44 protein-coding genes and 2 tRNA genes (1 of these 46 cut by a window edge) are annotated in these 57,671 nt (G+C 74.5%); 21 read left to right on the top strand and 25 right to left on the bottom strand.

Going from position 1 to position 57,671, the window contains the following annotated elements; genetic code table 11:
• Nucleotides 1-570, top strand: partial view of an MFS transporter gene (locus tag FB458_RS05710; protein WP_141847527.1) — the 3' end only. Its footprint begins 696 nt before the window's first position; only the last 570 of its 1,266 coding nucleotides appear in the window; the start codon falls outside the window, past its left edge; its stop codon occupies nt 568-570.
• 52 nt (nt 571-622) lie between these two features.
• Here FB458_RS05710 and FB458_RS05715 read toward each other — a convergent pair whose 3' ends face one another.
• On the bottom strand, nt 623-2,245 hold the full coding sequence (locus FB458_RS05715; RefSeq protein ID WP_141847529.1) for a fatty acyl-CoA synthetase: 1,623 nt from the start codon (nt 2,243-2,245) through the stop codon (nt 623-625).
• A gap of 177 nt (nt 2,246-2,422) precedes the next feature.
• On the opposite strand from FB458_RS05715, the gene FB458_RS05720 reads away from it, so the two are divergent.
• Nucleotides 2,423-4,600 carry an ArnT family glycosyltransferase gene (locus FB458_RS05720; RefSeq protein ID WP_141847531.1) on the top strand — a complete coding sequence of 726 codons (2,178 nt, stop codon included), beginning with the start codon at nt 2,423-2,425 and terminating at the stop codon, nt 4,598-4,600.
• Complete coding sequence (locus tag FB458_RS05725; protein WP_141847533.1) at nt 4,600-5,058, top strand: GtrA family protein; 459 nt, start codon at nt 4,600-4,602, stop codon at nt 5,056-5,058. The genes FB458_RS05720 and FB458_RS05725 overlap by 1 nt, the downstream gene beginning before the upstream one ends.
• Before the next feature lie 103 nt (nt 5,059-5,161).
• Here FB458_RS05725 and FB458_RS05730 read toward each other — a convergent pair.
• Nucleotides 5,162-5,249 (bottom strand) — tRNA-Ser (locus FB458_RS05730).
• A 273-nt stretch (nt 5,250-5,522) separates the two neighbouring features.
• On the opposite strand from FB458_RS05730, the gene FB458_RS05735 reads away from it, so the two are divergent.
• Nucleotides 5,523-7,067 (top strand): LCP family protein, encoded by a 1,545-nt coding sequence (locus FB458_RS05735; RefSeq protein ID WP_141847535.1) that lies wholly within the window; start codon nt 5,523-5,525, stop codon nt 7,065-7,067.
• A gap of 85 nt (nt 7,068-7,152) precedes the next feature.
• Here the strand turns inward: FB458_RS05735 and FB458_RS05740 are convergent, their stop codons facing one another.
• The 6 genes from FB458_RS05740 to FB458_RS05765 form a co-directional block, all read right to left on the bottom strand.
• Nucleotides 7,153-7,356 (bottom strand): cold-shock protein, encoded by a 204-nt coding sequence (locus tag FB458_RS05740; protein WP_141847538.1) that lies wholly within the window; start codon nt 7,354-7,356, stop codon nt 7,153-7,155.
• Between the two features lie 245 nt (nt 7,357-7,601).
• A complete protein-coding gene (gene folP, locus FB458_RS05745; protein WP_141847540.1) occupies nt 7,602-8,546 on the bottom strand; it encodes a dihydropteroate synthase in 945 nt (314 codons plus the stop codon).
• Between the two features lie 23 nt (nt 8,547-8,569).
• Complete coding sequence (locus FB458_RS05750; protein ID WP_246061084.1) at nt 8,570-10,513, bottom strand: ABC transporter ATP-binding protein; 1,944 nt, start codon at nt 10,511-10,513, stop codon at nt 8,570-8,572.
• Nucleotide 10,514: 1 nt separating this feature from the next.
• Nucleotides 10,515-11,438 (bottom strand): ABC transporter permease, encoded by a 924-nt coding sequence (locus tag FB458_RS05755; RefSeq protein WP_246061085.1) that lies wholly within the window; start codon nt 11,436-11,438, stop codon nt 10,515-10,517.
• Nucleotides 11,435-12,424 (bottom strand): ABC transporter permease, encoded by a 990-nt coding sequence (locus FB458_RS05760; protein WP_141847542.1) that lies wholly within the window; start codon nt 12,422-12,424, stop codon nt 11,435-11,437. Before FB458_RS05760 ends, FB458_RS05755 begins: the two co-directional genes overlap by 4 nt.
• 4 nt (nt 12,425-12,428) lie before the next feature.
• Nucleotides 12,429-14,138, bottom strand: a complete 1,710-nt coding sequence (locus FB458_RS05765; RefSeq protein WP_141847544.1) for an ABC transporter substrate-binding protein — start codon at nt 14,136-14,138, stop codon at nt 12,429-12,431.
• Nucleotides 14,139-14,405: 267 nt separating this feature from the next.
• On the opposite strand from FB458_RS05765, the gene FB458_RS05770 reads away from it, so the two are divergent.
• Genes FB458_RS05770 through FB458_RS05780 form a run of 3 tightly spaced genes read left to right on the top strand, consistent with a single transcriptional unit; the run spans nt 14,406 to nt 22,596 of the window.
• Nucleotides 14,406-17,906 carry a hypothetical protein gene (locus FB458_RS05770; RefSeq protein ID WP_141847545.1) on the top strand — a complete coding sequence of 1,167 codons (3,501 nt, stop codon included), beginning with the start codon at nt 14,406-14,408 and terminating at the stop codon, nt 17,904-17,906.
• Nucleotides 17,903-20,125, top strand: coding sequence for a glycoside hydrolase family 3 N-terminal domain-containing protein (locus tag FB458_RS05775; protein ID WP_141847547.1), 2,223 nt, complete (start codon nt 17,903-17,905; stop codon nt 20,123-20,125). The genes FB458_RS05770 and FB458_RS05775 overlap by 4 nt, the downstream gene beginning before the upstream one ends.
• Complete coding sequence (locus FB458_RS05780) at nt 20,122-22,596, top strand: beta-galactosidase (RefSeq protein ID WP_170185579.1); 2,475 nt, start codon at nt 20,122-20,124, stop codon at nt 22,594-22,596. The genes FB458_RS05775 and FB458_RS05780 overlap by 4 nt, the downstream gene beginning before the upstream one ends.
• Before the next feature lie 143 nt (nt 22,597-22,739).
• Here FB458_RS05780 and FB458_RS05785 read toward each other — a convergent pair.
• Nucleotides 22,740-22,827: transfer RNA gene (locus tag FB458_RS05785), tRNA-Ser, on the bottom strand.
• 347 nt (nt 22,828-23,174) lie between these two features.
• On the opposite strand from FB458_RS05785, the gene FB458_RS05790 reads away from it, so the two are divergent.
• From FB458_RS05790 to FB458_RS05805, 4 genes are all read left to right on the top strand, one after another.
• Entirely contained in the window at nt 23,175-24,806 is a 1,632-nt protein-coding gene (locus FB458_RS05790) for a S8 family peptidase (protein ID WP_141847551.1), read from the top strand.
• Nucleotides 24,803-25,429, top strand: a complete 627-nt coding sequence (locus FB458_RS05795; RefSeq protein ID WP_141847553.1) for an RNA polymerase sigma factor — start codon at nt 24,803-24,805, stop codon at nt 25,427-25,429. Before FB458_RS05790 ends, FB458_RS05795 begins: the two co-directional genes overlap by 4 nt.
• Nucleotides 25,426-25,995 carry a hypothetical protein gene (locus tag FB458_RS21235; RefSeq protein ID WP_170185580.1) on the top strand — a complete coding sequence of 190 codons (570 nt, stop codon included), beginning with the start codon at nt 25,426-25,428 and terminating at the stop codon, nt 25,993-25,995. Before FB458_RS05795 ends, FB458_RS21235 begins: the two co-directional genes overlap by 4 nt.
• A 77-nt stretch (nt 25,996-26,072) precedes the next feature.
• Nucleotides 26,073-28,670, top strand: a complete 2,598-nt coding sequence (locus FB458_RS05805) for a CHAT domain-containing protein (RefSeq protein WP_141847555.1) — start codon at nt 26,073-26,075, stop codon at nt 28,668-28,670.
• A gap of 20 nt (nt 28,671-28,690) precedes the next feature.
• On the opposite strand, the gene FB458_RS05810 is transcribed toward FB458_RS05805, so the two are convergent.
• The 5 genes from FB458_RS05810 to FB458_RS05830 form a co-directional block, all read right to left on the bottom strand.
• The gene (locus tag FB458_RS05810) at nt 28,691-30,712 is read right to left on the bottom strand and encodes an alpha/beta hydrolase (protein WP_141847557.1); all 2,022 of its coding nucleotides are present in this window, start codon (nt 30,710-30,712) and stop codon (nt 28,691-28,693) included.
• Nucleotides 30,712-31,026 (bottom strand): hypothetical protein, encoded by a 315-nt coding sequence (locus tag FB458_RS05815; RefSeq protein ID WP_170185581.1) that lies wholly within the window; start codon nt 31,024-31,026, stop codon nt 30,712-30,714. The genes FB458_RS05810 and FB458_RS05815 overlap by 1 nt, the downstream gene beginning before the upstream one ends.
• Nucleotides 31,027-31,175: 149 nt before the next feature.
• Complete coding sequence (gene epsC / locus FB458_RS05820) at nt 31,176-31,757, bottom strand: serine O-acetyltransferase EpsC (protein ID WP_246061492.1); 582 nt, start codon at nt 31,755-31,757, stop codon at nt 31,176-31,178.
• 100 nt (nt 31,758-31,857) lie between these two features.
• The gene (gene cysK, locus FB458_RS05825; protein WP_141847561.1) at nt 31,858-32,787 is read right to left on the bottom strand and encodes a cysteine synthase A; all 930 of its coding nucleotides are present in this window, start codon (nt 32,785-32,787) and stop codon (nt 31,858-31,860) included.
• Nucleotides 32,788-32,986: 199 nt separating this feature from the next.
• The gene (locus tag FB458_RS05830; protein WP_141847563.1) at nt 32,987-35,566 is read right to left on the bottom strand and encodes a WD40/YVTN/BNR-like repeat-containing protein; all 2,580 of its coding nucleotides are present in this window, start codon (nt 35,564-35,566) and stop codon (nt 32,987-32,989) included.
• A 241-nt stretch (nt 35,567-35,807) separates the two neighbouring features.
• Here FB458_RS05830 and FB458_RS05835 point away from each other — a divergent pair, with 241 nt between their 5' ends.
• Nucleotides 35,808-38,078, top strand: a complete 2,271-nt coding sequence (locus tag FB458_RS05835; RefSeq protein ID WP_141847565.1) for a (Fe-S)-binding protein — start codon at nt 35,808-35,810, stop codon at nt 38,076-38,078.
• Here FB458_RS05835 and FB458_RS05840 read toward each other — a convergent pair.
• Nucleotides 38,075-39,364: a glucoamylase family protein gene (locus tag FB458_RS05840; protein ID WP_211355944.1), complete on the bottom strand. Its 1,290-nt coding sequence runs from the start codon at nt 39,362-39,364 to the stop codon at nt 38,075-38,077. The genes FB458_RS05835 and FB458_RS05840 overlap by 4 nt on opposite strands.
• A 205-nt stretch (nt 39,365-39,569) precedes the next feature.
• On the opposite strand from FB458_RS05840, the gene FB458_RS05850 reads away from it, so the two are divergent.
• Nucleotides 39,570-40,820, top strand: coding sequence for a hypothetical protein (locus FB458_RS05850; RefSeq protein WP_170185582.1), 1,251 nt, complete (start codon nt 39,570-39,572; stop codon nt 40,818-40,820).
• Nucleotides 40,821-40,929: 109 nt separating this feature from the next.
• On the opposite strand, the gene FB458_RS05855 is transcribed toward FB458_RS05850, so the two are convergent.
• Complete coding sequence (locus FB458_RS05855; protein ID WP_141847573.1) at nt 40,930-41,898, bottom strand: helix-turn-helix transcriptional regulator; 969 nt, start codon at nt 41,896-41,898, stop codon at nt 40,930-40,932.
• Between the two features lie 154 nt (nt 41,899-42,052).
• On the opposite strand from FB458_RS05855, the gene FB458_RS05860 reads away from it, so the two are divergent.
• On the top strand, nt 42,053-45,334 hold the full coding sequence (locus FB458_RS05860) for a GH92 family glycosyl hydrolase (protein WP_211355945.1): 3,282 nt from the start codon (nt 42,053-42,055) through the stop codon (nt 45,332-45,334).
• A gap of 107 nt (nt 45,335-45,441) precedes the next feature.
• Here the strand turns inward: FB458_RS05860 and FB458_RS22240 are convergent, their stop codons facing one another.
• The 8 genes from FB458_RS22240 to FB458_RS05900 form a co-directional block, all read right to left on the bottom strand.
• Complete coding sequence (locus tag FB458_RS22240) at nt 45,442-45,828, bottom strand: SAV_915 family protein (protein WP_141847575.1); 387 nt, start codon at nt 45,826-45,828, stop codon at nt 45,442-45,444.
• A gap of 279 nt (nt 45,829-46,107) precedes the next feature.
• Entirely contained in the window at nt 46,108-46,578 is a 471-nt protein-coding gene (locus FB458_RS05870; protein WP_141847577.1) for a hypothetical protein, read from the bottom strand.
• Nucleotides 46,575-47,240: a hypothetical protein gene (locus FB458_RS05875; RefSeq protein WP_141847578.1), complete on the bottom strand. Its 666-nt coding sequence runs from the start codon at nt 47,238-47,240 to the stop codon at nt 46,575-46,577. Before FB458_RS05875 ends, FB458_RS05870 begins: the two co-directional genes overlap by 4 nt.
• Before the next feature lie 85 nt (nt 47,241-47,325).
• On the bottom strand, nt 47,326-48,258 hold the full coding sequence (locus FB458_RS05880) for an ABC transporter substrate-binding protein (protein WP_141847579.1): 933 nt from the start codon (nt 48,256-48,258) through the stop codon (nt 47,326-47,328).
• A 5-nt stretch (nt 48,259-48,263) separates the two neighbouring features.
• Nucleotides 48,264-49,082 (bottom strand): ABC transporter permease, encoded by an 819-nt coding sequence (locus tag FB458_RS05885; RefSeq protein ID WP_141847580.1) that lies wholly within the window; start codon nt 49,080-49,082, stop codon nt 48,264-48,266.
• Nucleotides 49,079-49,723: an ABC transporter permease gene (locus tag FB458_RS05890; RefSeq protein WP_141847581.1), complete on the bottom strand. Its 645-nt coding sequence runs from the start codon at nt 49,721-49,723 to the stop codon at nt 49,079-49,081. Before FB458_RS05890 ends, FB458_RS05885 begins: the two co-directional genes overlap by 4 nt.
• Nucleotides 49,720-50,850, bottom strand: a complete 1,131-nt coding sequence (locus FB458_RS05895) for an ABC transporter ATP-binding protein (RefSeq protein WP_141847583.1) — start codon at nt 50,848-50,850, stop codon at nt 49,720-49,722. Before FB458_RS05895 ends, FB458_RS05890 begins: the two co-directional genes overlap by 4 nt.
• 161 nt (nt 50,851-51,011) lie before the next feature.
• Nucleotides 51,012-51,752 (bottom strand): alpha/beta hydrolase, encoded by a 741-nt coding sequence (locus FB458_RS05900; RefSeq protein WP_170185583.1) that lies wholly within the window; start codon nt 51,750-51,752, stop codon nt 51,012-51,014.
• Between the two features lie 162 nt (nt 51,753-51,914).
• Between FB458_RS05900 and FB458_RS05905 the strand changes: the two genes are divergently transcribed.
• From FB458_RS05905 to FB458_RS05925, 5 genes are all read left to right on the top strand, one after another.
• Nucleotides 51,915-52,325, top strand: coding sequence for a hypothetical protein (locus tag FB458_RS05905; RefSeq protein ID WP_141847587.1), 411 nt, complete (start codon nt 51,915-51,917; stop codon nt 52,323-52,325).
• Between the two features lie 123 nt (nt 52,326-52,448).
• Nucleotides 52,449-53,096, top strand: a complete 648-nt coding sequence (locus tag FB458_RS05910) for a hypothetical protein (RefSeq protein WP_141847589.1) — start codon at nt 52,449-52,451, stop codon at nt 53,094-53,096.
• Nucleotides 53,093-54,547: a histidine kinase gene (locus FB458_RS05915; protein WP_141847591.1), complete on the top strand. Its 1,455-nt coding sequence runs from the start codon at nt 53,093-53,095 to the stop codon at nt 54,545-54,547. The genes FB458_RS05910 and FB458_RS05915 overlap by 4 nt, the downstream gene beginning before the upstream one ends.
• On the top strand, nt 54,544-55,170 hold the full coding sequence (locus FB458_RS05920; RefSeq protein WP_141847593.1) for a response regulator: 627 nt from the start codon (nt 54,544-54,546) through the stop codon (nt 55,168-55,170). Before FB458_RS05915 ends, FB458_RS05920 begins: the two co-directional genes overlap by 4 nt.
• A 93-nt stretch (nt 55,171-55,263) precedes the next feature.
• Nucleotides 55,264-55,983 carry an SDR family NAD(P)-dependent oxidoreductase gene (locus FB458_RS05925; RefSeq protein WP_141847595.1) on the top strand — a complete coding sequence of 240 codons (720 nt, stop codon included), beginning with the start codon at nt 55,264-55,266 and terminating at the stop codon, nt 55,981-55,983.
• A 52-nt stretch (nt 55,984-56,035) separates the two neighbouring features.
• Here FB458_RS05925 and dcd read toward each other — a convergent pair whose 3' ends face one another.
• Nucleotides 56,036-56,611 carry a dCTP deaminase gene (gene dcd / locus FB458_RS05930; RefSeq protein ID WP_141847597.1) on the bottom strand — a complete coding sequence of 192 codons (576 nt, stop codon included), beginning with the start codon at nt 56,609-56,611 and terminating at the stop codon, nt 56,036-56,038.
• 88 nt (nt 56,612-56,699) lie between these two features.
• Here dcd and FB458_RS21240 point away from each other — a divergent pair, with 88 nt between their 5' ends.
• Nucleotides 56,700-56,870, top strand: a complete 171-nt coding sequence (locus FB458_RS21240; protein WP_170185584.1) for a hypothetical protein — start codon at nt 56,700-56,702, stop codon at nt 56,868-56,870.
• Nucleotides 56,871-56,885: 15 nt separating this feature from the next.
• Entirely contained in the window at nt 56,886-57,671 is a 786-nt protein-coding gene (locus FB458_RS05935) for a hypothetical protein (protein ID WP_141847599.1), read from the top strand.

A 57,671-nucleotide genomic window follows, 5' to 3' on the forward strand; every position in this document is an offset into this window, starting at 1 on the left:
CCATCGCCGACGTCGCCGTGGCGCGACCGACGGCTGCTCGTGCTGCTCGCGGCCGGGACGGCGTTCGCGACCGTCTACCTGGCCCTGGTCACCGTCCTGCCGCTCGCGCTGCCGCGGATCGGCCAGCCGCCGGAGCACGCCGGGCTCGTCGTCACCGTCGCCGCGGTCGTCGTCGTCGCCGGCCAGCCGCTGCTGCGCTGGGGACCGCTGCGCCCGACCGCCCGCGCCCTCGTCGTCGGGTACCTGCTGCTGGCCTTCGGGCTCGCCCTCCTCGCGGTCGCCCACGACCTGACGACGGTCCTGCTCGCGGCCGTGGTCTGGTCGCTCGGCGACCTGCTGCTCCTCGGCCACCTGCTCTCGCTCGTCAGCGGCCTCGCCCCGGCCGGCGCCCGGGCGCGGTGGCTCGCCGCGTACGGCCTGTCGTGGGGCGTCGCCACCGCCCTCGCCCCGCTGCTCGGCACGCAGCTGCTGGTGCACGGCGGACCCGCGCTGCTGTGGGGCACGCTCGCGGTCGTCGCCCTGGGCCTCGCCGCGCTCCAGCCGGCGCTCGCGCGACCCCGTACCCCCTAGCGTCCGCACCGCTGGGGCACCGGTGCCCCGTCGGTGCGGACGCTGCCGGGACTCAGCCGTCGCCGGCCGCGATCGCGGCGTGCTCGTCGCGCAGCTGCCGCTTGAGGATCTTGCCGCTGGGGTTCTTCGGCAGGGCGCCCGCGATCACGACGTACTTCGGCGTCTTGTAGCCCGCGAGCACCGACCGGGCGTGCGCGACGACGGCCTCGGCCGTCAGCGTCATCCCCTCCTTCGGCACGACCACCGCCGTGACCGCCTCGATCCACCGCGGGTGGCTCACCGCGAAGACGGCGACCTCGGCGACACCGGGCATCGTGTAGATCGCCTCCTCGACCTCGCGGCTGGCGACGTTCTCCCCGCCGGTCTTGATCATGTCCTTCTTGCGGTCGACGACGTAGAGCCGCCCGGCGTCGTCGACGTAGCCGAGGTCCCCGGAGTGGAACCACCCGCCGCGGAACGCCTCCGCCGTCCGTTCCTCGTCACGGAAGTAGCCGAGCGTCGCGTGCGGCGAACGGTGGACGATCTCGCCGACCGTGCCCGACGGCACCGGCCGGTCCTCGTCGTCGACGATCCGGGTCTCGACGTTGAGCGCCGCCCGGCCCGCCGACCCGGCGAACTCGAGCTGCTCGTCCGGCGGCAGGATCGTCGCGAGCGGCGCCATCTCGGTCTGGCCGTAGAAGTTCCACAGCCGCACCTGCGGCAGCCGCCGCTGGATCTCGCGCAGCACCTCCACCGGCATCGCCGCGGCCCCGTAGTAGCCCTTGCGCAGCGACGACAGATCGGTCGAGTCGAAGTCGGGATGGCGCAGCAGGCCGATCCACACCGTCGGCGGCGCGAAGAACTTGGTCACCCGGTGCTCGGCGATCGCCCGCAGCACCCCGCCCGGGTCGGGCGACGGCAGGACGATGCTCGTCGCGCCCAGCCAGACGTCGGTGCCCAGGAAGCAGTCGAGCTGGGCGCAGTGGTACATCGGCAGCGTGTGCAGCTCGACGTCGTCCACGCTCATCCCGCCGTCGAGCGCGCACGACGCGTACTGCCACATCAGCGCCCGGCTCGACAGCAGCGCCCCCTTCGGACGCGACTCGGTGCCGGAGGTGAACATCATCCGCACCGGGTCGTCGTCGCCCACGAGCACCTCGGGGGCGCCGGGCGCGTGGCCGAGCCAGTCCCCCAGGTCCACCCACCCGTCGCGACCGGCACCCCGCCGTACGGCGACCCGGTGACGCACCGACCCCGTGCCCGATCCCGTGCCCGACCCCGTGCCCGACCCCGTGCCCGCCGCCGCGAGCGCCGCGTCCGCCACCGGCACGAGGGAGTCCTCGACGACGAAGGCCACCGCCTCGCTGCGGTCGAGGATGAAGGCGATCTCGTCCGGGCCGAGCATGAAGTTGACCGGGACGAGGACCACCCCGGCCCGGGCCGTCGCGAAGTCGAGGACGACGTACTCCCAGCAGTTGTGCGCCAGCAGCGCGAGCCGGTCCCCGGGCGCCAGACCCGCGTCGGCGATCGCCGCCGCCGTCCGATCCACGAGGTCCTCCAGGTCGCGGAAGGTCAGCGACGTCGGGCCGTCGACGACCGCGACCTTGTCCGGCCACCGCGCCGCCGTGCGGCGGGGCAGGTCGCCGAGCGCGTGGGAGCGGGCGGCCCGGACGAGGGGGCTGGTCACGGTGTCCACGTCGACCTCCGTAGGGCGGGTGCTGGGTGCTGGGTGCTGGGTGCTGGGTGCTGGGTGCTGGCGACACCGTACGACGCCGTGGGGCACTCGGGGGTCGCTCAGGGTGGACCCCGAGTCATCACCGGGTCAGCGGCGTGCCACAGCGACCGCACAGTCCCCGACCGGACCGTGGTCGTCATGGATTCGATCACCCTGCACCGCACCGCGGAGGAGGCCCCGCTCGGCTCGAGCGAGACCCCCCGCGCGACGCGACCGTCCCCGGCCGGCGCCACGCCGGGCCTCGGCCAGCGCCTGTGGCGCGGGGCCGACACCGACCCGAGCTGGGCCCGACCCGCCCTGCTCGGCCTCCTCGTCCTCACCGCCGGGTTCTACCTGTGGAACCTCACCGCCAGCGGCTGGGCGAACTCCTTCTACTCCGCCGCCGTCCAGGCCGGGTCGACCAGCTGGGAGGCGTTCTTCTACGGCTCCTCCGACGCCGGCAACTCGATCACCGTCGACAAGCCCCCGGCCTCGCTGTGGGTCATGGCCCTGTCGGTCCGGGTCCTCGGGCTCAGCTCGTTCGCCATCCTCCTGCCGCAGGTGCTCATGGGCGTCGCGAGCGTCGGCGTCCTGTACGCCGCCGTCCGGCGCTCCTTCGGCGCGGTCGCCGGCCTCCTCGCGGGGGTCACCCTCGCGCTGACGCCCGTCGCGGTGCTGATGTTCCGCTTCAACAACCCCGACGCGCTGCTGACGCTGCTCATGGTCCTCGCGGGCTGGGCGACCCTGCGCGCCGTCGAGGCGACCCGGCACCGCAGCTCGTGGCGCTGGTTCGTCCTCGCGGGGGTGTTCCTCGGCTTCGCCTTCCTCACCAAGACCCTCCAGGCCTTCCTCGTCGTCCCCGGCTTCGGGGCGGCGTACCTCCTCGCCGCGAAGGGCACGCTGCGCCAGCGGCTCGGCGGCGCGGTCGCCGGTGGCCTCGCGTTCCTGCTCTCCGCGGGCTGGTGGGTCGCGATCGTCGAGCTGGTGCCGGCGAGCATGCGGCCCTACATCGGCGGCTCGCAGACGAACTCCTTCCTCGAGCTGACCTTCGGCTACAACGGCTTCGGCCGGATCACCGGTGACGAGACCGGCTCGGTCGGCGGCGGGGGCGGTGGCACCGGCACCGGGATGTGGGGCGAGACCGGCCTCGGGCGGCTGTTCGACTCCGAGATCGGCGGCCAGATCTCCTGGCTGCTCCCCGCGGCGCTGCTGCTGCTCGTCGCCGGCCTGTGGTGGCGAGGGCGCCGTCCGCGCACCGACGCCCGCCGGGCGGCGTACGTCGTCTGGGGCGGCTGGGTCCTCGTGACCGCGCTGACCTTCTCGCTGATGGCCGGGATCTTCCACGCGTACTACACCGTCGCCCTCGCCCCGGGCATCGCCGCGCTCGTCGGCATGGGGCTCGCGGAGGCCTGGGAGCACCGCGAGCAGCTGCTCGGCCGGCTCACCCTCGCGGTCGTCGCGGCGGTGACGAGCGTCTGGTCCTTCGTCCTGCTGTCGCGCTCGGTCGAGTGGAACTCCTGGCTGCGGGTCGTCGTGCTCGCCCTCGGGCTGGCCGCGGCCGTCGGCGTCCTCCTGCTCTCCCGCATCGCCCGGCGCGCCGTCCCGGTGGTCGTCGCGGCGGGGCTGCTCGCCGGGCTGCTCGGCCCGGCCGCCTACGCGGCCCAGACCGTGTCGGTCGGCCACAGCGGCTCCATCGTCGACGCCGGCCCGACCGTCTCGGGCGGCCGCGGCGGTCCCGGCGGGGGCTTCGGTGGTGGCGGCGCCCGGGGTGGCTTCCCCGGCGGCGCCCCCGGCACCCAGGGCGGCACCCAGGGCGGCACCCAGGGCGGCACCGGTACGGCGCCCCAGGGCACCCCGCCCGGTTTCGGCACCCAGGGCGGCACCGGCACCCAGGGCGGCACCGGCACCCGGGGCACGAGGGGTGGCGGGATGGGTGGCCTGCTCGACGCGACCACCCCGAGCACCGCCGTCGTCGCCGCCCTCAGCCAGGACGCGTCGCAGTACACCTGGGTCGCGGCCGCCATCGGCTCGCAGAACGCGGCCGGCCTCCAGCTCGGCACGCAGCTGCCGGTCATGGCCATCGGCGGGTTCAACGGCAGCGACCCGAGCCCGACCCTGGCGCAGTTCCAGGCCGACGTCAGCGCGGGGAGGATCCACTACTTCCTCGCCGGCGGCGGGTTCGGCGGCCAGAACGGCGGCAGCGACACGGCCTCGCAGATCAGCACGTGGGTGCAGGACAACTTCCGAGCCGTCACCATTGACGGCATGACGTTCTACGACCTCACCCAGGCGGCCTCGGGCGGCACGTCGAGCAGCGCCTCGACCTCGACCACCTGATGGCGCCCGCCGAGGCGACCCGACCCGTCCCCTCCCCGGCTCCGGCCGGGGAGGGGCGGTCCCGTGCGCGCTGGGTCAAGCTGGGCCGGTTCGCGACGATCGGCGTCGCGAGCACCGTGCTCAACCTCGGGCTCCTCGCCCTGCTGCACCGCCCCCTCGGCGACCAGGTGGCCAACCTCGTCGCCCTCGTCGTCTCCACGCTCTTCAACACCGCCGCCAACCGGTGGTGGACCTTCGAGGTCCGCGGCCGCGAGGGGATGGGCCGCCACCAGGTGCAGGGGCTGCTCGTCTTCCTGCTCACCTGGGGCCTGACGAGCGGGGCGCTCAAGCTCCTCGACGTCCTCGTGGACCGGCCGGCGACGATCGCGGTGGTCGCCGTCGTCGCGCTCGGCAACGTCGTCGCCACCGTCGTCCGGTACGTCGCCATGCAGCGCTGGATCTTCAAGCCCGCCCCCTGAGGGCTCCGGTGAGCCGACCGAAGAGCCGGCCGACGAGCCGGTCGACGAGCACGGGAAGGGCCCCGCGACCGGGTGGTCGCGGGGCCCTCCTCGTGCGGCTCGGCGGAGGCGGCGGGATTTGAACCCGCGAGGGGTTGTTGACCCCAACCCGCTTAGCAGGCGGGCGCACTAGGCCACTATGCGACGCCTCCCCGCCCCGAGCGCGGCGGGACGTCCTGCGGGAGGACGGCCGACCGGCGTGGGGCCAGCACAGCGTAGCGGCGGGGGGGAACGATGACCAAAGCGCCCCTGACGAGAGCCCGACGCAGGACCGGCCAACCATCCGGGCGCCTGCGGCGTCGAAGGGGAGGAGACACAGGACCCCCGGGTATCCTCGTCACGTTTCGGCACGGGCCCGACGCGACGGGGACCCCCGGACAGCCCCCGAACCCGCCGCCCAGGCCGGCCGACCGCGAAGGACCGACGTGCAGGTGACCCCCGAGCACCGCGACGACACCGTCGGCGCGCGCACCCGTCGGCTGCAGGACCGCCGCCGCCGCAGCCGCCGCAGCCTGGGGCTCACCGTCCTCGCCCTCGTGCCGGGCGCCGGGCTGCTGCCCACCCGGTACCGCGCGCTCGGGTGGACCCTGCTCGGTCTGCTCCTCGCCGCGCTCGCCGTCCTCGGCGTCCTCGTCGCGACCAGGGGCCCCCGCGCCCTGGTGAGCAGCGTGCTGCGCGTCGTCGTCGACCCGACCCTGCTCCTCGTCCTGGCCGCCGCCCTCGTCGTCGGCGGTCTGCTCTGGGTCGGCTCGATCGTGCTCACGCACCGGGCCACCCGGCCGGCCGACGCCGACCCGGCCGCCCGCTGGGGTCTGCGGCTGGCCACCCTGCTGTGCGCCCTGCTCGTCGCGCTGCCCGTCGCCCAGTCGGTGCGCTACGTCGGCATCACCCGCGACACGGTGCAGGCGGTGGCCGGGACGAGCTCGCTGCAGCCGAAGGTCGCCTCCACCGCCAAGCCGGCGGCGCAGAAGGAGGACCCCTGGGCGTCCGTCCCCCGGGTCAACATGCTGCTCATCGGCTCGGACGCGGGCACCGACCGCAGCGGGCTGCGGACCGACTCGATGGTCATCGCGAGCATCGACACGAAGACCGGGTCCACGGTCCTCGTCTCGATCCCCCGCAACCTCGAGCGGGTGCCGTTCCCGGCCGACAACCCGCTGCACCGCTACTTCCCCGACGGCTACTACTGCCCGCAGCGCGGCGTCGGCAACGAGTGCCTCATCAACGCCGTGTGGGAGGAGGCGCTCGGTCACAAGGACGAGTTCGCCGGCGACCGCAACCCCGGCCTGACCACCCTGCAGGGCGTGCTCACCGAGATCACCGGGCTGAAGATCGACGACACGACGATCATCGACCTCGACGGCTTCGAGCAGCTCGTCGACGCGATGGGCGGGGTCTACGTCAACAACACCGAGAAGCTCCCGATCAACGGCTACCACCTCAGCAACGGCGGCGTCGCCGGCATCGAGGGCTACATCGAGCCGGGCTACCAGAAGCTGAACGGCAAGCAGGCGCTGTGGTTCGCCCGCTCGCGGCTGCTGTCCGACGACTACTCCCGGATGCGCCGTCAGCGCTGCCTCATCGGCGCCATCGTCGACCAGGTCGACCCCGGCACGATGCTCACCCGCTACCCGCAGCTGGCCAAGGTGGCGCAGAACAACGTCGAGACCGACGTCGCCGTCGGTGACCTGCCCGCGTGGGTCGATCTCGTCGAGCGGATCCAGAAGGGCGGCATCCGCTCGCTCGTCTTCACGTACGACGTCGTCAACGTCGCCAGGCCGAACTTCACCAAGATGAAGGCGGAGGTGGCGGCGGCGCTCGTGCCGCCGAAGGCCCCCGCCACCCCGACGGGGCCGTCCACCCCGTCGACGCCGTCGCCGTCGACGACGACGCCCTCCACCCCGACCGCGCCCCCGACGACCCGAGCCCCCGACACCTCGGCCGCCGTCGACCTCAAGCAGGCCTGCTGACCCGGGCTGCACACGGAACGGCCCCCCGCACCGTCGTCGGTGCGGGGGGCCGGTCACGCAGCCGGGGCTGCGGTGGGACGCTCGGTCAGAGCGGACGGACGGCGTCCGCCTGCGGGCCCTTGGGGCCCTGGGTGACCTCGAACTCGACGGCCTGGTTCTCCTCGAGGGAGCGGTAGCCGTTGGACTGGATGGCCGAGTAGTGCACGAAGACGTCGGGGCCGCCCCCGTCCTGCGCAATGAAGCCGTAGCCCTTCTCGGCGTTGAACCACTTCACCTTGCCCTGTGCCATGGGGTCTTGTTTCCTTCTCTCTGGCCGAGAGGACGTGCACAGCACACGCCCCCGGCTGCGGTCTCACCCCAACCGGGCCAGCCCCCCACCAGCAAGTAACGAAAAGCCCGCCACAACCTTCGCAGCGGGCCGACTTCCCTGTCTCACGTGCGGGTACTGCAACTGCAACCGGCGCACACGCTAGCACGCAGGGTGCGGCCGGAACCGGTTGACGACGCAGGTTTCACCCACCGTCCGGAGGGTGGTCACCGGGCCCCGTCGGCCGGGGTCGAGGACGGTCCGAGGCCCCGTTCGGCGCGGGCCGGGGAACGGTCTCCGCGCACGCTCGCGACGAGGTCGAGGGCCCGCCGCGTGGCCCGGACGTCGTGGGTGCGGAAGACCGTCGCGCCGAGCCAGGCGGCGACGGCGGTGGCGGCGAGGCTGCCCTCGAGCCGCTCGTCGGCGGGCAGGTCGAGGGTCTCGCCGACGAAGTCCTTGCGCGAGATCGCCTGCAGCACGGGGTAACCCAGCGCGACGACGTCCGCGGTGTGCCGCAGGACCCGCAGCGAGTGCGCGGTCGTCTTCCCGAAGTCGAGGGTGGGGTCGACGAGCACCCGCTCCGGCGCGACCCCCGCCGCGACGGCCCGGGCCGCGCCGTCGGCGAGGGTCGCCACGACGTCGCGCACGACGGCGAGCGGGTCGGGCCCGTACGTCGTGTCGACCGGGTCGGTGCGCGGCGGGAGACCACCGGTGTGCGAGACGACGTAGCCGGCGCCGGTGCGGGCGGCCACGTGGACCAGCTGCGGGTCGTGCCCGGCCCAGGTGTCGTTGACGAGGTCGAGCCCGACCTCGGCCGCCGCCGCGGCGACCTCGGCCCGCCAGGTGTCGAGGCTCAGCGCGAGGTGCGGGTGGGCGTCGCGGACCCACGCGAGGAACGGGACGACCCGCGCGATCTCCTCGTCGGGCGAGACCCGCTCGCCCTCCTGTCCGGCCCGCACCCCGCCGACGTCGACGAGGTCCGCGCCCTGCGCGACGGCCTCGTCGACGGCCCGCCGCGCCGAGTCGTCGTCGGCGTGCCGGTTGCCGGCGAAGAAGGAGTCCGTGGTGCGGTTGACGATCGCCATGACCGCGGGACGGGCCGCGTCGAACTCGCGTCCGCGCAGCACGAGGGGCGCCGGCCGCGGGAGCGACGGCGGGACGAGCTCAGCCATGGCGTCACTGTAGGCAGACGCCGTCACCCTTCGCCGGGCTGCTCCTCCCGCCCGTCCACCCCGGGTGCGACCGGGTGGGGGACCGCGTCGAGCAGGCGCTGGGTGTAGTCGTCACGCGGGTGCCGGATGACGTCGAGGGCGCGACCCTGCTCGACCACCCGGCCCTCGTGGAGCACGACGACCTCGTCCGCGATCATCCGCGCGCTGAGCAGGTCGTGGGTGATGTAGAGGATCCCCACCTCCGACTCACGCACGAGCGACGCGAGCAGCTCGAGCACCTCGGCGCGGATCGACACGTCGAGGCTGCTGACCGGCTCGTCGGCGACGATGAGCTCGGGCTGCACCGCGAGGGCGCGAGCGATGACGACCCGCTGCCGCTGGCCCCCCGACAGCTCGTAGGGGTACCGGTTGGCGAACCGGTCCGACGGGGTCAGCGCCACCCGCTCGAGCAGTGCGTCGACGGCGCGGTCGAGCTCGGAGCCGCGCAGCCCGCGGTAGTTGTGCAGCGGCCGGGCGAGCGCGTGCCGCAACGTCTTCGCCGGGTTGAGCGACGAGTAGGGGTCCTGGAAGACGAGCTGGACGTGCGAGCGGTAGTCGCGCAGCGCGCGGCCGCGGTACGACGTCACCTCACGATCGCCCCCGGTGCCGGCGCCGCCGGTCCCCGCGCCGTGGAACACGACCCGCCCGGAGGTCGGGCGCTCGACGCCGGTGATCATCCGGCCGAGTGTCGTCTTGCCGCTGCCGGACTGGCCGACGAGCGCGGTGACCTCACCGCGGCGCAGGACGAAGCTCGCCTCCTGCACCGCCGTGGTCCGGTCGACCCGGAAGCCGCGCCGCCGCTCGAAGACCTTGGTGACGTCCTCGACCGTGACGAGCGGCGGCCGGGCCTCCACCCGCTCCACGCTCTCGGCCGTCTTGACGAACTGCGGGCCGGCGAAGCCACGGACCCGCTCGCCCGCCTCGTCGGCGCCCTCCCCACCCCGTCGCTGCAGGACGGCCACGTGGCAGGCGACCCGGCCGCCGTCGAGATCCTCCAGCGTCGGCTCGACGCTCGTGCACCGGGCGATCCGCTCGGGGCAGCGCGGCGCGAACGCGCAGCCGACCACCGGCCGGCTGAGGTCCGGCGGGCGCCCGGGGACGTAGGTGATCCGCACGGTCTCGGCGCGCGGGTCGCCGTACGAGCCGAGCAGGCCCTTGGTGTAAGGGTGCAGCGGGTCGCGCAGGAGGTCGGCGGCCGTCTGCTCCTCGACGACGCTGCCGCCGTACATGACGAGGATGCGGTCGCTGAGGTCGAGGACGGTGCCGATGTCGTGGCTGATGAACAGGACGGCGAAGCCCTGCTCGGCCTGCAGCCGCCGGACCGCGGCGAGGATCTCGTGCTGGACGACGACGTCGAGCCCGGTCGTCGGCTCGTCGAGCAGGACCAGCCGCGGCTCGTCGGCGAGGGCCAGCGCGAGGTTGACGCGCTGCTTCATCCCGCCGGACAGCTCGTGCGGGTAGGCCGACATGAAGCGCGGGTCGATGCGCACCATCTCGAAGAGCTCGCGCACGCGGGCGGTGACCGCCTCACCGCGCCGGTCGCTGTGCAGCTCGATGACGTCACGGAACTGGTCCTCGACGCGGGCGACGGGGTTGAGCGCGTTCATGCTGCTCTGGAAGACGGTGGAGATGTCCTTCCAGCGCAGCGGGCGCAGCGCGTCCTCGTCGAGGTCGGTGATGTCGCGGCCGTCGAAGACGATCCGGCCGCCGCTGATCCGGCCCGGCCGCTCGAGCAGCCGCAGCAGCGCGGTGCCGAGCGTCGTCTTGCCGGAGCCGGACTCGCCGATGACGCCGACGAACTCACCCTCGCGCAGCGAGAAGGAGACGTCGCGGACGGCGTCGACGGCGTGGCCGCGTCGCGGCTCGTAGCGGACGTGGAGCTCCTGCACCTCGAGCAGGGTCGATCGGTCGGTGAGCACGTCGGTCACGTCAGTCCTCCCTCAGGTGCGGGTTGCTCAGCAGGTCGACCCCGAAGTTGACGAAGGTCATGGCGGTGATGAGCACGGCCAGCGCGAGTCCCGGCGCGAAGACCCACAGCAGCAGGCCCTGGGCGATCGCCCCCTGGGCGTTGGACTGGTAGAGCATCGTGCCCCACGACACGGCGTCGGAGTTGCCGAGGCCGAGCACCGCCAGCCCGGCCTCCGCCCCGATGGCCCCGGTGGCCGAGGCGACGAAGCTCGCCGCGACCAGCGACGTCATGTTGGGCATGATCTCGCTGAAGACGATCCGCCAGGTGCCTTCCCCGGAGAACTTGGCCGCGGTGACGAAGTCGCGGTTGCGCAGGGTGATGATCTGCGCCCGCTTGGCGCGTGCCGCACCGGCCCACGAGGTGATGGCGATGACGCCGACGATGAGGCCGATGCCGCGCACGTCGGAGTAGGCGACGAGGGTGATGATGAGCGGCAGGGCCGGCACGACGAGCGCGACGTTGGTGACGAAGGACAGCGCGTCGTCGACCCACGTCCCCTCGGCGTAGCCGGACACCATCCCGATGACGAGCGCGATGACGGTGGCCAGCAGCCCGCCGAACAGGCCGACCAGCAACGAGGTCCGGGTGCCGTAGACGAGCTGGGAGAAGATGTCCTGACCCGTCGTCGTCGTGCCGAACCAGTTGGTGGCACTGGGGTCCGCCAGCGGCGCGAAGGTCGAGTCGTTCGGGTCGTGCGGCGCGATGAGCGGCGCGAGGACCGCGACGAGGACGTAGACCGCGAGGACGACGATGCCGACGCGCGCCTTGCGGCTGGACCAGACGACCTCGTACCAGCGCTCGGGGCGGGCGACCTCGGGGACGTCCTGCGTGGTGGGCACGGGGGTGCCGTCCGACATCGCCCCGGTGGTGGTGACGGCGCTCATGCCTGGGCCCTCCTGGCGCGCGGGTCGAGGACGCCGTACAGGAGGTCCGCGACGAGGTTGGCGAGCAGGACGCCGGTGGTGGTGAGCAGCAGCAGCGCCTGCAGCAAGGGGTAGTCCTTGTTCTGCACGGCCTCGCCCATGAGGCGACCGAGGCCGGGGTAGTCGAAGGCGGTCTCGACGAGGATCGCCCCGCCGAGCACACCGCCGAGGGCGAGCGCGAACCCGGTCACGCTCGGGAGCAACGCGTTCCGCGCCGCGTAGCGCAGGGCGACCACCCGGTCGGGCAGGCCCTTGGCGCGGGCGAGGCGGATGTAGTCCTCGCCGAGGTTCATCACCATCGTGTTGCGCATGCCGAGCACCCACCCGATCGGGGTGACGATGAGCAGCGCGACGGCCGGCAGCACGGTGTGCTCGAACGACTCCTTGAGGAAGAGCCAGTTCCAGCCCGGGGTCGCGCCGGCGTACCCGCCGGACGTGGGGAAGATGCCCGTCGCGTAGCCGAGCACGTAGAGCAGCAGCAGCGCGATCCAGAACGGCTGGAGCGTGCCGAGGAAGGTCGAGCCGAGGGTGACGACGGTGTCGAAGCGGCTGTTGCGCCGCCACGCCGCGAACGCCCCGAGCGTGACGCCGACGAGGAAGGACAGCACCTGCGTGGCCGTGACGAGGACCAGCGTCCACCAGATGCCCTGGCCGATGACGGCCGTCACCGAGTAGGGGTAGTAGGTGTAGGACAGGCCCAGGTCGCCGTGCAGGAGCTGGCCGAGGTAGCCGACGTACTGGCTCCACAGCGAGCCGTCCGGGGCACCGAGCATCGCGCGGATCGCCTTGACCTGGGCCGGGTCCAGTGCCGCGTCGCGGCCGGCGAGCCGCTGGACGAGCTTGGTCGCCGGGTCGCCGGGCTGCAGCCGCGGGATGAGGAAGTTGAGCGTGACGACCGCCCACAGGGTGAGCAGGAAGAAGCCGATCTTGCGGACGTAGTACCTCATCGCGTCACCGGGCCGGGGTGAGGTGGGTGAGGATGAGCAGCTTGTCGTCCGACGGGTTGGCGTACGGGTTCTGCTCGCTGGGCCAGCCCTGCGCCTTGTCGGTGCGGTAGAGGATCCGCGAGGGCGCGTAGATGAGCGGAGTCACCGGGTACTGCGTGAGCATCGTGTCGACGAGCCGGCCGGCGAGGGTGGTCTGCTGCGACCGGGCGGCGGTCTTGTCGAGGTCGGCGACGACCGCGTCCGTGGCCGGGTCGTCCCACCGCTGCACGTTGGGGAAGATGTCGGTCTTGGTGGGGATCTGGCTGCTGACCAGCTTGGCGCCGAGGCCGCGGGCGACGTCGCAGCCGCCGTAGAGGAACTCGAACATCATCTGGAAGTCGCCCGTCTTCTTGGCCTGGTCGACCGAGTCCGGGGCGGTCGCGGTGACCTGGGTCCGGACGCCGATCCTGTTCAGACCCGCGGCGACGACGTCGGCCATCGCCTGGTAGTCGATGAACCCGGCCTGGACCGTGAAGGTCACCGCCAGCGGCGAGCCGTCGGGCTCGGTCCGGTAGCCGTCGCTCCCCTTCCGGTAGCCGGCGGCGTCGAGCAGCGAGCCGGCCTTGGCGACGTCGTACGGGAGCGGGGCGGAGGCGGCCCGGTCGCGGCTGGGCAGCAGCGAGGACTGGTAAGGCAGCTTGAGCCCGGTCTGGCTGGCGGGCTGCATGATCCCGTACGTCGCCTTGAGCGACATCGCGTCCTTGTCCATGGCGTAGGAGATCGCCTCGCGGAACCTCTCGTCCGAGAAGGGCCTCTTCTGCGTGTTGGTCGTCAGGACGGTCGAGCCGTTCGGCGCGTACCAGAACTTGTTGGTGCGCGGGTCGGCGCCGACGAAGGTCTTCTGCGGGTTGGGGATCTCGCCCCAGTAGGCGTCGAGCTGGCCGGCGCGCAGCTTGAGGGCGGCCGACGGGGCGTCGTACGTGCCCTCGAGGACGATCTTGGCGACCTTGATCTTGTCGGCCTGCCAGTAGTCGGGGTTGCGCTTCAGGGTGAGCCGGCGCCCGTTGTAGGAGTCGACGAGGAAGGAGCCGGTGCCGACCGGGCTCTTGTCGATGTACTTCGTCGGGTCGCCGACCTTGCCGTAGACGTGCTCGGGGAGGATCGGCGTCTTGATGATCCCCTCGTACTTGCCGACCGCCGGGCCCGAGAACGTGAGGACGACCTGGTCGCCCTTCGCGACGACCGAGGACGCCTTGGCGCCGAAGGTGTCGTTCCAGACGCCGGCCTTGTCCGCGGCCTGGTACTGCTTGCCGAGGTTGAAGGTGAAGGCGACGTCCTGCGCGGTGAACGGCTGCCCGTCCGACCAGCGCACCCCCGGGCGGATGTCGAAGGTCAGCGTCGTCGCGCCGGTCCACGTCGCCTTGGTCGCGAGCCACGGGGTCTCCGTGCACGACAGGTTGTTGCGCACGATGAGCGGCTCGTAGAAGAACGGCGTCTGGACCAGCGGCTTGGCCGCCAGCGGGTTGTAGTTCGCCAGCCCGCCCACCGAGTTGTCCGCCTCGGCCGGGAAGGTGAGGACGGGGATGACGTTGCCCCCCACGCCGCTCACGCCGGTGCCCGACACCGAGGTGTCGCGCCACCCGCCGCAGGCGGCCAGCCCGGTCGCCAGCCCGGTGGCCAGCACGGCCGAGAGCAGGGCCCTGCCCGGCCGGGGCAGACCTCGTCGTCGCGTCATCACCGCTCCTTCGCGGTTCGGGGCACGGCTCGTGCCGTCGGTCCGGATGCCGGAGCCGGGACGCCCCAGGGCGCTCGCGGACGGCTCCGTCCTGGATCAGTCCTACCCCAGTCCGGTCTCGTTTGTCGAGACGCATGACGTCCCCCTGAAGGAGCTGGGGAGGGTTGGTCCGGTCCGCGGGGGTGTGGTTGTCTGGACGGCGTGAGCCGGTCGACGACGACGTACGCACCCTCCGCGGACACCCTGACGTGGGCGAATCCCGTTGGCGTGCAACTGGTCTGTACGCGATCGGGGTCACCTCTCGCCCTGCGGTACGGCGACCTGGACCTCCTGCAGCTGCCCGCCTCCGAGCTCGAGGACGGGCTGGTCCGTCTCGTGCTCCGAGTCCGCGGAGTGGGACGCGACGGCACCCCGACGGGTGAGCGGCGGCTCGTCCCGCTCGTCGGGCAGCACGCCCCCGCCCGGGTCGTCCCGGGCCCCCACGGGCCGGTGGCCGCGGGCACGGACGGTGGGCTGTCCTTCCGCGCCGTCCTGCGCCCGGCCGTCGCCGTCGCGGGGTGGGTGTGGCACGTCGAGGTGACCAACGTCGGCGACGAGACCGTCGAGGTCGACGTCGTCCACACCCACGACGTCGCGCTCGCCCCGCACGGGGCGGTCCGCTCCAGCGAGGCCTACGTCAGCCAGTACCTCGACCTCACCCCGGTGGCCGTCCCGGGGCACGGCACCGCGGTGGCGGTGCGCCAGAACATGCCCGGGGAGCGGCAGCCGTGGGCGCTGCTCGGTGGCCTCGGCCGGGTCGTCGCGTGGTCGACCGACGCGCGCCAGCTCGCCGGCGACGGCGCGGGCGGCCTGCCCGGGCTGGCCCACGACCTGCCGTCGACCCGCCTGCAGCACGAGCACACCCTCGTCGGGCTGCAGAGCGAGGCGGTGCGGCTCGCCCCCGGGGACCGCACCCGCACGGGCTTCTTCGGCCTCGTCCGCGACGACCACGCGCAGGCCAGCGGCCCGGCGGACGCGGACCGCGCGCGGGTGGTCCTCGACGACCCGGCCGCGGCGCTCGTCGAGCTCGACGAGCCCGGCGACCTCGACGAGGGCGTCGGGGGCGCCGTCGTCCGCTCGGCGTTCACGCTCGCCGACGACCTCGCCTGCCGGGTCCTGGGCGACGACGAGCTGGTGACGCTGACCGGGGTCCCCCGCGAGCGGTGGGCGCAGGTGGAGACCGGGCCCGACGGCGCGCTGTGGTCGGCCTTCCTCGAGGACGGCGCCCACCTGGTCACCGCGGCCAAGGAGTCGGCCGTCCTGCGCCCGCACGGCCACGTGCTGCGCACCGGCAGCCACCTCGTGCCCGACGAGCGCGGCGTCACCTCCACGGTGTGGCTGGCGGGCGGGTTCGCGGGCCAGGTGACCCAGGGCCACGTCGCCCTCGGCTCGGTGCTGTCGCTGCGACGGACCCACCTCGGCCTCCAGCAGGCCAGCGGTCTGCGGATCCTGCTGCGGGAGGACGGTCGCGGCGACGAGCCGTCGTCCTGGCGGCTGCTCGGCCGCCCGTCGGCGTGGGTCGTCGAGCCCGGACGCTGCCGCTGGTTCTACGCGGTGGAGCAGGCGCCCGGCCGGCCGGGGCCCGTCGTCGAGGTCGCCACGACCGCACCCACCGACCGGCACGAGCTCGAGGTCGACGTCGTGGTGCACGGCGGGGCGTCGTACGTCGTCCGCGCGGCGCTGCACGTCGCCCTGGGCGGCGACGACGGCGCGACGCCCGTCGACCTGCCGGTCGAGCACCGTGTCGGTGGTCTCGTGGTCCGCCCCCCGGCGGGCAGCGACACCGCCGCGCGCTACCCGGGCGGCCGGGTCGAGCTGGCCTGGACGGGGGCGGTCGAGGTCGGCGACGACGGCACGCTGCTCGAGGACGGGCGCTCGGTCGGTCTGCCGTGGGTCACCCTCACCACCGCGCCCACCGACCGCTGGCGCCTCACCCTGCGACCGCACCTGGTCGCCGACGACGCCGCCGCCGACGACCTCACCCACGCCCAGGACCTCCCGGCCGGCCCGCAGACGGGCGACGCGTGGGCGCGGCGGGCGGCCGCCCTCGTCCTCGACCCGCCCGCCGGCGAGGCGGGCGAGGAGGTGACGCGGCTCCAGCGGGTGCTGCCGTGGTTCGCCCACGACGCCCTCGTGCACTACCTCTCCCCCCGCGGGCTCGAGCAGTACACCGGCGGCGGGTGGGGTACCCGCGACGTGTGCCAGGGACCGGTGGGGCTGCTCGCCGGGCTCGGCGAGGCGGACGCCCTCGTCGACGTCGCCCGCCGGGTCCTCGCCGCGCAGAACGCCCGTGGCGACTGGCCGCAGGCCTTCGACTTCCTCGCGCGGCACAAGTCCTTCGGGCAGTGGGACAGCCACGGCGACGTCGTCTACTGGCCGCTGCTCGCCCTCGCCGACGTCCTCGAGGTGACCGGGGAGCGCGCGCTGCTGCGCGAGCGGCTCCCCTTCACCGGCGACGGCGGTTGGACCGAGCCGGCGGAGGTGCTCGAGCACGTCCGGCGCGCGCTCGACCTCGTCGAGGGCACCTTCGTGCCCGGCACCCACCTGCCGCGCTACGGCCACGGGGACTGGAACGACTCGCTGCAGCCCGTCGACGCCGACCTGGCCCGCCACCTCGTGTCCACGTGGACCGTCGTGCTCCAGGCGCAGGCCCTGCTGGCGCTCGAGGCCGCCCTGCTCGACCGCGGTCACGAGAGCGACCCGCCGGTCCTGGCCCTCGCCGCCCGCTGCCGGGAGGTCGCCGACGCCGGGGTCCGCGACCTGCGCACGCACCTCGCGCCCGACGGGGTCCTCGCCGGCTACGGCGTCTTCGACGACGACGGCCGGCTGCAGGGCCACCTGGTGCACCCGCGCGACACCCGCACCGGGCTGACCTACAGCGTGCTGCCGATGATCCACGCCGTGACCGGCGACGTGCTCACGGCCGGCGAGGCGCGCCGGCACCTCGCCCTCGTGGCGAAGCACCTCACCGGCCCCGACGGCACCCGGCTCTTCGATCGGCCGGTGGCCTACCGTGGTGGGCCCATGGAGGTCTTCCAGCGGGCCGAGGCCAGCACCTTCTTCGGCCGCGAGATCGGGATCATGTACACCCACGCCCACCTGCGGCACGCGGAGGCGCTGGCCCGGGTCGGCGACGGGGCCGGTCTGCTGCGGGGGCTCGCGCTGGCCAACCCCGTGGGGGTGACCGACCGGGTGCCGTCGGCGCGGCCGCGCCAGGCGACGACGTACTTCTCCTCCTCCGACGCGGCCTTCGCCGACCGGACCGAGGCCGACCGCGGGTACGCCGGCGTCCTCGACGGCACCGTGCCGCTCGAGGGCGGCTGGCGCGTCTACTCCTCCGGGCCGGGCCTCGTCATGCGCCTGGTCACCGAGACCCTGCTCGGCGTCCGCCGGCGCGGCTCCGTCGTCGAGCTCGACCCGGTCCTCGACCCCGGCCTCGACGGGCTGCGGGCGACGGTGACGCTGCTCGGTCGCCGCTGGCGGGTCTCGTACGCCGTGGCCGGACGGGGGTACGGCGTCACCCGGGTCTCGTTCTCACCCGGCGCCCGCGCGGAGCCGGCCGAGCTGGCGACGCGCGCGCTCGAGAACCCGCACCGCACCCCGGGGGTGGCCGTCGACGTCGACGTCCTCACGGCCGCCGTCGCCGCCGCTCCCCCACCCGGGCCCGGTGACCGGGCCGACCCGTCCGACCCCGACGACCTGCCGCACCTGCACGTGGAGACCTCGTGACCCCGACCCGCCGCACCGCCACCGCCCCCGACCGCCCGTGGCTCGACCCCGCCCTCGACGTGGAGCGCCGCGTCGACCTGCTCGTCGACGCGATGACGACCGAGGAGAAGGCGGCCCAGCTCACCCAGGTCGACAACCTCGAGCCCGGCCGCGACGCGGACCTCCTGCGCCGCGGCGTCGGCTCGAGCCTCTACGCGAGCGGGGCGACGGCGGGCAACGTCCGCGACGGCGGCGTGCTCGCGTCGGCCGTCGACGAGTGCCAGCGGCTCGCGGTCGAGGGGTCGCGGCTGGGTGTCCCCGTCCTCTTCGGCCGGGACGTCATCCACGGGCACCGCACCGTGGCCCCCATCCCCCTCGGGCTGGCCGCCACCTTCGACGTCGACCTGCTGCGCCGGGTCAGCGCGCTCGCCGCCCGCGAGGCGAGCACCGAGGGCGTCGCCTGGACCTTCGCCCCGATGATGGACATCTCCGAGGAGCCGCGCTGGGGGCGGGTCGCGGAGTCGCTGGGCGAGTCCCCCGTCCTCGCCGGCCGGCTCGCCGCCGCCATGGTCGAGGGCTTCCAGGGCACCGCGCGCGAGCGGCGCGACGGGGCCCGCGAGCAGCAGGGGGGGCGGCCCACGCTCGGCGCGACGGCCAAGCACTACGTCGGCTACGGGCTCGTCCAGGGCGGGCGCGACTACGACACGGTCACCGTCGGCGAGAACACCCTGCGCAACCTGCACCTGCGACCGTTCCGCGACGCCGTCGACGCCGGCGTGATGGCCGTCATGGCCGCCTTCAACGACGTCGACGGCGTGCCCATGCACGCGCACCGGCACCTGCTGCGCGACGTCCTCAAGGGCGAGTGGGGCTTCGACGGCGTCGTCGTCGCGGACTGGAACGGCATCGGCCAGCTGGTCAACCAGGGCGTCGCCGCCGACCTGCGCGACGCCGCCCGGCAGGCGCTGCTCGCCGGGGTCGACCTCGACATGTGCTCGGGCGCCTACCTCGACCACCTGCCCGACCTGGTCGAGGACGGCGAGGTCCCGCTCGACCTCGTCGACGACGCGGTGCGCCGGGTGCTGCGGATGAAGCTGCGGCTCGGGCTGTTCGAGTCGCCGTACACCGACCCGTCGCGGACGCTCGCCGCCCCCGGACCGCAGGAGCGGGCCCTGGCCCGCGAGGCCGCCGCCCGCTCGATGGTCCTCGTGAAGAACGACGGGCTGCTGCCGCTGCACGCCAACATCGGCAAGATCCACCTGGCCGGACCGTTCGTCCACGACGGCGACGCGCTGCTGGGGACCTGGGTGCTGGACGGGCGGGGCGAGGAGGTCGTCACCCCGGCGCAGGCCTTCGCCGAGCGGCTCGCGGCCGAGGACCTCGTCGTCTCCGACGGACGCTTCTCCGACGTCGCCATGTCGATGGTCCGCGAGGCCGAGGTGACCGTCGCCGTCGTCGGCGAGCACCGCAGCCGCAGCGGCGAGGACCGCTGCATCAGCACGCTCGAGCTGCCCGCCGGCCAGCTCGAGGTGCTCGAGGAGATGGCCGGGCTCGGCAAGCCGCTCGTCGTGGTCGTGCACACCGGCCGGCCGCTCGAGCTGGGACGGGTCCTCGAGCTCGCGGACGCCGTCCTCGTCGCGTGGCACCCCGGCACCGAGGCCGGCCACGCGCTCACCGACGTCGTCTTCGGCGACGTCTCCCCCAGCGGGCGGCTCCCGATGACGTTCCCCCGCACCGTCGGCCACATCCCGAGCAGCTCGCACGAGCGCCCCACGGGGCGGCCGATCGACCGCGACCGCGACCGCCAGCTCGGCCGCTACCTCAACTCGCTCGTCTTCCCCGAGCTCACCTTCGGCTACGGGCTGACCTACACGCACATGGAGTACGGCGACCTCGAGGCCTCGCGGACCACGTTGCCCGTCAAGGGGAACGGCTCGGTCAGCGTCTCCGTCGAGGTGACCAACACCGGGGTGCGCGCCGGTCGCGAGGTCGTCCAGCTCTACGTGCGCGACCTCGTCGCCGACGTCACCCGGCCGCTCGTCGAGCTCGCCGACTGGCGGGTGGTCGACCTCGAGCCGGGCGAGTCGACCAAGGTCGTCTTCAAGGTGACGCCGCGGATGTTCGGCTACCACGACCGCGAGCTGCGCTGGCGCGTCGACCCCGGCGAGGTCGACGTCATGGTCGGCCCGAACGCGGCCTACTTCAGCCGGGTCCGGCTCACCCTGGTGGACGGGAAGTGACCGTCGAGCTCGCCCGCCACCGGATCCTCGAGGACGGCGAGCCGCGCCTGGTCCTCGCGGGCGAGGTCCACTACTTCCGGGTGCCGCGCGAGCAGTGGGGTCAGCGGCTCGACCTCGTCCGCGAGGTCGGGTGCACGACCGTGGCGTCGTACGTGCCGTGGCTGTGGCACGAGCTGCCCGACGGGAGCATCGACGTCACCGGCGCCACCCGTCCGGAGCGCGACCTGGGTGCGTTCCTCGACCTGTGCCACGAGCGCGGGTTCGACGTCCTCGTGCGACCCGGGCCGTTCCAGATGGCCGAGCTGAAGAACGAGGGGCTGCCCTACCGGCTCCACCGGGAGCACCCCGAGATCGTGCCGACCGGCTGGGACGGGGTGCCCGCGACGACGGACACCGTCGACTACCTCGCGCCGGCGTTCCTCGCCGAGACGCGGCGGTGGTTCGACGCGGTGCTGCCGGTCGTCGCGGCGCGGACGGTGGACCGGGGCGGTCCGGTCTCGATGCTCCAGCTGGACAACGAGATCGGGATGCTCGCCTGGGTGAGCAACTCCCCCGACCTCACCGACGACCTGCTCGCCGACCTGCGGCGGTGGTGCGGGGCGACGTACGGCGACGCCCTGGGGGACCGCTACCCGCTGGACGCCGACTGGCGCTCCGTCGTCGAGTCGCCGGACGAGGAGTGGGCGGCCGCGCTGCGCGTCGACCTCACCCGGTTCGTGCGCGGCCGCTTCGCGCGCTACGTGCGGGCGCTGACCGCCCTGGTGCGCGGGCACGGCATCGACGTGCCGCTCTGCGTCAACGTCCACGGCACCGAGGGCGGCAACGGCGTCCCGTTCGCCATCGGCGTGAGTCAGCTGGTCGAGACGTGGGCCGGCGTGCCGGGGCTGTTCGCCGGGTCGGACCACTACCTCGGCGACCTCAGCCTCGACGTGACGACGGACCTGCACTTCGTCTCCGCCGTGATGGCCGCGGTCAACGGCCCGGACCAGCCGCTGACGTCGCTCGAGTTCGAGGCGGGCACGGGCGACTACGGGGGCGGTGCCGACCGGCTGTACGACGCCTCGACCGTCGACCTCAAGGCGCGGCTCGCCCTCGCGCAGGGCAACCGGCTGATCAACTACTACCTGCTGGCGGGCGGGGTGAACCCGCGCCTCGACGAGCCGGTGGGCGACGGCAACGACCGGATCAGCCACACCGGCGAGCGGCACGGCACCGCGGCCCCGATCGGTCCCGAGGGGCAGCAGGGCATCGCGTTCGCGTCGACCCGCGACGTCACCCACGTCGCGGCGCGGCACGCGCAATGGCTCGCCGACGGCGACGAGGAGCTCGACGACCTCGCGGTCGGGTTCTGGGCCGACGCCTTCGCGACCGAGTACCGGTACCCGGGGTCGGCGGCGATGTCCGCCGTCGTCGAGGACCTCGAGCGGCACCGGGGGCCCGGGCCGCGCAAGGCCCTGTGGCGCTCGCTCCTGTTCTCCGGATACCGCTTCTCAGGAGTGGACCTGACGAGCGAAGCACCGTGGCCGACGGTCGTCGCGCTGTCCGTCGGCCGGGTCCTCGACGCCGACGTCCAGCGCCGGCTGGCCGCGCACGTCACCGGCGGGGGCGCGCTGCTGCTGCTGGGGAAGGTCCCGACGCTGGACCTCCAGGGGCGACCGTGCACCCTGCTCGCCGACGCGCTCGGCGTCCGCGCGGGCGAGGTGGTCGCGGATCGACGGCACCGCTACGGCTCGGTCGTCGGGGTCGGGGCGGCCGCCCCGGCGGGCGCGGAGCGGACGAGCGAGGTGCGCGCCGGCTGGTTCGAGCTGCTCGAGGCGGTCGACGACGCCGCGGCCGAGCCGGTGCTCCGCGACGCCGACGGTCGCGTGTGCGGGCTCGAGGTCCGCGCCGGCGCGGGTCGTGCGGTGCTGCTCTGCGCCGAGCTGCCGTCGTGGCCCGAGGTGTTCGCCCGGTTGGCCACCCACCTCGGCGCCGCGCCCGGGCTGGTGCTGAGCACCGACGTCCCGGGGGTCGTCGTCACGACGACCCGCACCCCGTCGGACGACCGGCTGCTGCACCTGCTCGCGCCCCAGGGCTACGACGCCCACGTCACCGTCACCGAGGACGGCTCACCGCTCGCCGGCGGCCCGCTCCTCGTCCCGGCCCGCACCGGTCACCTGCTCGCCCTCGGGCTCACCCTCCCCTGGGGTCGGCTGCTCGCCTCCAGCGCCGAGCTGACGGCGTACGACGACACCTCGCTCACCCTCGCGCCCGGGCTGGGCGACGGCCGGGGTGGTCCCGGCATCTGGTGCGTCCTGCAGGTGCCCGTCGGCTCCCGGGTCGTCGCACCCGACGCGGACGTCGAGGTGGTGGAGCGCGCCGACGACGTCGGCACCGGCGGCGACGAGGCGGGGCACGGGTCGTCGTACCGCGTCGTGGTCCGCCGGTCGGGCCCCCCGGCCCCCCTGCGGGTCGAGGTCTCCCCCACCTGACCCGGACTGCTGCGGGAAGGGGACGTCGACGTCACCCCAGGATCCGGACTGCTGCCCGACCGGGACCTCGACGTCACCCCACGATCGGGACTGCTGCCCGACCGGGACCTCCCCTCCCCGCAGCAGTCCGGATCAGGGGGTGGTGGCGGTGGGTGTGGGATTCGAACCCACGAGAGGTCACCCTCTGGTCGCTTTCAAGGCGACTGCACTCGGCCACTATGCGAACCCACCCGAGCGGGGCCAGTCTCCCAGACCGAGCGGCCGGTGGGGCACGGGAGGTGCGGTGCCGCCCACGCTCGTCCGCCCGGACCCCGATCCCGGCGGAGGGTGCTGCGGCACCGCACCCGTCGTCGGCGCCTCCCGATGTGACGCCGACTCCGTGTGGTTCCGACGCCCCCGATGGGCCGGAACATCGGGGAAGGAGCGGGGCCCTACCGTCCTGATACACGGTTCTCGGAAGAAGTTCGGCGGGCCGCGCACGTATCAGCCGACGCCGATCGCGCTCCTTGCGCTGCAGACGCCCCTACCCTGAGCCGGACGGGGGACCCGACGAGCACGCGCACCGAGGAGACCGGGCCATGCCCTACCGCACCACCCCCGTCGTCCCGCCCGCCGCGGGCGAGGTCGCCCGGCCGCCGCAGCCGCCGATCCTCGGCGACACCCTCGCGCGGGTCAACGGGCACGTCCTCGTCCCCGAGCGCGCGGGGACGGTCGCCGGGCACCCGGTCAACCCGACGGCGTACGTCGGCGACGAGCTCCTCGTCCAGGGCCGCACCGAGGGCGAGGCGATGGCCGCGCTCGTCGAGGCGGCGACCCGGACGGGGCAGCGGCTCGCGCCGTCGACCGCCGCGAGCGGCAAGCGGCAGGCGTACGTCGACGCGCTGTCCGACCGCGCGCTGGCCGAGGTCGCGGAGCGGGTGTGGGTGACCCGGCTGCGGCTGACCCCGCCCGAGGACCCGCGAGCGCCCCGACCCGATGCCTGGAGCGTGCTGCAGGCCTACCGGGAGCTCGTGGGCCCGCAGGAGCAGGAGCTCACCGTCGGGCTCAACCACCTCGTCACCCTGGCGGGCGGGCCGACGATCACCGGCGAGCCCTACATCACCGGCCCGGCGACGACCGGGACGCCGTACATCACCGGACCCGCGACGAGCGGGCTGCCCTACATCACCGGACCCGCCGGCGGCGGGCTGCCGTACATCACCGGTCCGGGCGCGCTCGGGAACCGCCAGCCGGTCACCTGGCTGGGCGAGCTGCCCGCCCCGACGGTGGCCGACCTCGCCACCCGCCGTCCCGTCGTCGCCGTCCTCGACACGGGGCTGGGGCAGCACGACTGGCTCGTCGCGCCGCACGCCGTCCTCGGCGCTCAGGTCGGCGGCGAGTCCATCGGCCTCGGCTCCGACGTCGTCGACGCCGAGCTGCTCGGGGTGCGCAACCCGTTGGCCGGGGACCTCGACCTCGACGCCGGGCACGGGACGTTCATCGCGGGCATCGTGCGCCAGATCTGCCCCGAGGCGCAGGTGCTGGCCATCCGGGTCATGCCGAGCGGCGGCGTCGTCGACGAGCACCAGCTGACGATCGCCCTCAACAAGCTGCTCGTGCGCCAGGCCCGGGCGCAGCTGCTCGGGCACGCCGACGAGCTCGTCGACGTCCTCAACCTCTCGCTCGGCTTCTACCACGAGACCCCCGACGACGTGGCCTTCAGCGGGGTCCTCGGCGGCACCCTCGACCAGCTCGGACGGCTCGGTGTCGCCGTCGTCGCCGCGGCCGGGAACGACGCCTCGTCGGTCCCGATGTTCCCCGCCGGCCTGGCCTCGCGGCAGCAGGGCGCCGACGAGCCCGGCGACCGGGTGCCGCTCCTCGCGGTCGGCGCCCTCAACCCGTCCGGCTCGATCGCGATCTTCTCCAACGCCGGGCCGTGGGTCAGCTGCCACCGCCCGGGCGCCAACGTCGTGAGCACGCTGCCGACGACGTTCAACGGCTCGCTCCAGCCGCAGCTGGCGACCGCCGACGGCCGCTCGTCGATCGACCCCGACAACTACTCGGGCGGCTTCGGCATCTGGAGCGGGACCTCCTTCGCCGCACCGGTGCTCGCCGCCGAGCTGGCGTGCGAGCTCGCCCGCGGCGGAGCCCTCGACGGGGCCGGCGCCGCGGCCGCCGTGGACCGCGGCTGGGCCGCCGTGAGCGCCTGCGTGGGGTGGCGACGCCCGTGACGACCGACGTCCCCGCCGACCGGACACCCCCGGCGGCCGCCCCCGCGTCGACCCTCGCGCAGCGCGCGGCCACCGCCTTCGCGGCCTACCAGGGCGGCGACCGGCAGCGCCTCGCCGAGCTCGTCGACCTGCTCACCCCGCTGCTCTGGCACACCGTGCGCGCGCAGCGGGTCCCGTACGACGTCGCGGAGGACGTCGTCCAGACGACCTGGCTGCGCCTCGTGCACGGGGCCGACGCGATCCACGACCCGGCGGCCGTGCTGGCCTGGCTCGTCACCACGGCCAAGCGGGAGAGCTGGCGGGTCGTGCGCGACCTGCGGCGGACGCAGGCGCTGCCCGACGAGCAGGAACGCGACGAGCTGCCCGACGAGACCGGTCCGGGACCGGAGGCCGCCACCCTCGCGGGGCTCGACGGACGGGTCCTGTGGGAGCACGTGCGGGCCCTGCCCGAGCGGTGCCGCAGCCTGCTGCGCGTCGTCGCCTTCTCCGACCGACCCGACTACGCCACCGTCGCGCAGGCCCTCGGCATGCCCATCGGCAGCATCGGCCCCACCCGGGGCCGCTGCCTGGCCAAGCTGCGCCACCTGCTCGACGCCGACCCGCACTGGGGGGACACCCGATGACCGACGACCTCACGACCCCGTCGCCTCAGGAGCAGGCGCTCGCCGCCGGCACCCTCGACACCGTCGACCTCGACGCGCTCACGCACCTGCGCCGGCTGTGGGAGGCGGTCGATCCCGTCCCCACCGGTCTCACCGAGCGGATCCGCTTCGCCATCAGCCTCGGCGACCTCGAGGCCGAGGTCGCCCGGCTCCAGCGCGAGGGCGTGCCGGAGCTCGTCGCCCGGGGCGACGCCCGGCTCGACGACGCGCAGCGCGCGCGGACGGTGACCTTCACCTCCGACACGGTGACGACGATGGTGACGATCACCGACACCGGCGGGACGGCGCCCGCGGGCACCCCGTCCGCCGGCGGTGCGCCCGGCACCGTGCGGGTCGACGGGTGGTCCACCCCCGGGGCCGGCCTGCGGGTCGAGCTGCGGACGGGGGGCGCCAGCCACGAGACGGTCGCCGACGACCACGGCCGCTTCGTCATCGACGGGGTCCCGCACGGCCTGGCCCAGCTGGTGCTGCGGCCCGCCGAGGGCACCGACGGGCCCACCGTCGTCACGCCCGCGCTCGAGATCTGACCACTCGCCGCCGGGGGTGCGGCGGCGAGCGGTGGGCGGCCCGACGCCCTGGCTAGGCTGGCGGCCTGACCAGCGACGTGGCGCGGGTCCTGGCCCGCGCGGAGAGCGACCGCCTCCGGGCGCGCGACACCAACGACTCGGGGCGACCGGCCAGGGGCGCCTCGATCGCGCAGCGTGCCCTGGCGCGCCTCGACCGGCTCGACGGCGGGCCCGACGGCGGGCCCGACGGCGGGCCCGACGCCGCGCGGGTCCGTGCCCGGCTGCTCATGACCCTCGCCTTCGCCGAGCACGAGGTGCACGGCATCGGCCGCGCCCTGAGCCGGATGGACGAGGCCGAGCGGGCGGCCCGGGCCGTCGGCAGCCCCGAGCTGACGACCATCGGGCACGACCTGCGCGGCCTGCTGCTCTTCCGGGCCGGCCGGCTCGACGAGGCCCGCACCCACCTGGACCGCGCCGTCGCCGGCCTGCACCACCTCGACGACTTCGACCGGACCGCGCTGCTGCTCAACCGGGGCTCGCTGCGCCTCCTGCGCCACGACGTCGCGGGCGCCCGGGAGGACCTGCAGGGGGCGGCCGACCTGGCCGGACGCACCGGGCTGGCCCGGATGGAGTTCAAGGCGCGGCACAACCTCGGCTACGCCGCCCACCTCGCGGGCGACGTCCCGGCCGCCCTCGCCGCCTTCGCCGACGCCGACCGGCTCGACGTCGACGTCTCGCGCAGCGTGTGGCACCTCGACCGCGCCCGGGTCCTGCGCGAGGCCGGTCTGCTCGCCGAGGCGGCGGCCGCCCTCGGCGCGGCCGAGCGGTTGCTGGCCTCGGAGCGCGCCCGTCAGGACGCCGCCGAGGCCCGGCTCGAGCTGGCCGAGCTGGCCCTCGCTCGCGCCGACTGGGACGGCGCCCACGCGCTGGCCCGACGAGCCGGACGGGACTTCGCGCGCCGCGGCGCCACCGGCTGGGCCGCGCGCGCCGACCTCACGCGGTGGGAGGCGGACCTGGCCCGCCCCGGCGGGCCCCGCCGGGTGGCCGGCGAGACCGCGCGGGTGCTGGCCGACGAGGACACCGGGGGCGTCGGGCTCGGCCCGGCCGACCGGCGCCGCGCGCAGCTGCTCGCCGCCCAGGCCCTGCTGGGCTGCGGCCGCCCCGAGGAGGCCGCCCGCCGGCTCGCCGACGCCGGTCCGGCGCGCCGCACCGACCCGCTGACGACGCGGCTGCACCGGCACCTCGTGGTGGCGGGGGTGGCGCACGCCACGGACCGCCCGGAGGCGGCCCGACGCGAGCTGCGCACGGGCCTGCGGACCCTGGCCACGGCGCAGGCCCGTCACCACAGCCTCGACCTGCGCACCGCGATGGCGGTGCACGGCGCCCGGCTCACCCGGCTCGACCTGCGCCTCGCGGCCGGGTCCGGTTCGCCGGCGCGGGTGCTCGAGGCCGTCGAGCGGTGGCGGGCGATGTCGCACCGCCGCACCGCGGTCCGGCCCCCGGCCGACCCCGAGCTGGCCGGCCGGCTGACCGCGCTGCGGCTCGTGGACGAGCGGCTGCGCGCCGCCGTCGACGACCCGACGACGCAGGCGCTGCGCCGCCGGCGCGCCCGGCTCGAGGACGAGGTCCGCGAGCGCGAGTGGCTGCTCACCGGCGACGCGCGCACCGAGGACCCGGTCCGGCTGGGTGACCTGCGGCCGCTCCTCGCGCAGGAGGGCGCCGACCTCGTCGAGCACGTCGTCCTCGACGAGGTGCTGCACGCCGTGACCGTCCGGGACGGTCGGTCGCGGCTGGTGCGCCTTGCCGCCTGGCCGGCGGTGCAGGAGCTGCTGTCGCGGGTGCTCGCCGACCTCGACGCGCTGTCCGGGCCGATGCTCCCCGCCCCGCTGCGGGTCGCCGTCGCCGCCTCGCTCGAGGAGGACCTGGGCCGGCTGGGCGCCGCCGTCCTGCCGGCCGGGCCGGCCCGGGCGGACCGCCTGCTCGTCGTCCCCTCCCGGACCCTGCCGACCGTCCCGTGGTCGCTGCTGCCCGAACGGCGCGGGCGGTCGACGACGGTGAGCCTGTCGGCGACCGCCTGGGCCCGACACGCCGCGGCGGCCGGCCGGACCCGGACGGGAGCCCCTCGCGTCGCCGCCCTCGCCGGTCCCGGGCTCCCGGGCGCCGCCCGCGAGGTCGAGGACGTCGCCCGGCTCTGGTCGGGCGCGGGGGCGCCCGCCGAGGCGGTCGACCCGGCCCGCGCGGACGCGCACCGGCTCGCGACCGCGCTCACCGACCACGACCTCGTCCACATCGCCGCGCACGGCCGGCACAACCAGGACAACCCCCTCTTCAGCAGCGTGCTGCTGACGGGCGGGCCGCTCTTCGCGTACGACGTCCCCCAGGACACCGTCCCGGCCGCCCACGTCGTCCTGTCCGCCTGCGAGCTCGGGCTGGCCACCCCGCGCCCCGGCGGCGAGGTCCTCGGCCTCACCGCGGCCCTGCTGTCGATGGGGACCCGGTGCGTCGTCAGCGCCGTCTCCCGCGTCGACGACGAGGTCGCCCACGCCGCGATGCGGCACTACCACCGTGACCTCGCCCAGGGGGCGGACGCGGCCGGCGCGCTGGCCGCGGCGGTCTCGGCCGCCCGGGACGCCGACCCCACCCGACCGGCCCCGTTCGTCGCCTTCGGGTCGACCTGGTCGCTCGACCGCCCCTAACGGGTCGACGGACCCGGCCGTCACGACGGCAGCCGGTGCACGTGGCCACCGGTGGGCGCGCGGCGGGCCTCCGGGTCGTCGTACGGCGGGGGGACCGGCACCCCGGGCGGCAGCGGGAGCCCGCGCAGCCCGGGGGCGAACGGCGGCGGGTCGGTCCAGGAGCGTGCGCGACCGGGCCCGTCGACGACCATCCCCTCACCGGCGAGGTCCTGCCCGTGCCCGGCCGCGACGGCGCCGAGGCTCCACAGGGACTCCGAGCCGGGGTCGTAGTAGCGCGAGTGGTCGGCGACCCCGAGCGCGTCGAGCAGCCCCGGGTCGTCGCGGTGCACGCTCTCGGCGGCGAAGCGGACCGCGCCGACGCCGGGGGCGAGCGGGTCGGTCCCGAGGGTGGTCCCGCTGGCCAGGTGGATGACGTCGCGTGACGCCGACCCGACGTAGAGGTGGGCCGGGGTCACCCCGAGGCCCTCGACCGTCGTCGCCGTCCCCCCGAGCCCGGGGCTGCCGATGACGACGACGTCGTCGACCGAGGCCGCGAGACCCGAATGCTGCAGCGCGAGACCGGTCGTCGTGCTGCCGTAGGAGTGGCCGACGACGGTGAGGTGCGGATCGGGGTCGGCGTGACCACCGGCGTGCGTCGCGACGAGGGCGGCCACGTCCACGGCCAGCAGGTCCCCGCCCGCCCGCGCCCGGGCCTGCCCGACGACACTGGTCCACTCGGGGGCGTCGTACCCCTGCCAGGCGACGACCGCGCTCGAGCGGGTCGGGTCGACGGCCTGCGCCTCGCGCTGCAGGCGGACCGCGTCCTGCCCGACCTGGTCGAGCTTCGCCGCGCTCGACTCCAGCCCGGGGACGCACACGGCGACGTCGCTCGCGGTGTCCGGGTCGCCGTAGGCGACGGCGACGCGCCCGTCGGTCCGCGAGCCGTGCGCGAACGCGCGCGGGGCGTAGAGCAGCAGCAGGGCCGGCACCCCGGCGGCGAGACCCAGGGCGCCGGCGGTGCCGAGCGCCGAGCCGTAGACCGACAGCGCCCGCAGCACGTCCGGGGGGAGCAGCAGGGTGCCGGCCCCGAGCGGCGACCACGGTGGCGCGACCCCCGCGGCCCCGGCCAGCCGGACCCGCTGCTCGAGGGTGAGCCCGCGCAGGAGGGCGTCGAGCTGCTCCGGGTCGCCCACGCCCGGCAGCCCGGCCCGGGCGAGCAGCGCCGCCCCCGCGGCGAGGTCCGCCTGGAGCAGGCGGCGGTTCGCCAGGTCGCGGTCGCGGACGGGGACCCCGTCGGTGGCGCCCCACCGAGCGGGGTCGCCGGCCAGCAGCCGGGCCCGCTCGCTCCCCGTCAGGGTGGCCCAGAAGGCCCGCACCCCCGCCGCGGTGGTCGGCACCGCGGCGAGGCCGACCCGGGCCAGGGCGGCGGCGAGCGGGTCCGGCTCTTGCCCGAGGAGCAGCAGCGCGCCGCCGTACGACGACGCACCCGCCGGCCCACCGGCCCGGGCCGCCCCCCGGCCCACCCGGACCAGCTCGGCGGCCACGTCGTCGCGCAGCAGCCGCACGCGGCGCACGAGCGCCGCGTAGGCCGCGTCGACCTCGGTGGTCGTGCGGAACCCGCTGAGCCGCCGCGCCACGGCGAGATCGGTGTCGGCGCGCTCCCACTCCGTCGACCGCTCGGGCGGCGGCGGGAAGGCCAGGTGGGCGAGGACCTGCTCCGAGGGCGCGAGCACGGCCCAGGCCTCGTCCAGGTCCTCGAGCCGGCGCCGCTCCCGGTCGAGCTCGCCGGCGTAGTCCCCGATGAGGCCGGCCGCGGCGGTCAGCCGGGGCGCGACCCCGGACACCCACCGGGAGGTCACCTGCACGTCGTGGACGGCCGCGTTGCCCGCCGGGCCGACCGGCCACGCCGAGCGCAGCGCCCCGAGGACGGCCCGGACCGCGGCGGCGAGCGCGACGACCCCCCGGGCGGCCGCGTCGAGCTCGGCGACCAGGCGGTGGAGCAGCGGCGGGTCGTCGCCCGGCCACCCGTAGTGGGCGGTCTCCTCCGTCGACGGCGGCCGCATCAGCCCAGCGCCTCACGCAGGGCGGCCGAGGTGGGCCGCGCGAAACGCTGGGCCGCGGCCGCGTCGGCCGCGGCCACCGAGGCGGCGCCGGCGTCGGCCGCGTCACGCAGCAGCCCCAGCTCGACCGCGAGCGAGCGCAGCCCGTCGGCCTCGACGTCGAGGAAGGCGCCGATCTCGGCGCCCGCCGAGAGGTCGGGCGCCCCGCGCGGCACCGTCGCCCCCTGCAGCCGGGCGGCCACCGCCCGGGCGGTCCGCGACGGGCCCTCGAGCCCGTCGCCGGCGCGTCGTACCCCCGCCGGGTCCATCGCGAACACGTCGTCCACCTCCCCGCGCCCCGGGCGGGGCGACGGGTCGAGCATCGCCGCTGCGGGCGGCCCGGCTCCGGGCCCTCCACAGGGGCCGCGGACCGCCTGACCCGCCCCCGGGGGTTGGGGACAGGGGGTCGCGGACCCGCGGGACGGGCTCAGATGAAGATCGCGGGGATCTCCTCGAGCATCTCCTCGGGCGTCAGCCCGGGGACGGCGGGGCGCACCTGCGCGGGGATGCCGACGGCCACCGAGCCGGCGGGCACGTCCTTGGTGACGACCGAGTTCGCGCCCACCTGGACGTCGTCGCCGATGGTCACGTCGCCGAGGATGCGGGCGCCGGCACCGACGGTGACCCGGTCGCCGAGGGTCGGGTGGCGCTTGACCTTCTTCAGCGACCGGCCCCCGAGCGTGACCTGGTGGTAGAGCATGACGTCGTCGCCGACGACGGCCGTCTCGCCGATGACGACGCCCATGCCGTGGTCGATGAAGAAGCGCCGGCCGATCGTCGCACCGGGGTGGATTTCGACGCCGGTGACGGCCCGGGACAGCTGCGCCAGCAGCCGCGCCGGTAGCCGCCACCCCGGCGTGCGCCACAGCCGGTGGGCCAGCCGGTGCACCCAGATCGCGTGCAGGCCGGGCGAGGCGAGGAACGTCTCGAGCCGGGACTGCGCGGCCGGGTCGCGCGCGATCGCGGCGTCGACGTCCTCGCGGACCGTGGCGAGGGCACGCCGCACCAGGGCCGGGGCGGTGTCGCCCCGGCCGGTCGCGCGGCGTCGTACGTCGTGCACGTCGGTCACTCCCGCTGGGTGGTGGTGGTGGTCGTCGACGTCGCCGACGTCAGTCGACGAGGCCCTCGAAGAGGACGGTCGAGAGGTAGCGCTCGCCGAAGCTCGGGATGATGACGACGATGGTCTTGCCCTCGTTCTCGGGGCGCTGCGCGACCTGCGCCGCGGCCGCGAGCGCCGCGCCGGACGACAGGCCGACGAGCAGGCCCTCCTCGGTGGCGGCCCGACGGGCGTACGCCACCGACGTGTCGATGTCGACGTCGATGACCTCGTCGTAGACCTGCGTGTCGAGGATCTCCGGGACGAAGTTCGCGCCGATGCCCTGGATCTTGTGCGGACCGGGCTGCCCGCCGTTGAGGATCGGGCTCTCCTTGGGCTCGACCGCGATGACCTGCAGGCCGGGCTTGCGCTCCTTGAGGACCTGCCCGACCCCGGTGATGGTCCCGCCGGTGCCGATGCCGGCGACGACGATGTCGACCGCGCCGTCCGTGTCCTTCCAGATCTCCTCGGCCGTCGTGCGGCGGTGGATCTCCGGGTTGGCCTCGTTGGCGAACTGGCGGGCGAGGATGCCGCCGCGCTCCTTGACGATCTCCTCGGACGCGTCGACGGCGCCCTTCATGCCCTTGCTCGGGTCGGTGAGGACGAGCTCGGCGCCGAACGCCCGCAGCAGCGCGCGCCGCTCCTTGCTCATCGACTCCGGCATCGTGAGGACGACCTGGTAGCCGCGGGCCGCGCCGACCATCGCGAGGGCGATGCCGGTGTTGCCCGAGGTCGCCTCGACGATCGTGCCACCGGGCTGCAGCTGCCCGGACCTCTCCGCGGCGTCGATGATGGCGACGCCGATGCGGTCCTTGACCGAGTTCGCGGGGTTGTAGAACTCGAGCTTCGCGGCGACGGTGGCCTTCGCGCCGTCGGTCACCTTGTTGATCCGGACCAGCGGGGTGTTGCCGATGAGCTGGGTCACGTCGTCGTGGATGGGCACGGGTGCTGCCTTCTTCCTTCGGAGGTCGGGACGGAGTCCGGTGGCGGTCCGCCGGACCGGCCACCCCTGAGAACTCACATCTGGTTATCCATGTTCCAACCTGACGTTATCGATCGGCAAGCGGGTCTCAGGAACGCGCGACGCCCCGCCCGGGTGACCCGGGCGGGGCGTCGTACGGAGCCGCTGGTGTCGCGGGCGGTCAGGACCGCGCGGGGGTCACCGTCCAGATGCCGCGGCCGTGCGTCCCGAGGACGGCGCTGCGGCCGTCCGCGGAGAGCGACACGTTGTTGACGACGACGGTCGGCAGACCCGCGACCCGCGACCAGCGCATCGGCGAGGACTGCGAGGCCGTGAAGGCGCCGAGGTCGGTGCCGAGCACCAGCGTGCCCTTGACGACGGCCAGCGCGTCTGCGGGGGCGTCGGGCAGGTTGCCGCTGATGTTGCGCCACGTCGAGCCACCGTCGGTGGACTCGAAGACGCCGCCGACACCGCCACCGGGGATCCACCGGCGCGAGTAGCCGCTGAACGTCGCGTAGACGTGGGCCGGGTTGGCCGGGTCCACGGTCAGCCCGGTGACGAACCGGTTGGGCAGGACCGGCGAGGAGATCCGGTGCCACGAGCCGCCGTAGTTGGTGTCGATGCCGGAGGCGAACGCCGGGCCGGGGTTGCCCCCGCCGCCGACCCACCCGGCGTACGTCGTCACGCCGCTCACCGCGATGGCCGAGGCGAGGTTGTCGCCGCCCGCCGCGTCCTTGCCAAGGCTGTGCACCTGGGTGAAGTCGCACGTCGCGCCGGCGCAGCTGGTCGCCCAGCCCTTGGTGGTGTCCCAGATGGCCGAGCCGCCGACGACCCAGTGGTTGCTGTCGTGCACGTCCATCGCGATGGGGGCGATGAACCGGGCGGTCGGGTCGCAGTCGGCGCCGGTGTAGACGCCGCAGACCGGGCTGAGCGTCGTGAAGGAGTGACCACCGTCGCTGCTGCGGTACATCTGCAGGTTGGTGTACTCGCCGACCATGCGCTGGTAGCTGCTCGGGTCGACGAGGACGGCGCCGCCGTCACCACCGGCCGGCTCGACCGTCCGGCCGCTCGGCTGCACGAGGGCGGTGCCGTTGTCCTGCAGTCCACCCCAGTAGCCGACGTTGCCGCCGGCCGCGCCGGCGCCGCTCTTCGCGTCGTAGAACTGCAGGGTGCGCAGGCCGTCGTTGAGGTCGCTCCACCGGCCGTAGCCGGTCACCGACAGCGGGCGGCGGTAGACGCCGCCGTCGTTGCCGATGACGATCTGGCCGTCGCCGGTCACGGCGAGCGCGTGCTGGTCCGGGTGCGTCGTGCGCGGGCACGAGTCGCCGCAGGCCAGGCCGTAGTTCCAGTACGGGCTGGCGGTCGTGAACGTCGTGCCGCCGTTGCGGGTCTGGAAGACCTCCTCGAGGCTGACGTAGACGTGCATCGGGTCGCTCGGGTCGACCTGGAGCGCCTGGTTGTACCAGGACTGGATGCCCACGTGGTAGCCCGGCATGTTCATCAGCGCCGAGCCGGAGGCACCGAGCTTGGCGCTGTCGGCGACGAGCTGCCACGGGCCGGTCGGGGCGCCGGACGGGGAGACGAAGACGCCCTGGAGGTTGGTGGCCCCGCCGGCGAGCAGCGCCTTCGGCGACTGGACGATCGCGTAGAGCCGCGAGCCGTCGGCGGCGTACTGCAGGGTCGTGCGGCCGATGTCGGTCGCGTCGATGGCGCCCGCCGGCGTGAACTTCTTGAACGACCCGGCGCCGCCGCCGGTCGTCGAGCGGTAGAAGCCGTTGTACGACGACCCGTTGCGCCACCCGAGGACCGCGGTGACGTCCTGCCCGTTCGTGCCCGGACGGACGACGACGTCGGTGATCTGCGAGGTGAGGTACGGCGACCCGGTCGGGTTGGGGTCCGGCTTGAGGACGGACTGCCACTGGCCACCGGTGCGGTCCGAGCGGTGACGCCACAGGCCGTTGCTCGTCGCGGCGTAGACCCAGCCGTCGCCGGCGTCGCGCAGCCGGTAGACCTGGGCGTTCTGCAGCTCGGTCCCGCCGACGCGGGTGAAGGTCGCGCCCTGGTCGGCCGACCAGTAGACGCCGACGCCGAGGTAGGAGTCGCTGTTGGTGTTCGCCTCGCCGGTGCCGACCCACAGGTGGTGCCCGGCGTCGACGTACAGCGCGCCGATCGACTGCGACGGCTGGCCGTCCCAGATCGGGGTCCACGTCGCGCCCTCGTCCTTGCTGCGCCAGACGCCACCGTCGGCGGCGCCGGCGTAGATGGTCGTCCCGTCGGTGGCCAGCGCGGTGGTGCGGCCCGCCACGACGCCGAAGCCGGAGCCGGCGTTCGACCAGGTGGGGTCGGTGTAGCCGGGCGGGTTCGCGTCGTACGGCGCCCCGGTGATCTCCTTCAGACCGGCGCTCGAGGCCGGCATGCCGGCGGCGTGCGCCTGGGCCGCGAGCAGGGCCGCCGCGGGGGCGCTCACGGCCGGGGCCGAGCGCTCGTTGGCGAACTCGTCGGCGCGGTCGGCGACCTCGAGGGCGTCGCCGACGTCGCGGCCACCGCCGTCGTCCGCGGCCGCCGCGGCCTGCGCGGTGCGGGCGGCGGACGGGTGCGTGAGGGCGGCGTGGCGCTGGGCCTGGGTCGCCGCGGCGCCGGTGAGGGCGCCGGGCGCGCTCCCGCTCGCCGCGACGGGCCCGGCGGCCACGACGACGACGGCGAGGGCGGCGCCGAGGGCGCCGGCGGTGGTGCGCCGACGGCGCAGGACGGCATGGGGCATGGGACCTCCCGGATCCGAGTCGTTTCCCGGCGTCACCCCCCGGTGCGCAGGACCCGCTGACCCTCGCACCCCGTCGAGGCGGGAACAATCGTCGGCGAAGGCTGCCAGCCAGTTACTAGGTGACGTTCAGCCAAAAGGGGCGAAAGGGTCTGCGACCCCGGTCCAGCCGCCGGACCCGGCGCGCGCGAGCGCCGTCACACGACAGGTGAGCGGGCGCTTACCCGCCAGTAGTGTGCTGCCCATGACCGTGCTCCAGATCGTCGCCGGGACCGTCAGCCTGGCGGTCACGCTCGTCGGGGCGGTCCTGCTCGTGCTGGCCGTGCGCCGGTACCTGCAGGTCTTCCGCCTCGGCGCCCCCGCCCACCGCACCGACGCCCCCGGCACCCGCACGGTCACGTTGCTGCGCGAGTTCCTCGGCCACACCCGGATGTCGCGGCTACCGGTCGTCGCGACGGCGCACTGGTTCACGATGATCTCGTTCGGGGTCCTCTTCCTCACCCTCGTCACCGCGTTCGGCCAGCTCGCCGACCCGACCTTCGCGCTGCCGCTGCTCGGCCACTGGGTCGTCTACGAGTGGGTGACCGAGCTCTTCGCCTGGACCGGCCTGGTCGGCATCGTCGCGCTCATGGTCGTGCGGCAGCGCCAGCACCCGAGGAACAGCCCCGGCGAGGGTGGGCGCCGCTCGCGCTTCTACGGCTCGTCGTCCTGGCAGGCCAACTACGTCGAGCTGACCATCCTCGGCGTGACGATCTGCATCCTCACCCTGCGCGGGCTGGAGTACGCGCTCGGCCGGGCCACCGGCGAGCCCAGCGCGACGGCAGCGCACTACCCCGGGACCGCGTGGCTGGGCAGCCTCTTCGGCACCGGCACGACCGGCCTCGAGGCGGCGATCGTCGTCGTCGCCGCGGTGAAGATCCTCATCTCGTTCGCGTGGATGATCACCATCGCGCTCACCCCGACGATGGGCGTGGCCTGGCACCGCTTCCTCGCCTTCTTCAACATCTGGTTCAAGCGCGAGGCCGACGGCCGCACCGCCCTCGGCGCGCTCCAGCCGATCCAGGTCGCGTCCGGCCCGCTCGACGTCGCGGCCCTCGAGGACCTGCCCGAGGACGCGACGCTCGGCGTCGGCACGGTCGAGGACTTCACCTGGAAGGGCCTGCTCGACTTCACCACCTGCACCGAGTGCGGTCGCTGCCAGAGCCAGTGCCCGGCCTGGAACACCGAGAAGCCGCTCTCGCCCAAGCTGCTCGTCACGACGCTGCGCGACCACCTGTACGAGAAGTCGCCGTGGCTGCTGGCCGCCGAGGAGTCGCGCGACCGGCTGCCCGACACCGTGCGCGCCGCGGCCTCCGACGACCTCGCCCTCGTCGGCCCGACGGGGTACGACGTCGCCTCGCCGCTGGGCGCGTACAACCCGCACGGCCCCGACGCCGTCATCGACCAGGACGTCCTGTGGTCGTGCACGACGTGCGGCGCCTGCGTCGAGCAGTGCCCCGTCGACATCGAGCACGTCGACACCATCGTCGAGCTGCGCCGCTACCAGGTCCTCATCGAGTCGGCCTTCCCGGCCGAGCTCGGCGGGCTGTTCAAGAACCTGGAGAAGAACGGCAACCCGTGGGGCATGTCGCCGCGGATGCGTCTGGACTGGGCCAAGGACCTGCCCTTCGACGTGCCGGTCGTCGGCCGGGACGTCGAGTCGGCCGAGGAGGTCGACTACCTCTTCTGGGTCGGCTGCGCCGGCGCGCTCGAGGACCGCGCGAAGCGCACGACCCGCGCCGTCGCCGAGCTGCTGCACACCGCCGGGGTCACCTTCGCCGTCCTCGGCGAGGGCGAGTCCTGCACCGGTGACTCGGCCCGTCGCGCCGGCAACGAGGTGCTCTTCCAGATGCTCGCCGCGCAGAACGTCGAGACCCTCAACGACGCGAAGGTCACCAAGGTCGTCGTCACCTGCGCGCACTGCTTCAACACGCTGAAGAACGAGTACCCGCAGAACGGCGGGCGGTACGACGTCGTCCACCACACCCAGCTGCTCAACCGCCTCGTCCGCGAGAAGCGGCTCGTCCCGGTCGCCCGCCCCGACGAGGCCCCGACCGGCAAGGCCGCGGGCGCCGCGTCGACGGCGGCCAGCGTGACCTACCACGACCCGTGCTACCTCGGCCGGCACAACAACGTCTACGCCCCGCCGCGCGAGCTCATCGGCGCGCTGCCCGGCGTCGAGTACCGCGAGATGGAGCGCAGCGGCGAGCGGTCGTTCTGCTGCGGCGCCGGCGGCGCGAGGATGTGGATGGAGGAGAAGCTCGGCACCCGGATCAACGGCAACCGCGTCGACGAGGCGCTCGCCACCGGCGCCGACCGGATCGCCATCGGCTGCCCGTTCTGCAAGGTGATGATGAGCGACGGCGTGACCGGCAAGCAGTCGGCCGGCGAGGCCCGCGCCGAGGTCGAGGTCGTCGACGTCGCGCAGATGCTGCTCGCGGCGGTGCGGCGGGGCGAGGAGCCCGCGCAGGTCTAGCGCGCGGGCCGGAACCCGGCCCGCGCCAGACCCCGCCGTAGCACCGGGTGGCCGCGCACGACGTCCCACACCAGCCCGGTCCGCAGGTTCTCGGCCATGAGCAGGATCGGCCCCTGGTCGATCCCGAGGTGCTGGTCGTCGACCCACCCGACGGTGGGGTTGATCGCGTCCAGGAACCCGTGCTCGGTGAGCAGCGCGTCGCCGTACCGGTCCGCCATCGCCCGCAGCGCGGGGAGGGCGATCTCCGGGGCGAAGGGCAGGCAGCCGCCGGCGGCGGTCGGCGCGATCGTGCCGTCGTCCTCGACCCAGCCGGGCCCCGCGCCGCGGGCGAGGTACCCGTGGGTCCGCACCTCGCGGCCGTCGACGAGGTGGGTCCCCTCCCCCGGCCCGTCGCAGGCGGTCAACCCCCACACGTCCTGGTCGTAGCCCCGGAAACCACCCGGGTTCGCGACCGCGTAGGCCTGCTGCGCGTGGGCCGCCCGGCGGCTGTTCTCCGCGTAGTCCAGCCCGTGCGCGCGGCCCCAGTCGTCGCGGACCCCGCGGAAGTCGACCCAGACGTGGCTGTACTGGTGCCCGAAGAGCGGCCCGAAGCCGAGGTGCGTCCGCCCGTGGAACTCCTCCCACGTGCGCCCGTACGACGCCGCCCACGCCGGCCACGCGTCGTCGCCCACCGGGTGCGTCGGCGACCCGAGGGCGAGCAGCACGACGAGCATCGCCTCGTTGTAGCCGCACCAGTCGGCGTCGAGGAACCCTTTCCCGGGAAGCCACCCCATGGAGATCAGCGGCGGGCGCGCCTGCATCCACGGCCACTCGACGCGCCGGTGCAGGGCGTCCGCGAGGGTGCGGATCTCGCGCTCGGCCGCGTCGTCGCCGTCGAACCACCGCTCGGCGAAGAGCACCCCGCCCAGGAGCAGCGCGGTGTCGACGGAGGACAGCTCGACGTCGTCCGACCAGCGCAGCCCGGTGGCCGGGTCGAGGAAGTGGTGGAAGAAGCCGCGGTGGCCGCTGGTGCCCGTGGCCGCCTCCCCCTGCGGGGCGTCGTGGAGCAGCCGGAGGGTGGCGAGGGTGCGCCGTACGGCGTCGTGCCGGGTGAGCCAGCCGCGCGACTGCCCGACCCCCCACGCGGTCAGGCCGAAGCCGACCGCGGCCACCGAGCAGGAGTCGGGGCGCGGCCAGCGGTCCGGGACCAGGCCGGTGTCCGGGTGCGCCGCGTCGGCGAACCACGCGAACGTCCGCCGCTGCAGGTCGTCGAGGAACCGCTCGTCGTCGGGGGCGGGGCCGCTCACCCACCCCACGCTACGGGGAACGCCCAGGATCCTCCCGGCGTGCTGTCAGGTTCTCGCCATGCCGGTTCCGGACACCCGAACCCCTCCGCCCCGGGGCCTGCGCACGGCGAGGGTGGCGGCACGTCACCGGTCCCGCCGTGACGGTCCGGGCCCACCAGGGAGACCCGGGTGGCGGGAGCGGTCCGACGTCACGACAAGGAGACCCGTGAAGAAGAGCCTGACCTGGTCACTGACCGCCGTCACCTGCGCGACGCTGGCCCTCGGCACCGCCCTGCCCGCCCAGGCGAGCACCAGCCCCGCGGGCGCCACCGTCTCCGGCCCGTCGGCCCGGGTGGTCCCCGCCGGCTCCACGCTGTCGGCCCAGGGCCGCGCGACGCTCGACAGCATCATCGCCCAGCTGCCCGCCGACTGGCAGGCCCGGCGCGACGCGGCCGTGGCCCGCGCGCACATCGAGCACTCGCCCGCCCGCGAGGTCCTCGACCGCTCGGTCGCCAACGCCATCGACCCCGGCGACTACGTCTGCAACCCGACGCCGCTGGACGGCTACGTCGACCAGATCCTCTCGGGCGTCGACAACGACAGCCTCATCACCCTCGCCCTCGCGGGCGTGCTCGACTTCCCGACCTACGAGGCGATCTTCTACGGCAGCCCCAAGGACCCGGACTTCGCGCTCCCGGCGGCCTACGCCGGCACCCTGACGACGACCTTCGGCTACGCCCAGCGGTTCTGGGACGTCAAGCTCGAGGACATCCAGCTCATGGCGATGCACGGGGAGATGACCGTCGACGTCGCCCGCATGACGCGGATGGTCAAGCTCTTCTACGGCCTCGACGACGCCAAGGCCGTCAAGCTGGCCCGCCAGCTCGTCGGCATCGTCCGCAGCGACCCGGGCCTGCGGAACGGCCGCAACCCGATCTTCACCCTCAACGCGTTCGCGTTCTCCGCGCAGGGCGAGACCGACCCGCTGTTCCGGGGCATCAAGGACAAGATGGTCTTCGGCGACGGGATCCTCGACGCCCTCAAGGCCCTCGGGCTCAACGCGGTCGGGCCGAAGGCCGTCCTCGGCCACGAGATGGCGCACCACGTCCAGTTCGAGGACAACCTGTTCGTCTCCGACCTGACCGGCCCCGAGGCGACCCGGCGCACCGAGCTGATGGCCGACGCCTTCGGCTCGTACTTCGCCACCCACACCAAGGGCCTCAACCTCGCGCCGAACGCGCTGCTCCAGGTGACCAAGACGTTCTACGACGTGGGCGACTGCCAGTTCACCTCTCCCGGCCACCACGGCACGCCGAACCAGCGCCAGGCCGCCTCCTCGTGGGGCATCGCCGTCGCCGCCAGCGGCGACCCGCTCAAGGTCCTGCCGAGCCTGCGGCTCGACGCGAAGTTCGAGCGGGTGCTGCCGCAGCTCGTCGCGTCCGACGCCCCCAAGGTCCCGGCGGTCCCCGCCGCCTGACCGCGCACCACGCACGCCCGTACGGCGGCGCCCGGGTCACCGGGCGTCGCCGTACGGCGTCCTCCGGTGGTCCTCGGAGCGATCCTCGGAGCGATCCTCGGGGCAGGACTCACAGCAGGCCGCGGCGGCCGGCCTGCACCCCCAGCTGGAAGCGGCTCTGCACGCCGAGGTCGCGCTGCAGCGCGGCGATCCGCCGGGCGACCGTCCGCTCGCTCACCCCGAGCTCGCGTGCGATCGACTCGTCGGTGAGCCCGGCCGCCATGAGCGTCACGAGCAGCCGCGCGGCCGGCGTCACCGGCGGTGCCCACCCGTTCGGGCCGGAGCCGACCGCGGCGGTGAGCGGGACGGCGAGGCTCCAGAAGACCTCGAAGAGGCTGCTGAGCCGGTCGTAGAGGTCGGACGGGCGCACGAGCAGACCGTGCAGCCGCTCGGTGCCGGGCGCCCCGACCATGAGCAGCGCCCCGCCCTCCCCGACCGTGAGGTTGAGCGGCACGTCCCGGTAGACCCGGGCCTCCTCGCCCTGGGCGATGCAGGTCGTGACGGCCCGGACCGCGACCGGGTGCTGGAGGATCCGTGCGCCGTACACCACGCGGTAGGCCACCCCACGGGCCAGGGCCGCCGCCACGCCGGGGGCGACCGCCGGCTCGGCGTCGACGCGCCCGACGGGGCCGATGGACAGGGCGTCCACCCGCGTGCGGGCCCGGTCGTGCAGGGCCCGGCTGGCCGCGGCCACCGCCTCCGTCGTGGTCAGCACCTCGAGGTACGACGGCCCGTCGACGTGCGCCGCCCACAGGTCGCCGAGCACCTGGGCGCTGCGGCGGGCCGCCTCCGCCTGGCGCGAACGGTCCTCGGCGAGGGCCTCGATGGCGGCCCGGGGCGGCAGCGGCTGGACCGGCCCGTCGTCGGTCGCGGCGACCAGGCCCAGGCCGCGCAGCTCGCCGACGGCGGCGTGCACCTGCGCGGGTGGGGTGTCCAGGTGGGCGGCCAGGTCGGCCACGTCCTGGCGCCCGCGGTCGACGAGCAGGACGTACACCGCCTCGGCGGTCGGGCTGGCCCCGAGGTCGCGCAGTGCTCGCACCCCTCGAGTTCTACCAGGCTCCTCCCAGGTCCGACCTCCCCCGTGGGGTGGAGGACGCGTCCGTCGCGCGACGTCCGGATCTCGACAGGACAGATCGCCGGAGCGGGTCTAGCCTCCGATTTTGACAACGTTGTCGAAACAGAAGGAGGACCTCGTGTCCCAGCGTCCAGCACGCGCCCTGCGACCCGCCCTGGCGGTCGTCGGGGCCGTGGCGCTCGCCGCCGTCGGCGGCAGCGCCTCCCTCGCCGCGGCGGCCCCGCCCGGCGCGACGTCGTCCGCGACGGCCACCCCTCACCTGGCCGGCCGCTACTCCGACTACGTCAACCCGATCATCGGCACCTCGGGGTACGTCGACACCTTCCCCGGGCCGGACGTGCCGTTCGGCATGGTGCAGCTCGGCCCCGACACCTCGCCCGACCGGCCCGCCGGTGGGGGGTACGAGTACACCGACAAGGACCTGCGCGGCTTCAGCCTGAGCCACGTCAGCGGCCCCGGGTGCGGTGCGGGCGGCGACCTGCCGATGCTGCCGGTGTCCGGCGACGTCGGCTCCGACCCCGGCTCGCTCGTCCAGCCCTTCAGCCACACCGGCGAGGTGGCCAAGGCGGGCTTCTACCAGGTGACCACCGGCACGGGCGCCGCCGCCGTGACGTCGAGGATGTCGACGACGACCCGCGCGGGGATCTCCCAGTTCGCCTTCCCCTCGGGCGCCGACGGGCATCTCGTCCTCAAGCTCACCGACAGCGCGACCCCCGTCGACGGCACGACCGGTGCCGTGATCGGTGACCGGGAAGTCATTGCCTCGGTGACGACCGGTCACTTCTGCGGGCAGAGCCCCACGGTCGAGGACGACTACACGATCCACGTCGACCTGCGGTTCCAGCAGCCCTTCACGGCGAGCCACGTCACCGGGAAGAGCGCGAACGGCGGCCCGGGCACGATCGTGCTCGACTTCCCCGCGGGCACGACGGTGACGGCCAAGGCGGGTGTCTCCTACACGAGCGACGCCAACGCGGCGCTCAACCTCGCGACCGAGATCCCGGGCTGGAACCTCGCCGCGGTGCGCGAGGCGGCTCGCTCCGCGTGGGACGCCCAGCTCGGGAAGATCGAGGTCGGCGGCGGCACCAAGGACCAGCAGGTGCAGTTCTACACGGCGCTCTACCACGCGCTCCTGCATCCGAACACGTTCTCCGACGTCAACGGGCAGTACCCGGGCTTCGACGGCACGGTCCACACGACCGACCCGGGCCACGTCGAGTACGCGACGTTCTCCGGGTGGGACACCTACCGCAGCCAGGCCCAGCTCGAGGCGGTCGTCGCCCCGCAGCAGATGAGCGACACGGTGCGCTCGATGCTCCACCAGTACGAGCAGATGGGGCAGCTGCCCAAGTGGGCCTTCAACAACGGCGAGAGCTACGTCATGGTCGGCGACCCGGCCGACGGGATCATCGCCGACGCCTACGCCTTCGGCGCCCGCGACTTCGACGTCCAAGAGGCCCTGGCCGCCATGGTCACCGAGGCGACCCAGAAGAACGACGTGCGCCCGGGCCAGCAGGTGAGGGACGTCAAGGGCTACCTGCCCGACGACGGCTCGTACGGCTGCTGCAACTTCTACGGCTCGGCGTCCACGCTGCTCGAGTACGACAGCGCCGACTACGCGATCGCGTCGCTGGCGCGGTCGCTCGGCAACGACTCCGTCTACCAGCGCTTCGCGACCCGCTCGCAGGACTGGCAGAACATCTTCAACCCGGCCACGGGCTACGTGCAGGCCAAGCTGGCCGACGGCACCTGGGCCCCGGGCTTCACGCCCGGCACGAGCACCGGGATGGTCGAGGGCTCGGCGTCGCAGTACACGCCGATGGTCCCGCACAACCTCGCCGCGCTCATCGCCGGCAAGGGCGGCCCGGTGAAGTACGAGTCCTTCCTCGACTCGCTCTTCACCTCGATCGACCACCCGGGGCCGCTCAACGCGGACCTGTCCAACGAGCCCAGCATCGAGATCCCGTGGGAGTACGACTACGTCGGCGCCCCCTGGAAGACCCAGCAGGTCGTGCGGGAGGCGCAGCAGAAGCTCTACTTCAACGCGCCCGTCGGGTCGTTCGGCAACGACGACCTCGGGGCGATGAGCTCCTGGTACGTCTGGTCCAACCTCGGGATGTACCCGGAGACCCCGGGCACCGACACCCTCGTCCTCGGCAGCCCCGTCTTCCCCACCGCCACCGTGCACCTCGCGTCGGGCAAGGCCCTCACCGTCACCGCCCCCAGGGCGAGCACCGGGACGCCGTACGTGCAGTCGCTGACGCTGAACGGCTCCGCGTGGGACAAGCCGTGGGTGCCGGGGTCGCGCGTCCTGCAGGGGGCGAACCTCGCGTTCGACCTCGGCAGCACGCCGAACAAGGCCTGGGGCAGTGACCTGAGCAAGGCCCCGCCGTCGGACCCGACCGGTCAGCAGGACGCGTTCGTGGCCGCCAGCCCGAGCGACGTCATCCTCCAGCCCGGGGGGACGACGAAGGCGACCGTCACCGTGACCAACCTCGCGGGCCGCGAGCGCACGGTGAGGTGGACGGCGACCGCGCAGAGCGGGGTGACGGTCTCGCCCAGGTCCGGCAGCATCACGGTGCCGGCCCACGGGAGCGCGTCCGCCACGGCCACGCTGACCGCGGCCGGTGACGCCGACGGGCGCTACACGGTGACGTTCGCCTTCACCTCCGGGCGCACCGTCCTGCCGACGTCGTCCGTGCAGGTCGCGGTCGCCCCGGCCGGCGACATCTGGCCGTACTACACGAACGCCGGCATCACCGACGACGCGCACACCGGTGCGGCCAGCTTCGACGGGGGCGGCTGGAGCTACTCGGCCCAGGCCCTCGCGGCGGCCGGTGTCACGCCCGGCTCCACGGTGACGGCCGACGGGGTGCACTACACCTGGCCGGACGTCCCGGTCGCGACCCCGGACAACATCGAGGAGTCCGGCCAGACCATCCCGCTGAAGGTGCCCGCGGGCGCGAGCACCATCGGCCTGCTCGGCTCGGCGTCCAACGCCGGTTCGTCCGGGGCGGGCGGGACCGTCACGGTGCACTACACCGACGGGACGTCGTCGACCTTCGACGCGTTCTTCAGCGACTGGACGCTGGGCGGCGGTGGCGGCACCCCGGTGCCGGGTGACACCACGGCGGTGACGACGGCGTACCGCAACTCGTCCGGCGGCCGCGACCCGGTGAAGACCTACGTCTTCTCGGTCAGCGCCCCGCTCGACGCCGGCAAGACGGTCGCGAGCATCACCCTGCCGCAGGCGCAGGGTGGCGACGCGCACGTCTTCGCCATCGGGTTCGACACGACGGGCGCCAGCTCGCAGGCCCCCTCCACCCCGCAGCACGGGGTGGCGGCTCGCGAGGTCGCCCCGACGCCGGCCCACGTCGTCCCCACGCCGACGCGGCGCTGACGACCACCGCTGCGCGGTGACCCACGGCCGGTACGGCGCCCCGAGCGCCGTACCGGCCTCGTCGTTCCCCGGGTCATCCGGACCGCTGCGGGAGAGGGACGTCGACGTCACCCCCCGATCCGGACTGCTGCGGAAGCGGGACTCCGTACGGCGACACCCCGGTCGCCGTCGACGGGTTGGCGAGGCGCCCGCCGCGCTGGCGACGCGGGGCTCGCCGCTGCCGGAAGAGGGCGCAGCAGGACCGGGTCGACCACGAGGGTGCTGATGCCGAGCGGCGCGGCGAGAGCCCGCAGCGCCCTCTCGTGCAATCGCACCGATGCCTGGCCCTCACCGAGGACGGCGGACAACCGCTCCACGGTCGTGAAGGCGACGACCGTCGGCCGGCCGGTCGGGGTCCGAAGGATGCGCAGGGTCACCCCGGCGCGCGACGGGTTCACCGGGACGTGCAGCCCTCCGGCGACTCGGGGGTCGACATCGGTGGGGACGGTCGGCATGCAGGCGCTCCTGGTGCGTGGCGGAACCGGTCGAGCGGCCGGCCGGGTCCGACGCTAGGAGCCGGGACTGTTCTGGCGACGGGCCTTGACGGTGTCCTGACGAGCGCTGTGGGGACCTTGACGTCGTCACTGCGCCGGCCGACGCCCCGACGGGACAGCAGTCCGCGAACCAGGAGGGACGTGGACGTCCCGGCCCCGCAGCAGTCCGCACACCAGGAGGGACGTCGAGGTCCCGTCCCCGCAGCAGTCCGGGGTCGGGGAGGGACGTCGACGTCCCGGTCAGGCAGCGGTCCGGATCCGGTCGGCCCTCAGGGACAGCAGGGCGAGGACGCCGGGGACCGCGAGGACGAGCCAGAGGAGCCCGACGAGGAGCACCGAACCGGGCCGTAGGTCCCCGTTCGTGCCGGCTCGGACCACCGCGACCACACCACCCACCGCGAGCACCACGTCGACGACGACGGCGGCCGTCGTCAGCCCGAGACGTCGCCGGCCGTCGGGACGCCGCCGCAGCGAGGTGAGCGCGAGGACGGCGAGCACGGTGTACAGCAGCACCGGCCCGGCGAGGACACCGCCGATGACGACGAGCAGCCCCTCCAGCTCGGCGTTCGGGCGCAGACCGGTGACGATCATCGACGTCACGACGACGACCCCGGCGACCGCCAGCAGCAGCCGCAGCACCCCCACGGCGACGAGGGCGACGAGGGCCGCCGGTCGGGCGCGCCCGACGGGGGCGGCGCCCGACGCCGTCACGGCCGGGCGGCCGCCGCGAACCGGGCCGCGGTCATCGGCGCCATCCGCGTCGTGCCGAGCACGACCTCGAGGGCGAGCCGGACCGCGACCTGCGGGTCGATGGCGTCCTTGGTCTGCTCGATCGCCGCGGCGAGCGCGCTGGCGGTGACGACGTGCCGGTCGGTGACCGGGGCGTTGAACGACCGCTCGGTGTCGAGCACCGCCGGGCGCACCTCGAAGGCACGGCGCAGCGGCGGCTGTGAGGGGGCGTGGTCGGCGCCGACGGTGAGGGGCACCTCGCCCCAGCCCGGCGTCCCCTCCGCGGACCCCAGCCCGCGCCGCAGCTCGTCGGGCGACGGGAACGCCGACGGGGCGACGACCCGCTCGCGCAGGCCGGACAGGATCGACCAGACGGTGCCTGCGGGCGTCGTACCGGAGCCGGGGCCGACGCCGTCCGCCGGGTCGAGCCCGAGGCGCGAGGCCACCGGTCCGTGCGACAGCGGGGAGCCGGGCGTCAGGTCGTGGTGCTCGACGTCGAAGCCGGAGGCGGCCAGGGCCGCCTCGCCGGTGGCTGCGGCCAGGACGGTGAGGTAGTCCTCGACCCGCACCCGCCCGTCGGGTTCCTGGACCAGCCGCAGTGCGGCCTGCCTGATGCGGGACTCGGCGTCGGCAAGGGTGCCCATGGGCGGTGCGGCTCCTGGCTGGAGGGGAGGACGGGACGCGGCGACGCCCGGGGGACGGTCGTCGCCGTCCCCCGAGCGTAGGGCGTCAGCCCAGCGAGTTCTTGCTCAGGAACTCCTGAGCGACGGCGGAGGCGTCCTTCTTGTCGATGACGACCTCCTTGACCAGCGAGGCGAGCGTCGTGGTGTCGAGCTTGGCCGACACCGCGTTGAGCGCCGAGGAGACGGTGTCGGAGCTCTTCGACTTCGTGATGAGCGGCACGACGTTCTGCGCGGCGAAGAGCGACTTCGGGTCCTCGAGGACGACGAAGTTGTTGGCCGGGATGTTGGGGTCGGTCGTGAAGAGGTTGGCCGCCTGGATCTGGCCGTTCTTCAGCGCGTTGACGGTGAGGGGACCGCCGGCGTCGAGCGACTTGAACTCCTTGAACTCCAGCCCGTAGACCTTCTTGAGGCCGGGCACGCCGGTCTCGCGGGTCTTCCACTCCGGCGGGCCGCCGAGGACGAGGTCCTTGGCGACGGGCGCCAGGTCGGCGATCGACTTGAGGTTGTACTTCGACGCCGTGTCGGAGCTGACGACGACGCCGTCCTTGTCCTCGGCGGCCGACTTGTCGAGGACCTCGAGGGTCGACGGCAGCGACGACTTGAGCTCGGTGTAGACCTCGTCCGAGGTCGTGGCCTTGGCGCTCTTGTTGAAGTACTGGTCGAGGACCCCGGTGTACTCCGGCACCAGGTCGATCGAGCCGTCCTGGAGGGCGGGGATGTAGGTCTCGCGGCTGCCGATGTTGGGCTTGGTCGAGACCTTGACGCCCTTGGCCTTGAGGGCGCCGGCGTAGATGTCCATGATCAGCTCGGACTCGGGGAAGTTGGCCGAGCCGACGACGATGGTGTCGCTGGGGGCCTTCGAGGCGCTGTCGCCGCCACCCGAGAGCGGGTCGCCGCCGCTCGAGTCCGACCCGCAGGCCGAGAGCGCGAGCGCCGAAGCGAGGGCGAGGGCGACGGCCCCGGTGGTCGTGGTCTTCATGTGTGTCAGATCTCCGATGCGGTGGTGGTGGTGACGAGCGTCTCGTCGCGGTCGCGCGACGTACCGGCGGCGTCGGCGGTGCGGGCGTCGGTGGTGGGGTCGGTGGTGCCAGCGTCGTCGTCGCTGCGGGTGTTCCCGCGGCGACCGCGGCCGGCCCGGCCGCTGAGGCCGGGGGAGACGACAAGGCGCTGGACGAGGGCGAGCAGGAGGTCGACGACGATGGCGAGCAGCGCGACGAGGACGGCGCCGGAGGCCATCTGGTCGTAGTCGCGCACCGCCTGCCCGTCGATGAGGAAGCGGCCGAGGCCGTCCAGCCCGACGGAGGCGGCGATGGTCGCGGTCGCGATGACCTGGAGGAAGGCGGAGCGCAGCCCGGACAGGAAGAGCGGCAGGGCGCAGGGGATCTCGACCTTGCGCAGCACCTCCCACCCGCGCATCCCCATGCCCTTGGCGGCGTCGCGGGCGGCCGGGTCGACCTCGTCGATCCCCGCGTAGGTGCCCGACAGGATCGGCGGGATCGCGAGGACGACGAGGACGATCTCGCTCGGCAGCGAGAAGGCGAGGTCGCCGCTCACGTGCGGTCCGATGACGAGCACGATGAGGAAGAGCAGGCCGAGCGTGGGGATGGCCCGCGCCGCCCCGGTGAGGGTGACGGCGACGATCTTGCCCCGGCCGGTGTGCCCGATCCACAGCCCGAGCGGGATGGCGATCAAGGCAGCCACGACCACGGCGAGGACGGAGAAGCGCAGGTGCGCGAGGGTCTGCCCGATGATGTCCGAGCGGTTCGCCGGGTCGGTGAGCCAGCCGAGGATGCCCGCGATCATGCCGGCCTCCCCGCCCGCAGCCACGGGGTGAGCAGCCGCGACAGCAGCACGACCGCGAGGTCGAGCACGAGCGCGAGGACCACGCACGCGACGACGCCGATGACGATGGGGTCGAGGAAGTTGCGGTTGAACCCGTCCGTGAAGAGCGAGCCCAGCTGGGGCACGCCGATGAGGGCGGCGACGCTGACGATGCTGACGTTGCTCACGACGGCGACGCGCAGGCCGGCGGCGATGACCGGCACGGCCAGCGGCAGCTCGACGCGCACCAGCCGCGACAGCCCGCGGTAGCCCATGGCGGTGGCCGACAGCCGCACCTCCTCGGGCACCGCGCCGAGGCCGTCGGCGACGGTGCGCGCGAGCAGCGCCACCGTGTAGATCGTCATGGCGACGAGCACGTTGACCGGGTCGAGGATCTTCGTGCCGATGATGCCGGGCAGCAGGATGAAGACGGCCAGCGACGGCAGCGTGTACAGCAGGCCGGTGCCGATGACGACGGGCGTGTAGAGGGCGGTGTAGCGCCGGGCGAGCCAGCCGATCGGCAGCGACAGCACGAGCCCGATGAGCAGCGGCAGCAGCGAGAGGTAGAGGTGCCGCCCGGCCAGGGTGAGGATGTTTCCCCAGTGGTCGGCGAGGTAGGTCACCGGACGTCCTGGGCCGGCTCGACCCCCGCAGCGCGACCGTCGCCGTGCCCGGACTCCGCCTCGATGAGCGCGAGGACCTCGCGCGGCAGCACGGTGCCGAGCAGCCGCCCGTCGCCGTCGACGACGACGCCGCGACCGGCCGGTGAGGACAGGGCGGCGTCGAGCGCGGCTCGCAGCGAGCCGTCGACGGAGGCGACGGTGCCGCCCCGGTGCAGCCGCTCACGCCGTACGGAGCCCTCGACCCCGCTCGGCTCGACCCACCCCTGCGGGCGGCGGTCCTCGTCGACGACGAGCACCCACGGCGCGCCGACGCCGCGGACCTGCTCGACCGAGGCCCCGAGGGGCACCGTCGGCTCGGGCGACACGGGCAGCTCACCCCGGCGGAAGCCGAGCGAGCGGTACCCGCGGTCGCGGCCCACGAAGTCGGCGACGAAGTCGTCGGCCGGCTGGGCGAGCAGCTCGGCCGGCGGCGCCAGCTGGGCGAGCTTGCCGCCCACCCGCAGCACCGCGACCTGGTCGCCGAGCTTGATGGCCTCGTCGATGTCGTGCGTGACGAAGACGATGGTCTTGCCGAGCTCGCCCTGCAGGCGCAGGAACTCGTCCTGCAGCTGCTCGCGCACGACCGGGTCGACCGCGCTGAACGGCTCGTCCATGAGCATGACCGGCGGGTCGGCGGCGAGCGCCCGGGCGACGCCGACGCGCTGCTGCTGGCCACCGGACAGCTGGGTCGGGTAGCGCTTGGCCATCGAGGTGTCGAGCCCGACCCGCTCCATCAGCTCCATCGAGCGGGCACGCGCCTTCTCGCGGTCCCACCCGAGCAGCAGCGGCACGGTCGAGATGTTGTCGACGATGGTGCGGTGCGGGAAGAGCCCCGCGTGCTGGATGACGTAGCCGATGCCGCGGCGCAGCGTGGCCGGGTCGGTCGTCGCGGTGTCCTGGCCGTCGACGAGGATCCGGCCCGACGTCAGGTCGATCATCCGGTTGATCATCCGCAGCGACGTCGTCTTGCCGCAGCCGGACGGCCCGACGAGGACCGTGATCCTCCCCGAGGGGGCCGTGAGCGACAGGTCCCCCACGGCGACCGTGCCGTCGGGGTAGGCCTTGGTCACGGAGTCGAACTCGATCATCCGTCGTCCTCGCAGGGTCGGTGCCGCCGGGTGCGCACGCGTCGTAAGACCCTACGGTCGGGCACCGACGGTGGCTCTCGTCGTCCCGCCGGGGAGGGCATCCGTGACCTGCGCGTGACCTGTCCGAGACCCTTCCGTGACCGGTGCGCCTGCGCCGGGCCTCACAGGCGGGCGAGGGCGCCGGGCTCCAGCGCCCGCCGCTCGGCGACGTCGAGCCGCTGGTCCTCCAGCGGCACCCCGCGCAGCGTGTGCCGCAGCTCGGCGACGAGGAGCCGGTCGAGCGTGCGACGGCGCATCGCGAGCGGGTGCCCGTCGCGCTCGAGGCCGACGTACGACGCGTCGCCCCCGGCCGCCGTCATCGCCTCGACCACCCGCCGGCTCGCCGAGGGCGAGGTCGTGCGGTCGGTGAGCCCGTGCAGGACGAGCAGCCGCGCCCCCGGGTGGGCGTCGTACCGGTGGGCGGAGACGTCCGCGGACTCGACCCAGGGAGCGAGGCCGACGACGAGGCGGACCCGCTCGTCACCCAGCAGCCGCAGGGCGACCCGACCGCCCATCGAGTGACCGACGAGCGCGACGGGGACGCCGGGGTAGCGCGCGGCGACCGCGTCGAGGGCCTCGCGGGTGTCGGCGAGCGGGCTGGCCTGCGTGCCGTTCCACCCGCGCACCCCGTAGCGCAGCCGGGCGACGGCGAGGTCGCGGCCGGCCCGGCGCGCGGTCCAGGCGAACGGGGCCAGCCACCACACCGGCACCCGCCACCACGAGTTGGCGGCCGTGCTGTTCTCCTGGCCGCCGTGCAGGACGAGGACGACGGCCCGCGGGGTGGCGGGGGTGGCGTCCCAGCGCAGGTCCCAGTGCAGGTCGGAGCGCTGGTCGGAGCCGGTGCCGGTGGTCCGCAGGGTCACCCTCACGAGCCTAGGCGGGCCCCGCGCACCTCGCAGGCGTGCCGCCTCCCCCGCCCCTCACCTGGTACTACGACCATCGCCCGATGGCGACTGCGCCCGCCCGACGACGACGGTGGTCACATCAGGTCGGAACGGTTCCGGCCCCGCCCCCAGGAGAACACCATGACCACCTCGCGTCCCTCCCGTCGCCCCGCCCGTCTGCTCGCCGGCACCGCCGTCGTCGCCCTCGCCCTCGTCACCACCGGCGCGGCCGCCGCCAACGCCAAGGGCGGCGACGTCCGCCGCAGCGGCTCCTGCTCGATGGCGAGCACCTGGAAGCTCAAGGCCAAGCCGGACAACTCCGCGCTCCAGGTCGAGTTCGAGGTCGACCAGAACAAGGTCGGCCAGACCTGGTCGGTCGCCATCACCGACAACGGCGCGAACATCTTCTCCGGCACGCGGACCACGACGGCCCCCTCCGGTTCCTTCACCGTCGCCGTGCGCACCCCGAACCGTGCCGGCGCCGACCAGATCGTCGCCAAGGCCACCAACGCGGCCACCGGCGAGACCTGCCGCGGCGCGCTCAGCATCTGAGCCACCGCGCGCCATCCCCCCGCTCGCTCCCCCTGCTCCCCCCCGGACCCGCGTCGCGCCCGTCGTCGAACCAGCCCGCGACGGGCGCGGCGTGGTCCACACTGCTTCTCGAGGAGAACCACCATGTCCCCTGTGAAACGACTCGCGCTCACCGGCGCGGCCCTGGTCGTCGCCGTCACCCCGGCCGTCGTCGGGCTGGTCGGCAACGCCAGCTTCAGCGGTGCGGTCCCCGTGCGCGTCCCCGCCGGCGCCCAGACGCTCACCCCCTCCGGCACCTCCACCTCGGCGGGTCACGACGCCGGTGACGACCACGGCGGCGCCACCGCCACCCCCTCCGGTACGACGACCCGCGAGGACCGCCCCTCGGCGACCTCCACCCGCAGCGCCGAGGCCGGCGACGACCACGGCGGCGACCGGCCCGCCGGGGTCTCCGACGACGCCACCACCTCCGGCCCGCGGCCCTCCGCCTCGGCCGACGACCACGGCGGCCTGACGAAGTCCGGCTCCACCTCCCACTCGTCCGGCTCGACCTCGGGCTCGACCTCGGGCTCGACCTCGGGCTCGACGCCGCGGTCCACCTCGGGTGGCTCCGGCTCGACGTCCGGCGGCTCGGGCGGCACCTCGGGTGGTTCGGGCTCCACGTCCGGCGGGTCCGGCGGGTCCGGCTCCGGCTCGGGTGGGCACACCGGCGACGCCCCCGCCCCGGCGGGCGCGACGACCCCCGTCGACGACCACGGCGGCCACGGCGGGGACGGGTCCGGCCACCGGTGACCACCACCCCGGAGCACGACGCGCCCCCCGCACCGACGGCACCCCTCGCGGTGACCCGGCCCCTCGAGGTCGGCTCACCGCGGGCGGCCGTGCCCACGTGGGTCACCGTGTCGCGCCCCGGGCGCCGCCTCGACACCCGCGCCGCCCCGACACCGCGACGCACGCTGCTGCAGCTGATCGGGGCGGTCGTCCTCGTCCTCGCGGTCGTCGTCGTGCTCGGCAGCCTCGCCGCGGCCCGGCTCGCCGAGCGCGAGGCGGTCAACGACGCCGCGCACACGACCGACCTCATCGCCGAGGCCGTGGTCCAGCCCGCCCTCACCGACGCGCTCGCCTCGGGCGACCCGACGGCGGTCAAGGCCTTCGACGTGCTCGTGCGCAAGCACGTCCTCGGGGACGACGTCAAGCGCGTCAAGCTCTGGAGCCCCGGCGGCACGGTCGTCTACGCGGACGAGCCGCGCCTGGTGGGCCGCACGTTCCCGCTCGACGCCGAGCAGCAGGAGGTGTTCGAGCACCCGACCACCCGCGCCGAGATCAGCGACCTGTCGGCGCAGGAGAACCAGTTCGAGACCGGCGGCCGCCTGCTCGAGGTCTACCGCCCGGTGTGGACGTCCAGCGGACGTCCCCTGCTCTTCGAGATCTACGCGCCCTACGGGCCCGTGGAGGACCGCGCCACCCAGCTGAGCCGCGGCTTCCTCGGCGTCTTCCTCAGCGCGCTGCTGCTGCTCGTCGTCCTCCTCGCCCCCGTCGTCCTCGGCCTCGCGCGCCGGCTGTCGCTCGCGGCCCGACAGCGCGAGCGGCTGCTCGAGCACGCCGTCGAGGCGTCCGGCGACGAGCGACGACGGATCGCGGGGACGCTGCACGACGGGCCGGTGCAGGAGCTCGTCGCGACGTCCTACGCCGTCTCGGGCGCCGCCGAGCGCGCCCGCCACGAGGGACAGGGCGCTCTGGCCCACGAGCTCGACGGCCTGGCCGGCACGGTGCGCGGGACGATCCGCGCCCTGCGCACGCTGCTCGTCGACATCTACCCGCCGAGCCTGGCCCAGGCCGGGCTGGCGGCCGCGCTCGCCGACCTCGCCCAGGTCGTCGGTCGCCGGGGCGTGCAGGTCCGGCTCGACGTCGACGAGCAGGCGGCCGGTGCGCTGTCGGACGCGCAGCAGCGGCTCATCCACCGGGTGGCCCAGGAGTGCCTGCGCAACGTCGCGACCCACGCCGCCCCGTGCACGGCGACGGTGTCGCTCTCGCGCGACCACGGCCGGACCGTCCTCGACGTCGTCGACGACGGGCCCGGCTTCGACACCGGCCTGGTCAGCGACCCGCGCGACGGCCACTACGGCCTGCGGGTGCTCGCCGACCTCGCCGGCGACGCCGGCGCCGACCTCGAGGTCGCGTCCGCGCCCGGCTCGGGGACCCACTGGCGGCTGGCGCTGCCCGAGACGGAGGCCACCCGATGAGCGACTCCCCCACGACCGTCGTCCTCGTCGACGACCACCCGATGGTGCGGGCGGGCCTGGCCACCCTCGTCGACGCGGCCCCGGACCTGCAGGTCGTCGGCCAGGCGGGCGACGGGCGCGAGGCGCTCGACGTCGTCGCGACGGCCCGGCCCGACGTCGTCCTCATGGACCTCTCGATGCCGGTGATGGACGGTGTCGAGGCGACCCGCTCGGTGCTGGCCCAGTCCCCCGACACCCACGTCGTCGTGCTCACCTCGTTCTCCGACCGCGCCCGGGTCGGCGAGGCCCTCGCCGCCGGCGCGATCGGCTACCTGCTCAAGGACACCGAGCCCGCCGAGCTGCTCGCCGCCGTGCGCTCGGCGGCCGCCGGGCACGTGCCGCTCGACCCGCGCATCGCCGGGGTGCTGCTGCCGTCGGTGGGGGCGCCGAAGCCGGGCGACGGCCTCTCGGCCCGGGAGCGGGAGGTCCTCGACCTCGTCGCCGAGGGCATGGCCAACAAGCAGATCGGCCGCCGGCTCGGCATCAGCGAGCGCACGGTCAAGGCGCACCTCGGCCGGGTGTTCCGCGAGATCGGCGTCGTCGACCGCACCAGCGCGGCCCTGTGGGCGCGCGAGCACCTCTGACGCGGCGTCCCTGACCGGTCACCGGGTTCCGCGGAGACCGCTTCCTCGGCGACCACCGGGACGCGCCCGTACGGGGCGTCGTACGGTCGGGACATGGACCTGGGACTGGAGGGCAAGGTCGCGCTGGTCGTCGGCGGCGCGGGACTCGTGGGCAGCGCGGTCGCGCGGGCCCTGCACGCGGAGGGCGCGACCGTGGTCCTCGCCGGGCGCACCGCGGCGACGCTCGAGGAGCAGGCGGGCGCGATCGGCGACGGCGTGACGACGCAGGTGCTCGACTCGACCGACGACGCATCGGTCAGTGCCGGCGTGGCGGCGGTCGTCGAGCGGCACGGCCGCGTCGACGTCCTGGTCAACTGCGCCGCGCCGTCCGCGCGGACCCTCGACCCGGACAAGCAGGCCGACCCCGAGCAGGTGACGTGGGCCTTCCAGACCAAGGCGATGGGCTACCTGCGCTGCGCCAACGCCGTCCTCCCCGCCATGGTCGAGGCCGGCTGGGGACGGGTCGTGCACGTCAGCGGGCAGAACGCCTACCTCACGACGAACATCACCGGCGCGGTCCGAAACGGCGCCGTCGGCATCCTCGGCAAGGCGCTCGCCGACCAGGTCGCCGGGTCCGGGGTGACGGTCAACGTCGTCCACCCGGGGATCGTCACGCCCGACGCGGTCGCCGAGGTCGAGGTCGGCGCGGGTGGCCAGTCGACGCCCGAGCAGGTCGCCGCCGTCGTGACGTTCCTCTGCTCGCAGGCCGCGGCCGCGGTGTCCGGCGAGAGCGTCTCGGTCGGCCACCGGGTGCGCGGGGTCAGCGCCTACTGACGCCGCGGGGTCCGTCTCAGGACACCCCACATGTTGCTGCTTCTGGACGCGCTCAGACGTCGGTACGGTGGAAGTTCTCGTAGGAGCGGCTGGCCGTCGGCCCGCGCTGCCCCTGGTAGTGCGACCCGTGCTTGGCGCTGCCGTAGGCGTGCTCGACCGGGCTGGAGAGTCGGAAGAAGCACAGCTGCCCGATCTTCATGCCCGGCCACAGCTTGATCGGCAGGGTCGCGACGTTCGACAGCTCGAGGGTGACGTGACCCGTGAAGCCGGGGTCGACGAAACCGGCCGTGGCGTGGGTGAGCAGCCCGAGCCGCCCGAGGCTCGACTTGCCCTCGACGCGCGCGGCGACGTCGTCCGGGAGGGTGACGGTCTCGAGGATCGAGCCGAGCACGAACTCCCCCGGGTGCAGGATGAACGGCTCGTCCGACGCGACCTCGACCAGCCGGGTCAGCTCGGGCTGCTCCTCGGCCGGGTCGATGTAGGGGTACTTGTGGTTGTCGAACAGCCGGAAGTACTTGTCCAGCCGCACGTCGACGCTGCTGGGCTGGACGAGGTCCGGGTCCCACGGGTCGAGGACGACCCGCCCGGCCTCGACCTCGGCGCGGATGTCGCGGTCGGAGAGGAGCACGGGGGAAGGCTAGCGGCGGACTCCGTACGGCGCCCCGCCGGACGCCCGGGAGTCGCGCGGCACCGCGCGGTCGCCCATACTCCCCGCCGTGACCCTCGATGATCTCGGCCTCGCCGTCGCCCGGCAGCTCACCGCGTGCTGGCGCGAGTGGTTCGCCCCGGCCCGGCAGCCGTTCGTCGTGTCCGAGCCGCTGCGGGCGGACCTCGGCGCACCCCCGGTCACCTCCGCCCTCCCCCTGGAGCTCCAGGACACCTTCTGACTCTACGGCGAGACGTTGCGACAGGTCGTCACCCTGGACGAACACGACGTCCGCGCGCTGCCGCCGGCGTTGCGGCATCGGCTCCTGCGGGAGCAGGTGACGGCCGACCGCCGGCTGGTCCCGAGCCTGCAGAGCGTGCCGCAGGAGTGGCGCTCCGGCGTCGCCGCCGACAGCGCGGCCCGACGTTTCGTCTGGTGGCCGAGCACGCTGCAGACCTGCGGGGACGAGCCCCTGCTCGACTTCGTCCGCGAGGAGGCGGGGCGCAGCGACCACGGCCGGGTCCTCGCCACCACCTGGGCCCGGGCTGAGGCCGTCCTCCCGCGAGCGCGCCGTCTCGCCGGCACCTTCGCCGACGCCAGCGGCCCCAACTGCTTCGGGACCGTCATGGCGGCGGCCGGCGTCCCGGGCGCCTCAGAGACGCAGGTGGTGCGCGAACCGTTCGAGAGCTGGTTGGCCGACCGCACCCGGCCGGGGCGCGACGACGACCGGCCCGGGACGGTCCTCGTCTGGCGTGACCAGCAGGGCGCCGTGCAGCACGCGGCGGTCACCCTGGGCGATGGCTGGGCCCTGCACAAGCCGTCACAGGGGTGGATGACGGCTCGCGTCGTGCTGCCGGTCCGCGAGGTGATCCGCGCCACCCGCCAGCCCGGGCACCGCCTCTCCCGCCGGACCGTCACCGACTGGCCGGTCGCACCGCACGCAGCCGCGTTCCCGGTCCTCCGCAGCGGACGCTGCAACAGGCAGTGCGATCAGCACCCGCCGACCCGCCCGCGTACGACGCTCCGCGGCGGTGACCACTGA

The organism is Lapillicoccus jejuensis (assembly GCF_006715055.1).
In the GTDB taxonomy this organism is placed as follows: domain Bacteria; phylum Actinomycetota; class Actinomycetes; order Actinomycetales; family Dermatophilaceae; genus Lapillicoccus; species Lapillicoccus jejuensis.

Excerpts from the sequence above, each read along its gene's own strand:
- FB458_RS05720 (WP_141847531.1), top strand. The coding sequence starts at position 2,423 with ATGGATTCGATCACCCTGCACCGCACCGCGGAGGAGGCCCCGCTCGGC.
- FB458_RS05725 (WP_141847533.1), top strand. The coding sequence starts at position 4,600 with ATGGCGCCCGCCGAGGCGACCCGACCCGTCCCCTCCCCGGCTCCGGCC.
- FB458_RS05740 (WP_141847538.1), bottom strand. The coding sequence starts at position 7,356 with ATGGCACAGGGCAAGGTGAAGTGGTTCAACGCCGAGAAGGGCTACGGC.
- folP (WP_141847540.1), bottom strand. The coding sequence starts at position 8,546 with ATGGCTGAGCTCGTCCCGCCGTCGCTCCCGCGGCCGGCGCCCCTCGTG.
- FB458_RS05755 (WP_246061085.1), bottom strand. The coding sequence starts at position 11,438 with ATGAGCGCCGTCACCACCACCGGGGCGATGTCGGACGGCACCCCCGTG.
- FB458_RS05760 (WP_141847542.1), bottom strand. The coding sequence starts at position 12,424 with ATGAGGTACTACGTCCGCAAGATCGGCTTCTTCCTGCTCACCCTGTGG.
- FB458_RS05765 (WP_141847544.1), bottom strand. The coding sequence starts at position 14,138 with ATGACGCGACGACGAGGTCTGCCCCGGCCGGGCAGGGCCCTGCTCTCG.
- FB458_RS05790 (WP_141847551.1), top strand. The coding sequence starts at position 23,175 with ATGCCCTACCGCACCACCCCCGTCGTCCCGCCCGCCGCGGGCGAGGTC.
- FB458_RS21235 (WP_170185580.1), top strand. The coding sequence starts at position 25,426 with ATGACCGACGACCTCACGACCCCGTCGCCTCAGGAGCAGGCGCTCGCC.
- FB458_RS05810 (WP_141847557.1), bottom strand. The coding sequence starts at position 30,712 with ATGCGGCCGCCGTCGACGGAGGAGACCGCCCACTACGGGTGGCCGGGC.
- FB458_RS05830 (WP_141847563.1), bottom strand. The coding sequence starts at position 35,566 with ATGCCCCATGCCGTCCTGCGCCGTCGGCGCACCACCGCCGGCGCCCTC.
- FB458_RS05835 (WP_141847565.1), top strand. The coding sequence starts at position 35,808 with ATGACCGTGCTCCAGATCGTCGCCGGGACCGTCAGCCTGGCGGTCACG.
- FB458_RS22240 (WP_141847575.1), bottom strand. The coding sequence starts at position 45,828 with ATGCCGACCGTCCCCACCGATGTCGACCCCCGAGTCGCCGGAGGGCTG.
- FB458_RS05875 (WP_141847578.1), bottom strand. The coding sequence starts at position 47,240 with ATGGGCACCCTTGCCGACGCCGAGTCCCGCATCAGGCAGGCCGCACTG.
- FB458_RS05880 (WP_141847579.1), bottom strand. The coding sequence starts at position 48,258 with ATGAAGACCACGACCACCGGGGCCGTCGCCCTCGCCCTCGCTTCGGCG.
- FB458_RS05885 (WP_141847580.1), bottom strand. The coding sequence starts at position 49,082 with ATGATCGCGGGCATCCTCGGCTGGCTCACCGACCCGGCGAACCGCTCG.
- FB458_RS05895 (WP_141847583.1), bottom strand. The coding sequence starts at position 50,850 with ATGATCGAGTTCGACTCCGTGACCAAGGCCTACCCCGACGGCACGGTC.
- FB458_RS05905 (WP_141847587.1), top strand. The coding sequence starts at position 51,915 with ATGACCACCTCGCGTCCCTCCCGTCGCCCCGCCCGTCTGCTCGCCGGC.
- FB458_RS05910 (WP_141847589.1), top strand. The coding sequence starts at position 52,449 with ATGTCCCCTGTGAAACGACTCGCGCTCACCGGCGCGGCCCTGGTCGTC.
- FB458_RS05920 (WP_141847593.1), top strand. The coding sequence starts at position 54,544 with ATGAGCGACTCCCCCACGACCGTCGTCCTCGTCGACGACCACCCGATG.
- FB458_RS05925 (WP_141847595.1), top strand. The coding sequence starts at position 55,264 with ATGGACCTGGGACTGGAGGGCAAGGTCGCGCTGGTCGTCGGCGGCGCG.